At 32.3% G+C, this 57671-nt stretch carries 48 protein-coding genes, 1 other RNA gene and 1 pseudogene (1 of these 50 running past the window's edge); 20 read left to right on the plus strand and 30 right to left on the minus strand.

The genetic code is table 11. The features are described 5' to 3' along the window. On the plus strand, nucleotides 1-310 hold the 3' portion of the coding sequence (locus tag C1X07_RS02105; RefSeq protein ID WP_103068314.1) for a hypothetical protein. It extends 167 nt beyond the left edge of the window; 310 of the gene's 477 nt are visible here — the last part of the coding sequence; its start codon lies off the left edge, out of view; the stop codon is at nucleotides 308-310. Nucleotides 311-502: 192 nt separating this feature from the next. After that, complete coding sequence (gene lpdA, locus C1X07_RS02110; RefSeq protein ID WP_103068315.1) at nucleotides 503-1894, plus strand: dihydrolipoyl dehydrogenase; 1392 nt, start codon at nucleotides 503-505, stop codon at nucleotides 1892-1894. A gap of 83 nt (nucleotides 1895-1977) precedes the next feature. On the opposite strand, the gene aroQ is transcribed toward lpdA, so the two are convergent. After that, a complete protein-coding gene (gene aroQ, locus C1X07_RS02115; RefSeq protein WP_103068316.1) occupies nucleotides 1978-2403 on the minus strand; it encodes a type II 3-dehydroquinate dehydratase in 426 nt (141 codons plus the stop codon). Between the two features lie 26 nt (nucleotides 2404-2429). Continuing rightward, nucleotides 2430-3059 (minus strand): porin family protein, encoded by a 630-nt coding sequence (locus tag C1X07_RS02120; RefSeq protein ID WP_103068317.1) that lies wholly within the window; start codon nucleotides 3057-3059, stop codon nucleotides 2430-2432. A 242-nt stretch (nucleotides 3060-3301) separates the two neighbouring features. On the opposite strand from C1X07_RS02120, the gene C1X07_RS02125 reads away from it, so the two are divergent. Further along, nucleotides 3302-3919: an outer membrane beta-barrel protein gene (locus C1X07_RS02125; RefSeq protein WP_103068318.1), complete on the plus strand. Its 618-nt coding sequence runs from the start codon at nucleotides 3302-3304 to the stop codon at nucleotides 3917-3919. 77 nt (nucleotides 3920-3996) lie between these two features. Then, a complete protein-coding gene (gene xerD / locus C1X07_RS02130; RefSeq protein WP_103068319.1) occupies nucleotides 3997-4893 on the plus strand; it encodes a site-specific tyrosine recombinase XerD in 897 nt (298 codons plus the stop codon). 67 nt (nucleotides 4894-4960) lie between these two features. Here xerD and C1X07_RS02135 read toward each other — a convergent pair whose 3' ends face one another. Next, nucleotides 4961-5842: an anti-sigma factor gene (locus C1X07_RS02135; protein ID WP_103068320.1), complete on the minus strand. Its 882-nt coding sequence runs from the start codon at nucleotides 5840-5842 to the stop codon at nucleotides 4961-4963. 111 nt (nucleotides 5843-5953) lie between these two features. Next, on the minus strand, nucleotides 5954-7489 hold the full coding sequence (locus tag C1X07_RS02140; RefSeq protein ID WP_103068321.1) for an NAD(P)H-hydrate dehydratase: 1536 nt from the start codon (nucleotides 7487-7489) through the stop codon (nucleotides 5954-5956). 483 nt (nucleotides 7490-7972) lie between these two features. On the opposite strand from C1X07_RS02140, the gene thrA reads away from it, so the two are divergent. From thrA to thrC, 3 genes are all read left to right on the plus strand, one after another. Then, on the plus strand, nucleotides 7973-10420 hold the full coding sequence (gene thrA, locus C1X07_RS02145) for a bifunctional aspartate kinase/homoserine dehydrogenase I (protein ID WP_103068322.1): 2448 nt from the start codon (nucleotides 7973-7975) through the stop codon (nucleotides 10418-10420). Nucleotides 10421-10422: 2 nt separating this feature from the next. Beyond that, nucleotides 10423-11346, plus strand: coding sequence for a homoserine kinase (locus C1X07_RS02150; RefSeq protein ID WP_103068323.1), 924 nt, complete (start codon nucleotides 10423-10425; stop codon nucleotides 11344-11346). Between the two features lie 109 nt (nucleotides 11347-11455). After that, nucleotides 11456-12745, plus strand: a complete 1290-nt coding sequence (thrC, locus tag C1X07_RS02155; protein ID WP_103068324.1) for a threonine synthase — start codon at nucleotides 11456-11458, stop codon at nucleotides 12743-12745. Nucleotides 12746-12779: 34 nt separating this feature from the next. Here thrC and C1X07_RS02160 read toward each other — a convergent pair whose 3' ends face one another. Beyond that, nucleotides 12780-13661 carry a M28 family metallopeptidase gene (locus C1X07_RS02160; RefSeq protein WP_103068325.1) on the minus strand — a complete coding sequence of 294 codons (882 nt, stop codon included), beginning with the start codon at nucleotides 13659-13661 and terminating at the stop codon, nucleotides 12780-12782. A gap of 98 nt (nucleotides 13662-13759) precedes the next feature. Here C1X07_RS02160 and C1X07_RS02165 point away from each other — a divergent pair, with 98 nt between their 5' ends. Continuing rightward, on the plus strand, nucleotides 13760-14350 hold the full coding sequence (locus C1X07_RS02165) for a hypothetical protein (RefSeq protein ID WP_103068326.1): 591 nt from the start codon (nucleotides 13760-13762) through the stop codon (nucleotides 14348-14350). A 26-nt stretch (nucleotides 14351-14376) separates the two neighbouring features. Here the strand turns inward: C1X07_RS02165 and C1X07_RS02170 are convergent, their stop codons facing one another. From C1X07_RS02170 to C1X07_RS02190, 5 genes are all read right to left on the minus strand, one after another. Further along, nucleotides 14377-14946, minus strand: coding sequence for an NUDIX domain-containing protein (locus C1X07_RS02170; RefSeq protein WP_103068327.1), 570 nt, complete (start codon nucleotides 14944-14946; stop codon nucleotides 14377-14379). 153 nt (nucleotides 14947-15099) lie between these two features. After that, a complete protein-coding gene (locus tag C1X07_RS02175; protein ID WP_103068328.1) occupies nucleotides 15100-16494 on the minus strand; it encodes a RagB/SusD family nutrient uptake outer membrane protein in 1395 nt (464 codons plus the stop codon). 10 nt (nucleotides 16495-16504) lie between these two features. Continuing rightward, nucleotides 16505-19822: a TonB-dependent receptor gene (locus C1X07_RS02180; protein WP_103068329.1), complete on the minus strand. Its 3318-nt coding sequence runs from the start codon at nucleotides 19820-19822 to the stop codon at nucleotides 16505-16507. 130 nt (nucleotides 19823-19952) lie between these two features. Then, on the minus strand, nucleotides 19953-20930 hold the full coding sequence (locus C1X07_RS02185; RefSeq protein WP_103068330.1) for a FecR family protein: 978 nt from the start codon (nucleotides 20928-20930) through the stop codon (nucleotides 19953-19955). Between the two features lie 66 nt (nucleotides 20931-20996). Beyond that, a complete protein-coding gene (locus tag C1X07_RS02190) occupies nucleotides 20997-21569 on the minus strand; it encodes an RNA polymerase sigma-70 factor (protein WP_164914077.1) in 573 nt (190 codons plus the stop codon). A gap of 631 nt (nucleotides 21570-22200) precedes the next feature. Here C1X07_RS02190 and gcvT point away from each other — a divergent pair. From gcvT to C1X07_RS02205, 3 genes are all read left to right on the plus strand, one after another. Continuing rightward, entirely contained in the window at nucleotides 22201-23283 is a 1083-nt protein-coding gene (gene gcvT, locus C1X07_RS02195; RefSeq protein WP_103068332.1) for a glycine cleavage system aminomethyltransferase GcvT, read from the plus strand. Between the two features lie 81 nt (nucleotides 23284-23364). Beyond that, nucleotides 23365-24180 carry a sugar nucleotide-binding protein gene (locus tag C1X07_RS02200; RefSeq protein WP_103068333.1) on the plus strand — a complete coding sequence of 272 codons (816 nt, stop codon included), beginning with the start codon at nucleotides 23365-23367 and terminating at the stop codon, nucleotides 24178-24180. Nucleotides 24181-24237: 57 nt separating this feature from the next. Further along, complete coding sequence (locus C1X07_RS02205; protein WP_103068334.1) at nucleotides 24238-24654, plus strand: thiol-disulfide oxidoreductase DCC family protein; 417 nt, start codon at nucleotides 24238-24240, stop codon at nucleotides 24652-24654. A 19-nt stretch (nucleotides 24655-24673) separates the two neighbouring features. Here the strand turns inward: C1X07_RS02205 and C1X07_RS02210 are convergent, their stop codons facing one another. After that, the gene (locus C1X07_RS02210; RefSeq protein WP_103068335.1) at nucleotides 24674-24862 is read right to left on the minus strand and encodes a hypothetical protein; all 189 of its coding nucleotides are present in this window, start codon (nucleotides 24860-24862) and stop codon (nucleotides 24674-24676) included. A 230-nt stretch (nucleotides 24863-25092) separates the two neighbouring features. Here C1X07_RS02210 and C1X07_RS02215 point away from each other — a divergent pair, with 230 nt between their 5' ends. Further along, complete coding sequence (locus tag C1X07_RS02215; protein ID WP_103068771.1) at nucleotides 25093-26970, plus strand: mucoidy inhibitor MuiA family protein; 1878 nt, start codon at nucleotides 25093-25095, stop codon at nucleotides 26968-26970. Here C1X07_RS02215 and C1X07_RS02220 read toward each other — a convergent pair. Further along, nucleotides 26967-27365, minus strand: coding sequence for a hypothetical protein (locus C1X07_RS02220; RefSeq protein WP_128755174.1), 399 nt, complete (start codon nucleotides 27363-27365; stop codon nucleotides 26967-26969). The genes C1X07_RS02215 and C1X07_RS02220 overlap by 4 nt on opposite strands. A gap of 114 nt (nucleotides 27366-27479) precedes the next feature. Then, nucleotides 27480-28925, minus strand: coding sequence for a pyridoxal phosphate-dependent decarboxylase family protein (locus C1X07_RS02225; protein ID WP_103068337.1), 1446 nt, complete (start codon nucleotides 28923-28925; stop codon nucleotides 27480-27482). Nucleotides 28926-29154: 229 nt separating this feature from the next. Between C1X07_RS02225 and C1X07_RS02230 the strand changes: the two genes are divergently transcribed. Beyond that, nucleotides 29155-30036 carry a LysR family transcriptional regulator gene (locus C1X07_RS02230; RefSeq protein WP_103068338.1) on the plus strand — a complete coding sequence of 294 codons (882 nt, stop codon included), beginning with the start codon at nucleotides 29155-29157 and terminating at the stop codon, nucleotides 30034-30036. Between the two features lie 9 nt (nucleotides 30037-30045). On the opposite strand, the gene C1X07_RS02235 is transcribed toward C1X07_RS02230, so the two are convergent. Next, nucleotides 30046-31368, minus strand: coding sequence for a dicarboxylate/amino acid:cation symporter (locus C1X07_RS02235; protein WP_103068339.1), 1323 nt, complete (start codon nucleotides 31366-31368; stop codon nucleotides 30046-30048). 184 nt (nucleotides 31369-31552) lie between these two features. Next, a complete protein-coding gene (gene aroC / locus C1X07_RS02240; protein ID WP_103068340.1) occupies nucleotides 31553-32617 on the minus strand; it encodes a chorismate synthase in 1065 nt (354 codons plus the stop codon). Nucleotides 32618-32884: 267 nt separating this feature from the next. Here aroC and C1X07_RS02245 point away from each other — a divergent pair, with 267 nt between their 5' ends. Beyond that, nucleotides 32885-33742, plus strand: coding sequence for a UDP-2,3-diacylglucosamine diphosphatase (locus C1X07_RS02245; RefSeq protein WP_103068341.1), 858 nt, complete (start codon nucleotides 32885-32887; stop codon nucleotides 33740-33742). Nucleotides 33743-33771: 29 nt separating this feature from the next. Here C1X07_RS02245 and C1X07_RS02250 read toward each other — a convergent pair whose 3' ends face one another. Further along, entirely contained in the window at nucleotides 33772-34605 is an 834-nt protein-coding gene (locus C1X07_RS02250) for a tetratricopeptide repeat protein (protein WP_103068342.1), read from the minus strand. 1 nt (nucleotide 34606) lies between these two features. Beyond that, on the minus strand, nucleotides 34607-35176 hold the full coding sequence (locus tag C1X07_RS02255; protein WP_103068343.1) for an RNA polymerase sigma factor: 570 nt from the start codon (nucleotides 35174-35176) through the stop codon (nucleotides 34607-34609). 260 nt (nucleotides 35177-35436) lie between these two features. Between C1X07_RS02255 and C1X07_RS02260 the strand changes: the two genes are divergently transcribed. Together C1X07_RS02260 and C1X07_RS02265 are read left to right on the plus strand one after the other, a co-directional pair. Then, nucleotides 35437-36756: a S8 family peptidase gene (locus C1X07_RS02260; RefSeq protein WP_103068344.1), complete on the plus strand. Its 1320-nt coding sequence runs from the start codon at nucleotides 35437-35439 to the stop codon at nucleotides 36754-36756. A gap of 140 nt (nucleotides 36757-36896) precedes the next feature. Further along, nucleotides 36897-39659 (plus strand): CHAT domain-containing protein, encoded by a 2763-nt coding sequence (locus C1X07_RS02265; RefSeq protein WP_103068345.1) that lies wholly within the window; start codon nucleotides 36897-36899, stop codon nucleotides 39657-39659. Nucleotides 39660-39762: 103 nt separating this feature from the next. On the opposite strand, the gene C1X07_RS02270 is transcribed toward C1X07_RS02265, so the two are convergent. The 3 genes from C1X07_RS02270 to C1X07_RS02280 all read right to left on the minus strand — a co-directional run bounded on the left by C1X07_RS02270 (nucleotide 39763) and on the right by C1X07_RS02280 (nucleotide 44600). Next, nucleotides 39763-40971: a hypothetical protein gene (locus C1X07_RS02270; RefSeq protein WP_103068346.1), complete on the minus strand. Its 1209-nt coding sequence runs from the start codon at nucleotides 40969-40971 to the stop codon at nucleotides 39763-39765. 232 nt (nucleotides 40972-41203) lie between these two features. Further along, nucleotides 41204-44125 carry an FAD-binding and (Fe-S)-binding domain-containing protein gene (locus C1X07_RS02275; protein ID WP_103068347.1) on the minus strand — a complete coding sequence of 974 codons (2922 nt, stop codon included), beginning with the start codon at nucleotides 44123-44125 and terminating at the stop codon, nucleotides 41204-41206. Further along, nucleotides 44115-44600: an Lrp/AsnC family transcriptional regulator gene (locus tag C1X07_RS02280; protein WP_103068348.1), complete on the minus strand. Its 486-nt coding sequence runs from the start codon at nucleotides 44598-44600 to the stop codon at nucleotides 44115-44117. Before C1X07_RS02280 ends, C1X07_RS02275 begins: the two co-directional genes overlap by 11 nt. Nucleotides 44601-44761: 161 nt before the next feature. Here C1X07_RS02280 and C1X07_RS02285 point away from each other — a divergent pair, with 161 nt between their 5' ends. Together C1X07_RS02285 and C1X07_RS02290 are read left to right on the plus strand one after the other, a co-directional pair. After that, nucleotides 44762-45574 carry a DUF1338 domain-containing protein gene (locus tag C1X07_RS02285; RefSeq protein ID WP_103068349.1) on the plus strand — a complete coding sequence of 271 codons (813 nt, stop codon included), beginning with the start codon at nucleotides 44762-44764 and terminating at the stop codon, nucleotides 45572-45574. A 92-nt stretch (nucleotides 45575-45666) separates the two neighbouring features. After that, nucleotides 45667-46155: an outer membrane beta-barrel protein gene (locus tag C1X07_RS02290; protein WP_103068350.1), complete on the plus strand. Its 489-nt coding sequence runs from the start codon at nucleotides 45667-45669 to the stop codon at nucleotides 46153-46155. Nucleotides 46156-46187: 32 nt separating this feature from the next. Here C1X07_RS02290 and bshA read toward each other — a convergent pair whose 3' ends face one another. From bshA to rnpB, 3 genes are all read right to left on the minus strand, one after another. Continuing rightward, a complete protein-coding gene (bshA, locus tag C1X07_RS02295) occupies nucleotides 46188-47315 on the minus strand; it encodes an N-acetyl-alpha-D-glucosaminyl L-malate synthase BshA (protein ID WP_103068351.1) in 1128 nt (375 codons plus the stop codon). A gap of 210 nt (nucleotides 47316-47525) precedes the next feature. Further along, entirely contained in the window at nucleotides 47526-48155 is a 630-nt protein-coding gene (locus C1X07_RS02300; protein WP_103068352.1) for a hypothetical protein, read from the minus strand. Between the two features lie 438 nt (nucleotides 48156-48593). Continuing rightward, an RNA gene (gene rnpB, locus C1X07_RS02305) (RNase P RNA component class A) lies at nucleotides 48594-48914 on the minus strand. 127 nt (nucleotides 48915-49041) lie between these two features. Here rnpB and C1X07_RS02310 point away from each other — a divergent pair. After that, nucleotides 49042-50845 (plus strand): annotated as a pseudogene (locus C1X07_RS02310) (DNA polymerase III subunit gamma/tau). Nucleotides 50846-50875: 30 nt separating this feature from the next. On the opposite strand, the gene C1X07_RS24895 reads toward C1X07_RS02310, so the two are convergent. Continuing rightward, complete coding sequence (locus C1X07_RS24895) at nucleotides 50876-51025, minus strand: hypothetical protein (protein WP_164914078.1); 150 nt, start codon at nucleotides 51023-51025, stop codon at nucleotides 50876-50878. 160 nt (nucleotides 51026-51185) lie between these two features. Between C1X07_RS24895 and miaE the strand changes: the two genes are divergently transcribed. Continuing rightward, complete coding sequence (miaE, locus tag C1X07_RS02315) at nucleotides 51186-51767, plus strand: tRNA-(ms[2]io[6]A)-hydroxylase (RefSeq protein WP_103068353.1); 582 nt, start codon at nucleotides 51186-51188, stop codon at nucleotides 51765-51767. A gap of 276 nt (nucleotides 51768-52043) precedes the next feature. Here the strand turns inward: miaE and C1X07_RS02320 are convergent, their stop codons facing one another. The 6 genes from C1X07_RS02320 to C1X07_RS02345 form a co-directional block, all read right to left on the minus strand. Then, nucleotides 52044-52457 carry a DUF3293 domain-containing protein gene (locus tag C1X07_RS02320; RefSeq protein WP_103068354.1) on the minus strand — a complete coding sequence of 138 codons (414 nt, stop codon included), beginning with the start codon at nucleotides 52455-52457 and terminating at the stop codon, nucleotides 52044-52046. A gap of 2 nt (nucleotides 52458-52459) precedes the next feature. Beyond that, nucleotides 52460-53311, minus strand: coding sequence for a hypothetical protein (locus C1X07_RS02325; RefSeq protein WP_103068355.1), 852 nt, complete (start codon nucleotides 53309-53311; stop codon nucleotides 52460-52462). A gap of 11 nt (nucleotides 53312-53322) precedes the next feature. After that, complete coding sequence (locus C1X07_RS02330; RefSeq protein ID WP_128755175.1) at nucleotides 53323-54378, minus strand: NAD-binding protein; 1056 nt, start codon at nucleotides 54376-54378, stop codon at nucleotides 53323-53325. 84 nt (nucleotides 54379-54462) lie between these two features. Beyond that, nucleotides 54463-55191: a DUF6733 family protein gene (locus C1X07_RS02335; protein ID WP_103068357.1), complete on the minus strand. Its 729-nt coding sequence runs from the start codon at nucleotides 55189-55191 to the stop codon at nucleotides 54463-54465. A 2-nt stretch (nucleotides 55192-55193) separates the two neighbouring features. Beyond that, the gene (locus C1X07_RS02340) at nucleotides 55194-56090 is read right to left on the minus strand and encodes an alpha/beta fold hydrolase (protein WP_103068358.1); all 897 of its coding nucleotides are present in this window, start codon (nucleotides 56088-56090) and stop codon (nucleotides 55194-55196) included. A gap of 2 nt (nucleotides 56091-56092) precedes the next feature. Then, the gene (locus C1X07_RS02345) at nucleotides 56093-57667 is read right to left on the minus strand and encodes a class I adenylate-forming enzyme family protein (protein ID WP_103068359.1); all 1575 of its coding nucleotides are present in this window, start codon (nucleotides 57665-57667) and stop codon (nucleotides 56093-56095) included. Nucleotides 57668-57671 lie beyond the last annotated feature (4 nt).

Below are 57671 nucleotides of genomic sequence, written 5' to 3' on the forward strand. Positions count from 1 at the left end.
AGTATTTGAATCTGATGTGGTTTTAGTATACCGGCTAGAAGATGTTGTTGATGGGCGTGATGTTTGGGAACCGGTACCTACTCCAGCAATTTTTCTCGATAATGGTGGCGAACTTACCTATAGGTTTAACTTTACTTTGGTAGATGTGGATATCCTTTTGGATTCCCCTGACATTAGTTTGATTGGATCAGATTTTACACAAAATCAAGTATTTAGAATCGTTGTAGTGCCTTCAGCCTTTGCAAAAAACACTGATATAAACCTCTTAGACTTCAATGCTGTACAATCTGCACTTAATTTGGATTTTTAAAAGCTCAATAATTCCATTTTAATTCGTGTTTAATAACAATTACGTTCAAAAACATTAAAAATTAACATCATGTTTATTTATCATGGTGTTTTTTCTTGTTTTTAATGACTATCTTATTTTCAGGGAATATCCAAATCCTTTTTAGGTTAGCCGAATTATCCTTAAATTCGTGACTTCAAAAAATTGACATTTATGAGCACATATGATATCGTAGTTCTAGGAAGTGGTCCAGGTGGATATGTTACCGCAATCAGGGCATCACAATTAGGATTCAAAACCGCAATCGTAGAAAAAGAAAACTTAGGAGGAGTTTGCCTAAACTGGGGATGTATACCTACAAAAGCATTATTAAAAAGTGCTCAGGTATTTGAATATCTTAAACACGCTTCTGACTATGGACTTACTATAGAGAATTTTGATAAAGATTTTGATGCTGTTGTCAAGCGTAGTCGTGGGGTTGCAGAAGGAATGAGCAAAGGAGTGCAATTCCTTATGAAAAAGAACAAAATTGACGTTATCAAAGGTTTCGGTAAGCTAAAATCTAGTAACACGATTACGGTTACTGACAAAGACGAAAAAACCACTGATTATCAAGCAAAACACATCATTATTGCTACAGGAGCTAGATCTAGAGAATTACCTAATTTGCCACAAGATGGTCAAAAAGTTATAGGATATAGAGAAGCAATGACCCTGAAGTCACAACCAAAAAAAATGATTGTGGTAGGATCAGGAGCTATTGGTGTTGAGTTTGCTCATTTTTATAATGCAATGGGTACAGAGGTAACAATAGTTGAATTTTTGCCTAACCTTGTTCCTCTCGAAGATGAAGAAGTTTCTAAGCAGTTTGAACGTAATTTCAAAAAAGCTGGAATCAAAGTAATGACAAATTCTTCTGTAGAAAGTGTTGATACAAGTGGTGATGGAGTTAAGGCTACCGTAAAAACAAAAAAAGGAGAAGAAACCCTTGAAGCAGACATTGTATTGTCTGCAGTGGGAATCAAAACCAATATCGAAAATATTGGATTAGAAGAACTTGGTATTGCTACAGATAGAGATAAAATAGTAGTTAATGATTGGTATCAGACTAACATCCCAGGAGTTTATGCTATTGGAGATGTGGTGCCAGGACCTGCTTTGGCTCATGTAGCTTCTGCAGAAGGTATCACTTGTGTTGAGAAAATTGCCGGAATGCATGTGGAGCCAATTGACTACGGAAATATTCCTGGATGTACTTATGCTTCTCCTGAAATTGCTAGTGTTGGAATGACTGAGAAACAAGCGAAAGATGCTGGTTATGAGCTGAAAATAGGTAAATTTCCTTTCTCTGCATCCGGAAAAGCAAGTGCTGCAGGTACAAAAGATGGATTCGTAAAAGTGATCTTTGACGCCAAATATGGTGAATGGTTAGGTTGTCATATGATTGGTGCAGGAGTTACCGATATGATTGCCGAAGCTGTTCTAGGTAGAAAATTAGAAACTACTGGACATGAAGTGTTGAAGGCAATTCACCCTCACCCAACTATGAGTGAAGCTGTAATGGAAGCTGTAGCCGACGCTTATGACGAAGTAATTCATCTATAGTATACAAAATATTATATTCAAAAAACACCTTACTAGAATCTAGTAAGGTGTTTTTCTTTATTCTTAAACTTAAAATTTCGTAGCTACACCTCCTCTATCATAAAGCTTTGTATTGCCAATATATAGCTCTGTATCCCAAAGCCTAAAATTACTCCTTGAGCATTCGGAGAAATATATGATTGGTGTCTAAATTCTTCTCGACCAAATGTATTTGATATATGAACTTCGATAACCGGAGTTGATATCGCTTTTATTGCATCTCCAATTCCAATAGAAGTATGAGTATACGCACCTGCATTAAGAATTACTCCATCAAAGTCATCATCAGCTTCTTGTATTTTAGTAATCAACTCCCCTTCAATATTAGACTGAAAATAAGACAATTTTATAGTCTCAAAATTAGACTGCAATTGATTAAAGAATTCCTCAAAAGTTTGTTTCCCATAAACATCTGGTTCTCTTTTACCAAGAAGATTTAGATTGGGACCGTTTAGTATTAAAATTTTCATTAAGTCTAAAATTGTACATTGCTGTATTAAAAATTATCGTTTTGTCTTCGGTTATTTTTGGTCTTAAACAAATATCCAATAGAGAATTGAGCCACCGAATGTTTAAAGCTGTCCGTAGTATCCAAATTGTTAATATTGGTGAGACCCAAATTATACCTCGCTTGAAAAAACAAACCACTCTCTAATTTATATCCTCCTCCAAAACTCCAACTAAAATCAAAATCACTAAAAGAATCAAAAAACTCATTAGACGAGTCCTCTTCTTTAGATTCTGTAGCATTCGCTAATGTAGCTAATTGTGGTCCTGTTTCTAAACTAAATTTATCTGTTAAATAAAATTTGGTAATAACAGGAAGCATTAAATAATTTAAACTAATCTTATTCTCTACTCCACTCTCTTCAATCTTATATCCTTGAGCTGAATACAAGACTTCGGCTTGTACAAAAAAACGCCTAGTTACAGGAAATTCTATCACAGCACCAAGATGCATTCGCATTCTAGCATCTGTATCTTTTACATCACCCGAAATATTGGCATAGTTAAGACCAAATTTAAAACCAGCTCGGGTATATAAAGCCTCATCTTCATCCTGAGCATTTATAGAATTAACAATGATCAATAAAAGAGATGCAGTAAGAAAAATGTTCTTCATCATAGATATATTTATTACTACTCAAAAGTAGTTTTATTTTTTTAAAAAAATTAAAAAGTCTCAATACAAAAACATAAACCTACAGCATATTGATGATTGATGTCAGCTTTTTCTTCTAAATGACAATTTGACGTCAGAAAATATTTACATAAAAATACTTGTAAAAATTAAGAATGAATTAACATTTTGAAATCAATATTTATCTAAATTCGCACGTTTTTAAACCAATATCTAACAAATTTATTATGAAAAAAATACTGATTACCGCAGTGGCTTTAGTAAGTTTTGCAACGGCTATTGCACAAGATGAAAACACAACAGAAGGATTTGCTAAAGGAGACATATTCGTGTCTGGGTCTGTTGGGTTTAATTCGCAAAAACATGCAGATGATAAATTATCTTCATTCGAAATTACTCCAAGTGTAGGATATTTTATTTCTGAAAATATTACTATTGGAGGTAGAATAGGGTTCGAAAGTACGAAAGTAGAAGGAGATAGTTTTGAAACAGATTTCTTGTCAACACCAGGTAAATCAAGCACATTTTCAATTGGAGCATTTGGAAGATACTATACTACTCCTGCCAACAAATTTTCTATTTTTGGTGAATTAGCTGCAAATTATCTATCCACCAAAGTTGATCCAGATGCAACAACAACGGATACTACAATTGATGGGTTTGGTATTGGTCTTAGTCCAGGTGTAAGTTATTTCTTAAGTAGTAATTTTGCATTAGAAGCTACTTGGGGTGCATTGCAATATAGTACTTCAAAAGCAGATTTTGATGGTGCTGAATCTTTGGATGCCTTTCAAATTGGATTAGATCTAGATGATATCAGATTAGGACTTCTATATAAATTCTAAAGAATAGAAATTTATTTTTTTTATATAACCATCTCAAAAGTAATTTTGAGATGGTTATCTTTTATATATTAGTACCGATGAAATGGAATCATGCTATAAAAGATTATACACATTATTTAAGAATCGAAAGAGGTCTTTCTGAAAATTCGATTATCAATTATACTCTTGATATACAAAGACTAATAAAATTCTTAGAAGATCATAATATTACCTCTACTCCTATTTCTATCGATAAAGAGATACTTCAAAAATTTGTTTATGAAACGGCAAAACTCGTTAATCCACGATCACAGTCCAGAATTATTTCAGGACTTAAAAGTTTTTTTAATTACCTAGTTTTTGAAGATTATAGAGAAACTAATCCTATGGAACTTATCGAGGCACCAAAAATAGGAAGAAAACTTCCAGATACATTATCTGTAGAAGAAATTGACCTTATTATAGCCCAAATTGATCTAAGTACACCAGAAGGAGAACGCAATAGAGCAATTATAGAAACCCTATACGGTTGTGGCTTACGAGTTAGTGAGCTTACAACATTAAAACTATCCAGCCTTTTTTTTGATGAAGGATATATTAGTGTAACCGGTAAAGGAGATAAACAACGATTTGTACCAATTGGAGAAACTACTTCTAACTATATCAATATTTATAAAAACGAAATACGAAGTCATATAGATATTAAAAAAGGGCATGAAGACACCTTGTTTCTAAACCGAAGGGGCAGACAACTTACTCGTGCAATGATTTTTACCATCATAAAACGTTTAGTAGAAAAAGCAGGAATCCATAAACAAGTAAGTCCTCATACATTTAGACATTCTTTTGCGACCCATTTGTTAGAAAATGGTGCTGACCTAAGGGCAATTCAGTTAATGCTAGGTCATGAGAGCATCACAACCACTGAAATATACATGCATATTGACAGAAGCCATCTAAGTGAAGTAATAAACAGCTTTCATCCCAGGAGATAATCCCACACAAAAAAAAGACTCTTATATGATAGAATAAGAGCCTTTTTGCAAAACTAACTATTGCTTATTAATTAGGTCTTGTTGCCCTTCCAGAAGGGACAGCAGTATTCGTTATCATTTGTATTGGTTTTGTCGATCCAGTTGTTATACCTGCAGTACCAGTAAGTGGTGCTATAAAGAATGGAGCAGGATCTTTATCATTACTTGGTTCTATAGTTATCGTTACCTTTTTACTTAATACAGATGCCGGAAATGTAATCCCGGGTAATGACACCTGACCTGGTAAAACAAGAAAATCTTCTCCAGGAAAAGGAGGAACAACTCCACCAGAACCTTTGAACAGGTTTCCATCGTCTGTAACATTAGCTTTTGAAAAAGTACCCGTAGACACCACTTTGTTACCAAAATCTACCCATCCTTCATATTTCCAACCACTTTCTAAAACAGGAAGTGTTAACCCAGGAGCTGTATCTCCATTCATAAACCATACTCCAAATTCATCATTATTATTATCAATACCATTTTCATTATCAGTAGGAGTTGCCAAGAAAAATTGCCCTGAAACATTAGAAATATCAGCAACAACGGACGAAAAGCCAAGTTGCGCAGCAGTGCCACTAAAATTTCCAATCAAAATTCTCGTATCCGAAGGGATATTGTCTGCATCACCCACGGGCTCAATTGTTAGAATAAATTGGGTAGCATCTTTTGCATCAGAGGCTAATACTTCTAGGTTTACAACTCCAGTTGGATCTGTAAATTTTGCTGTCGGCTTGGGTTGACCATTAACGATAAGCCATCCTTGATATGAGGATCCTCCTGTAAGCACCTCTAATCCAATTGTATCTAGTGATATACTAACAACAGGAGCATTGTCATCATCACTAGAACAGGAAGTGAACAATACTCCTATAAAAAGAGCGGTTAAAACTAAAAAATTCTTTGTCATCATTTTGCTTTTAAATTATCATTCAAATGTAATTACATTACAATAAAAGAACTCAAAATTTCATACAAAATTGTGTATCAAAAACCATAGAATTTTTACGCGTAATTGTTTTTATTCTACAGCTTGTTGCTCAGGGTTTGTAGTTTTAAATAATTCTAAAAACGAAGTTCCTATCTGGGATATAATATCACTAGCGATCAAACCTTCGAAACCAGTTTTTTGAGTAGCAATATCCCCTGAACTTCCGTGTAAATACACTCCAAAAACAGCTGCATGCAAAGGATCATAATCTTGAGAAAGCAAAGCCGTAATCATCCCCGTAAGAACATCACCACTACCCGCTGTGGCCATTCCCGGATTTCCATTATTATTTACATATAATTGATTATCAAAAACCGTTATAGAATTGGCTCCTTTGACAATAATAATACAATTATATTGTTTTGAAAACGCTTTCACCTTTTCTATTTTATCAAAATCATCCTTCCATTCTCCCAATAAGCGTTCTAATTCTTTTGGATGTGGCGTTAAGATTGTTTTTTCAGGAAGGTCTTTTAAAAGCTCAGGAGCCTTAGCCAAAATATTGATTCCATCTGCATCTATTACAAGTGGAGCTTTATTTTCTTTTATAAAATCTCCGAAGGCTCTCACTGTTTTTTCATTTGTTCCCATACCCATACCAATTCCTATTGCGGCAGGTTTAAAATCAAGAGTAATTTCTTCTAATTCATCATCACTATCAGCAATCACCATCGCTTCTGGCACCGAAGTTTGAACTACTTCATATCCACATTCTGGTATATATGCAGTAACCAGACCTGCCCCTGTTCTCAATGCTGCTTTTGTTGCTAAGACAATACTTCCCATTTTTCCATAACTACCTCCTATAATTATAGAATGACCATACGTTCCTTTGTGAGTAAACTTATGTCTTGGTCGATATAAAGGTAATACTTCATTCTTACTAATCAATATACCTACGCCAGGGCTCTGCATCAAAAAATTACGATTCAAGCCTATATCAATCACTTCAAGATCACGTGTATACATTCCAGTCTCTGGTAAAAAGAAAACCAATTTAGGTAATTGAAATGTTACAGTTACATCCGCAAACATAACTCCTTCTTTATCATCAGGAGCTTTATCAGAATACAATCCTGATGGAATATCTACAGAAAGTGTAAAACACCTTGATTTATTTAAATGCTTTATCAGTGAAACAACCCATGGTACCAGAGGTCTATTTAATCCTATTCCAAAAATAGCATCTATGACCATATCTTCCCTTTGTAACTCAGGAAAATCCTCTTCACATTTAAGCTGTATTGGCCAATCTTTGGCTATTTCTTTTAATCGATCATAATTGACTAAAAAGTCCTTCGATCTATTATCACTAAAATTAACTATGTATGTTTTTACATTATAACCATGTTCTACTAATAATCTAGAAATCACCAATCCATCTCCTCCATTATTTCCTAAACCACAGAAAACATGGATCGATATTGGAGACCCTTGTAATCTATTATGAATTAAATTAAATATTTGTGTTGCAGCATGCTCCATCAACTCTATTGATGTGATCTGTTCTGATTGCATTGTAGCTTCATCTGCCTTACGCATCTGTTGCGCAGAAAATATTTTCATACGTATATATTCTTGTATTTATTTAATGATAAATAAGTTAATATTTGTTTAAATCGTTCCTCTTTTAATTGAAGGATTCCTGTTACATCATAATGCAATTCATAATAGTTGTTAAATACACTCTTGATTGAAGTGTATTTACCTGTTTTCTTTAAGAATTCTATAATAAAATATGTTATTATTTATTGAATTAGCAAAAGTTTAAGGATACCCAAAAAATTAATTTTCTTTAAAAGTAAAAAATTATACATTTGAATTCACAAAGTAAAGCAAACTAATGTTTAGTACCGTTTTCTTTTCTGTTATTTTGATTACCTTAGGAACTATTATTGTATCTGAGGTTTCTTCTATTATTGGTACTACAATCATTATTACCCTTAGGGGTTAATTCATTTATATATCACCACGGCAAGACATAAGTAGTTTATAAAAACCAAAACTACTCAAATCACTTTATCATTAATTTCAACTAAAAAAAAAATTATGAACGTTCTAAAATTTGGAGGTTCTTCGGTTGCTAATGCAGCTACAATACAAAACGTAATAGATATCATAAGACAACAGTCTGCAAAACAACCATTATATGTAGTAGTTTCTGCCATGGGAGGAATTACGGATTTGCTGTTACAAGCTGGAGAAGAAGCTTCTGCAAATAATGAAAATTATAAAAACACTCTTGCAGAAATTGAGAAAAGACATTTAGAAGCTGTAAAAGCATTAATTCCTGTGGTTTCTCAAAGTGCTATAATAAGTAAGGTAAAAGCAAAGCTTAATACTTTGGAGTCCCTTTGTGAGGGAGTTTATTTATTAAGTGAGCTATCCCTTAAAACTGAAGCAGTAATCGCCAGTTTTGGAGAGATCCTTTCATCTTATATTATTTCTGAGGCAGCTAAGGTAAAAGAGCTAGATATTGTTCTAAAAGATTCTAGAGATCTAATTATCAAAACTATCAATTCTAAAGTAGCAATTGATTATCATGAAACCAATAAAAGAATTAAAGAGTTTGAAGAAAGTACTTCAAACCAAATATGCCTTTTTCCAGGTTTTGTTGCCAAAACACAAGATGGAGAGCCTACAACACTAGGAAGAGGTGGTTCTGATTTTACGGCTGCTATTTTGGCAGCAGCAGTTGATGCAGATGAATTGCAGATATGGACCGATGTAAGTGGTATGTATACCGCCAATCCAAAACTCGTTAAACAAGCCAAACCAGTAGATCACATATCTTACCAGGAGGCAATGGAACTTTCTCATTTTGGTGCTAAAGTAATCTATCCCCCTACTATACACCCTGTCCTCGAAAAAGATATCCCTATTGTAATTAAAAACACTTTTAAACCCAATGAACAAGGAACTTTAATTACTAGAAATGTCGATAATAGAAATAGACCTGTTACCGGTATCAGTCATATTGATAGCATAGCCATTATTTCTTTGGAAGGTAGTGGTATGGTTGGAATCCCGGGGTTTTCTAAACGTTTGTTTGAAGCATTATTTTTGGAAAATATAAATGTTATCCTAATTACACAGGCATCTTCAGAACATTCGATTTGCCTTGCCGTTGAAGCGTCTGAGGCAGATAGAGCAAAGAATGTATTAGATAGCATATTCGAATTTGAAATTTCTAAACATAAATTAGACCCTGTAAAAATAGAAAACGATGTAGCTATTGTAGCTCTAGTTGGTGATAACATGTATCATCATCAAGGATTAAGTGGAAAAATGTTTAGTACTCTTGGTAAAAACAATGTAAACATTAGAGCTATTGCCCAAGGAGCCTCAGAAAAAAACATTTCCGTTGTTATCGCTAAAAAAGACATCAAAAAAGCACTTAATATATTACACGAACGCTTTTTTGAAGTAAAAACCAAACAGCTGAATTTATTTGTTACCGGTGTAGGAAATGTTGGTAGTAAATTACTTGAACAAATTCAACAACAAAATAAATATCTCAAAGACAAATTACGTCTAAAAATTAGAGTTGTAGGAATGTCTAATTCCCGAAAAATGATTTTTGATGAAAATGGGATTGATTTGGGATCTTGGAAAGACCTATTAGAAAAAGGAGAAAATGCAAATGCAGAATCATTCTTTTCCAAGGCAAAAGAAATGAACTTACGGAACTCAATATTTATAGACAATACTGCTAATCCAGATATTGCCAAAATATACAAGCATTATCTAACTGAAAGTATGGCTGTAGTAACTTGTAATAAAATTGCCTGTGCTGATGAGTATAATAATTATGAGGAGTTACAAAATCTATCCCGAAAATTCAATGCTTCATTTTTATATGAAACAAATGTTGGAGCAGGATTACCCATAATTGATACTCTTAATAACCTAATAGCATCTGGAGATAATATTCATAAAATACAAGCTGTCTTATCTGGTAGTCTTAATTTTGTGTTTAATAATTATGCAGAAGGTGTCACTTTTCATGATGTTGTAAAACAAGCCCAGCAAGAAGGTTATACCGAACCTGATCCAAAAATTGATCTTAGTGGAGTCGATGTAGCCCGTAAAATCTTAATCCTTGCTCGAGAAAGTGGAAAGGTGATGGAACTTGAAGATATAGAAAATGACGCTTTTCTACCTAGAGAAAGCTTAGAAACAAATTCTGTCGATAAATTCTTTGAATCTTTATCAAAACATGAAGAACATTTTAAAGAGATTTTGACAGAAGCTACTAAAAAAGAGTGTCGTCTAAAATATGTTGCACAATATGAAGCAGAAAATGCCAAAGTAGGGTTGCAACATATCCCTGCAGACCACCCTTTTTATAACCTAGAAGGGAGTGATAATATTGTTCTGTTTTATACAGATCGATACCCAAAAAACCCTTTAATTGTTAAAGGAGCTGGTGCTGGTGCAGAGGTTACGGCGTCAGGTATTTTTGCAGATATCATTAGAATCGGAAAAAGTAAGTAATCATGAAAAGTATCAAAATATTTGCACCCGCCACTGTTGCTAATCTTTCTTGTGGATTTGATGTACTAGGCTGCTGTCTTGATAATGTAGGTGATGAAATGATAATTGCACTTACATCTGAGTCTGGAGTAAAAATTACTAAAATTGACGGTGCAGACCTGCCGATTGAAACACACAAAAATGTTGCTGGTGTGGCAGTAGAAGCACTTCTAGCATCCTACAAAGAGACTGTTGGAGTAACAATCGAGATCTACAAGAAAATTAAGGCAGGAAGCGGTATTGGCAGTAGTGCTGCCAGTAGCGCAGGGGCAGTCTGGGCTGTAAATCACCTTTTAGGTAATCCTTTTACAGGAAATGAGCTTGTACAATTTGCTATGGAAGGAGAAAAACTGGCTAGTGGTAATGCCCATGCCGATAATGTGGCTCCTGCCCTTCTTGGTGGATTTACCCTGGTTCGTAGCTATGCTCCTTTGGATATCATAAAATTACACTCGCCAAAAGATTTGTTTATGACTGTAATCCATCCACAAATTGAGGTAAAAACATCAGATTCTAGATCGGTAATAAAGCACAAAATCAGCTTAAAAAAAGCAATTCATCAATGGGGTAATGTAGGAGGATTAGTAGCTGGATTGTTTACAGAGGATTATGATTTGATAGGGAGAAGTCTTGAGGATGTAATCATAGAACCTCTTAGATCAATCTTAATCCCTGAGTTCCAAAATGTAAAAGAAGTTGCAATCCAAAAAGGAGCTCTAGGAGCAGGAATATCAGGTTCTGGTCCATCAATTTTTGCTTTAAGTAAGGGGATTGAAACCGCTACTAAGGTGGCAAAGGCTATAACAGAAGTTTACAATAAAACAGGTCTTGATTTTGATATTCATATTTCGAAAATAAACGATCAAGGTGTTAAAATAATAGATTAAAGCGTAATTAACACATCAATACGAGTAGAGAGAATAGAACTTTCTCTTCTAAAAATGGTGAAATTCACATTTTGTGACACAATTCAAACCTATAAAGAATTAAGAAATAATGCAATATTATAGTTTAAATAACAACGCATCAAATGTAGCTTTTTCTGAAGCTGTCATCAAAGGATTAGCTCCTGATCGAGGATTATATTTTCCTGAAAACATAACACCTTTACCCAAATCCTTTTTTGAGAATATTGAAAATATGGATACTGCGGAAATTGCTTATCAAGCGATACATCAGTTTGTTGGAGACGAAATACCTGAAGTTGAATTAAGGGATATACTGAAAGATGTACTCAGTTTTGATTTTCCGGTGGTAGAAATTGAAGATAATATAGGCACACTTGAATTGTTTCATGGACCAACTATGGCTTTTAAAGATGTTGGAGCGCGTTTTATGGCTAGATGTTTAGGATACTTTAATCGAAACAATGAAGATCAAGTTACAGTTTTGGTAGCAACATCTGGTGATACAGGAGGTGCTGTGGCAAATGGATTTTTGGGAGTAAAAGGAGTAAACGTGGTGATCCTCTACCCTTCTGGAAAAGTAAGTGATATTCAAGAAAAACAATTAACCACACTTGGGCAAAATATTACTGCTTTAGAAGTAGATGGAGTCTTTGACGATTGCCAGGAAATGGTAAAAACTGCATTTCTAGACACTAGTATTACCGATCATAAACAATTGACCTCTGCAAATTCTATAAACGTTGCCAGATGGCTTCCACAGTTGTTTTACTTCTTATTTGCATATAAACAGATCAAACACAAAAAAAAGGATCTTGTATTTTCTGTTCCTAGTGGTAATTTTGGTAATATCTGTGCAGGAATAGTAGCCCACAAATTAGGACTACCTGTTAAACATTTTGTAGCATCAACCAATATTAATGACACTGTTGTTCGCTATTTACAAACATCAAAGTATGATCCTAAACCTTCAAAAGCTACTATTTCTAATGCAATGGATGTTGGTAACCCAAGTAATTTCATTAGAATTCAGCAGCTTTTTAACAACAATTTTGAAGCATTAAAGAGTAAGTTTACAGCATATAGTTTTACAGATGAACAAACAAAAAAAGCTATGGAGCTAATACATGATCAATCAGGATATGTATCAGACCCTCATGGTGCTGTTGGATATTTAGGACTTAAAGAACAAAAACTAGAAAATAATGATTACGGTATTTTTCTAGAAACAGCTCACCCTGTTAAATTTCTAGATATTGTAGAAGATACTTTAGATACTACAGTAAAAATCCCTTCTCAAATCCAAAGAGTTATGGATAGAGAAAAACGTAGTATCAAAATTAAAAACTATGAAAACTTAAAAGAGTTCTTACTAAGGTAAGAACTCTTTTAAAAAATCAATTTTATCTATTACACTATTTTGCTAATGACCTCATAACCTTATACACAATATTTGTGGTCGAGGCTAGATATTTAAAATTAACAGTTGTGTATTTATCTTCACTTTGACGAACGTATGGTGAATTGTCCGCATTTTTCAACTCTGCCGTAAGTGTTACGGTTTCAAAACCAAAATTAGCAAAGAATCTACTTTCTGGAGTAGCTACAGTTCTTTTATAAATAGGAACCGGAGACTCTATACGATACATCGACTCAAGACTTAAGCTAGATGCTAACATTTCGATAGCTCTATCCTCATCATTATCCCATCCCATATAATCAGATCTATGCATTGAATGAATGTTATACTCCTCGTCTTTCAATTTTTTGGTAAACATTCTGGTTCCTACCATATTGCTTTTCCAATGATCAAAAAACACAATCATAAAATTCTTATTACGCTCCTCTAGTTCAACAATTTTTTTTGCAGCATAGTACGCAATAGCAATTCCTGTAGCATTATGAACAGCACCAGGGCTTCCTTCTACAGTATCATAATGTGCTGCAATAATAACATACTCGTCACTATCATTGGTAGCCGGAATCTCTGCATAGATATTTACTCCATTAAATATATTCCCCTTTTTATCCTTAACATTATATGCATGCTTTTGGGGTTTAAGTCCAATATCCTTTAAAGAATTAGATAAAAAATCTGCAGAAGCTTTCCTTTCAGAGGCACTTGCTCTACTTTTTAATTTCTTTTTTCCTTTTATAGGTTCATGCCCTGTTAATTTGGCAACAATCGTTCGCTGGACATTAATAATCTCAGCTTCTATTCGGTCTTGTTCAGTCTGAGCTGGGGTCATCTGAATTGTAAAAACGAATAATAGTAAAAATGTTCTATAGTAATTCATTTTGTAGGTTTTGTATTCTTTTTCCCTTTAACACAAATTTATTAAAAAAATGTAATTATACAATTTTGTACATTTATTGCTTAAAATATAATTTTAATATGTCTTTTGCAAAAACCGTACCTTTTATTTTAATCGCACTATTATTTATTCAATGTAATGAAAATAAAACAAATAAAAATTTGTTAAACGCTCCAGAAAATTGGAGAGGCGAAGTTATTGAATTTCCATTAGAATTCGCCCCTTCTTTACAATATTCTGGAATTGAGTATGTTCGTTTTGCTCCTGGCTGGGGAAAAGAAGGCAATTTAGACTATTTTTCTTATGTCTTTGCATGGGATCTTTATAACGATCCACAATTATCTACGGGTAAACTTGAATCTGATATAGAAACTTATTTCGACGGCTTAATGTCTGTTGTATCTGGAGAAAATCAAAATTCTGTACCCAGTTTTTCTAGATCAAAAGCTTTCTTTGAAAAAGTGAATGACTCAGTATACATTGGAAAGGTATTAACCCACGATGCTTTTACGTCCAAAAAAGCAGTTAGTCTTAATATACTAGTAAATTATAGTTTTTGTAAACAGCAAAATAACCATTTTGTAGTATTTATGATCTCTCCACAAGGTCCTGAGCATCAGATCTGGAAAACATTGAAAAAAATTAATTTGGAGCAAGACTGTTTAAACTGATATTCTATATTAAGGAATTCAAATAATTATAATTTATTTATTCTAAACCATTGAAATGCAATAATAGATTTGGCATCACAAATTGTTCCTGATCTTAATAGAGTATCTATTTGGGAAATATGATACTTTTGTAACTCTATATCTTCGTCTTCTTCATTTAGACCTCCACCTTGATGTATTTTATCTTTTTCAAAGATTTCTCCATAATAAAGAAACATTCGTTCTGAAGAGCCTCCTGGAGTAGCATAAAATGTAGTTATATGTTCCAATTCTGAAACTTGGTATCCAGTTTCTTCTTTAACTTCTCGAATCGCACATTGAATTGGGTCTTCATTTTCTTCTATACCTCCTGCGGGAATCTCCAAAAGCCAACCATTACCTTTTTTGGTTGTAGGATAACGAAACTGATTAATTAATATCAAGTGATCTGTGTCTTTTTCATATAACAAAACGGCTACACTATCACCCCGATCTACCATCTCACGAGAATATGTTACTGGAGTATTTTTATAAAACCGATCATGAACAATTTTTGCTTTTTTTACTATTAAAAACCCTTTATAGACTATGTTTTCATTTAAAATTTTATATTTCATCTACTATAAAACAATTAATTTGATACACCCTAAAGACAACAATATATGTATTTTAAAATGGAGATTCGACTCAAAAAATAGAATTAATACTCTGCTTCAAAATCCAAGTACTTTTTCTATTATTATTCAAAATAAACATGGTTACTATAAAAACTAATACCCAGGATTTTGTTGATGAGCAATATTAGGATTCACATTAATTTCATCCGTAGGAATGGGTAATATCGTTTTATCCGCTGGAGCTACTATTTCAATTGGATTTGCATCCTGTCTATATTTGGTAAAACTAATCCCATACCTAGTGAGATCAAAAAGTCTAAATCCTTCATAAGCTAACTCTTTTCTTCTTTCTAATAGAATTTTTTCCAAAAGTGCCTTCCCAGTTTCAGTAGATGGAGCCATATCTTCAGCATGTGCTCTTTGTATAATAATATCAAGTGCCTGCTGTGCTTCAAGATTTTCATTCAATTGAGCATGAGCTTCTGCTTTTATCAAGTACATTTCAGAAAGACGCAGTACATGTATATTATCATCTTGCGTTGTATTTCTGGGAAATTTTGTAACTAAATTTACTTGTCCATCTACGGGATATAATTGTTTTCTAACATCCGTTTGGGACAATTTGTTTTTAAAATCATTTGTTGCAAAAGCATCCTTAAAAGTAAGGTAAAAATGTCCTATCGAACTTGTTCCAGAATTGTCGCTTTCTATGTTTGAGATAACAAACAAACTCTCATTATTCGAATTTTCTGCCCAACTGTCAAAATATGCTTCTCTGGTTAATAGGCTTTTCCCACTATTTAGAATAACATCTGTTGCCATATCTCGAGCATTTTCCCAGTTTTTCATATGTAAATACACCCTAGCTAATAATGCTTTTGCTCCATTAAGGTCAATTCTAAAGGGCTCAGACTCTACATGCATCAAATTGATTGCTGTTTGGAGATCTATCAAAATCTGATTATATACTTCTGCGGCTGTACTTCTTCCTGGATTTTGAATATTTGTACCATCTCCTAATAGATTAAAATCTGGTATTGGCACCCCTAAATGTGAAGCATCTTTTGTAAAGCCATAAGGTTGAGAAAATAGAAGTTGAAAATTATGAAAAGTCAAAGCTCGTAACGCGTACATCTCTCCAATGTATTGATTTGCATCTTCTTGTTCTGTTTTGGGAAAAGACAGTATGTTTGCCTTATTTATAACAATTGATGTCGTAGCTATAATACGTGACAAATTGTTATAAGTTTCTTCTACTTTGGAATCACTAGCATTAACTGCGTAATTATCAAATTCTAGAAATCTACCTGTATTATCAAAAGCATTAATAAAGGCATTATCTGACATAATTTCAGGGATTAAAACAAAATTTCTATTATAATATCCCTTGTGAGCAAAAAAACTGTATACCCCGTTGGCTGCAAGATTCAAAGAGTTTAAATCTTCAATTGCCTCTCCTACAATTACAGAATCAGAAAATCTTTGTTCTAATGTATCCTCACATGATATTGTAACGATAATTATAAGAGTCCATAAAAGTTTTTTCATAATAATTTGTTTAAAATGTAATATCCACACCTAAAAATAATGTACGAGAAATAGGAATCTCTTGATTTAACCTACCATCTGCTCCCGCTTCGGGATCTCTTTCTAATCTTTTGTCCTTTATATACGTATACAAATTATTTCCTTTTACATAGACTTTAACATTAGATAACCCAATCTTATTAATTGAGGTTAATGGAAAATCATAAGATAGAGAAACCTCTCTTAATCTAATATAGCTGCCATCATATACAAATCTACTGGATCTAAAGGCGGGACTTCCAGATTGCCCATTACCATATACAAAAGCAGGAACGTCGGTAATATCACCAGGTTTTCTCCATCTTCTTTCAAAAGTTCCTCTACTTACATTTCCTGTAGAGGAGAGTCTTCTTGCTCCGTCACTATTAGTAAACCTGTTCCAGGTATCATAAACTAAACCTCCCCAGGCAGTATATAGTTGAAAATCTAAAGCTATCCCTTTGTAAGAAAAGTGGTTTCTCAAACCTGCATAAAAATCAGGAGTAGCATTACCTATAATAGATCTGCTAGCATTATTGTAATCAGATGTTATTTGAGTCCTTGAATCATCAATATACCAAAGAGCGTTGCCATTTTGTGGATCTACTCCTGCATATATTGGAAGGAAGAATGTCTCTATATCTTCTCCAACGGCAGTAATTCGACTACCTCTAATGATTGGCTCTCCCCCATCACTAAGTCTGGTAATTTTATTTTTATTTGTAGTAAAGTTAAATTTCGTAATCCAACTAAATCCCCTGTCATTAGAGATGATGTTTTTAGTAGTGATATCAAATTCAAACCCTGTATTCTCCATTGACCCAATATTATCTGCTATATCGTTGCCTTCATCAATATCAGGTTCTCCCCCGTCACCATTTGCTGCAGAAACAGGTCTCAACCTTAGGAGGTCGGTTGTTTCCCTGGTATACCAATCCAAACTACCATTAACTCTACTATTAAAAAAAGAATAGTCCAAACCAATATTAAAAGCTTTGTTGAGTTCCCATTTGATATTAGGGTTTCCTAATGAAGTAAAAATCAACCCTGGGTTTCCATTGTAATCGTTAACACTAAACAGGTCAAAAATACCTGTTTCGGGATCATTACCATTAATACCATAACTTGTTCTTAGCTTAAGATCATCAACAAAACCGATCCAATTCATAAATGATTCATTAGCAATATTCCATCCTAAACCAACTGACCAAAATACCGCAAACTGATTGTTTTTTCCCAAATTTGATGATCCATCGCGTCTTATAGATCCACTAACCAAATATCTATTATCATAGGCGTACTCTGCATTAAGAAATACAGAATTAAGACCTTCCTGATCTTTATCTGTTGATGCAAGAGTAAACAAACTTCCATTGGTAAGGTCCTCAAAACCATCGGGAATGTTTTCTACAGTAAGATCGGTAAATTTATCTCTTACTTTTTGTAGTTCATATCCTCCAAAAGATTTTAAGCTATTATTGTTCCAATTGAAATTATATTTTAATAAATTTCTAAACAACCATGAAAACAGAAAATTAGAATCTTGTTCTCCTCGACCTGAAGGCCTTCCGTCTCCAAAACCTGAGGAAAGTCTAATATACTCATCTTGGAAAGTTTGATTCATATTGATTAAAGATTCGAATGTGAGACCATCAATAATTCTATATGACGATCCAGCTCCGGCAAGAATCCTATGATCTATATCTTTTCGTATTTCTTTTTGTGCCTGAGCAACTGGATTTTGAGTACCATTAAAGTCAAAATTAAATGTTCCATCTTCATTATATGGCGATATATCAGGTCGTATTCTATATATTGCTCTCACCGGATTTGCAAAAAAACCACTATTGGGTCTTTCTTTTGAAATCGTTTTATTATAGGATACATTCACATTAACCTTTAATCTTTCATTAAATTTATGATCTATTTTTAATCTGGTGTTCATACGCTCAAATTGAGAGGCTAGAATAACACCTTCTTGATTAAAATACCCTCCTGAAAGGTAAAACTTTGTGTTTTCACCTCCCCCTTTTATAGAAAGATTATGCTGCTGATACAATGCATCTCTTGTTAGTAAATCATACCAATCTGTATCAACTTCAGGATTAAACCCATTATCCTTCAAAAAATTGAGAGCATCAATATCATCTTCACGTATTCCTGCATTCTGAACACCCTCAACTAATAATTCTTGTAATTCAGGAGTGTTAAGTGGTTTAAATCGATTTGCTACCGATGCAGCGGAGAGCCCTGATTGAACACTATAAGAGATTTGCGTTTTACCTGATATACCGGACTTAGTATTAATAACTATAACACCATTAGCACCTCTTACTCCATAAATGGATGTGGCAGCGGCATCTTTTAATACCGAAATTGCAGCAATGTCTCCAGGATTAAGAGAGGCAACCACATTAGAGTCTTTGGTTTGAAAACCGTCTATCACATATAAAGGAAATGCAGACTCAAAAGACCCAATTCCTCGAATTCTAACATTTGGTGTCGCCCCAGGTTGTCCACTGCTAGAGGTTACTTGTACACCAGCTATATTCCCTTGAATACTTTCTTGTATAGCTGCCCTTGGGGTTGCATTTATTGTATTAGGACTAACATTTAATACAGAACCTGTTAACCTTGATTTTTTTTGAATTCCGTACCCTGTTACAATTACTTCTTCAAGGTTGCTTATATCTTCTTTTAAAATAACATTGATAATATTGGTGGATACTTTTACTTCTTTTGTTTCAAATCCCACATACGAAAAGACCAATATTTCGCCTTTTTTAGCTTCAATTTTATAATTACCATTAAAATCGGTTAATGTACCATTATTTGTTCCTTTAATCACAACATTAACTCCAGGAAGGAGAAAATTATCTTCATTCCTTATCATACCGCTTACAAGATTTTGTACACTCTCACTTCTTAAATCTTTCTTATCTCTATCTTGGTTTGTTGACTTTTCTTCAATATAATCCAAAAGATTTTTAAGTGCTTGCTCAGATGATTCTACGTTTCTGGGGAATAATACAATTTGATTTTTATATACTTTAAAATCAATGTTGGTTTTTTTAAACAATTTACGGAGTATATCTTTTAGATTACCATTATCAGACTTCAAAGATACCTTCTTAGAAATATCAATTAAACTATTGTTATAGAAAAAGCGATATTCACTTTTTTCTTCAATTTGGTCAATTGCTACTTGTAATGTAACTCTATCCAAAGAAATAGAGATATTTTGGGAATAGACATTAAATGAAAATAGTTCCGAAAAGGTAATACAAATAAGTAAGGAATAAAATTTCATAATTCTTATTAGATGTTTTCTGGATAAGAAAACTCCCTAAAGTTTTTTTATAATTTTATATGACTTTGTCTACTCTAACTCAAGAGTCTAATTAAAAACATATTGTAATAAACAATACACTTCATACTTTTTATTCTGAATTGAGCATAATTTTGCCACCTACGAACTCATAACTTATAGGAGAAGAAATTCTGAGGAGTTCTAAAACCTCTTCTAAAGTGAGGTTATCAAACTCTCCTGTATACTTATATTGTAAAAGCGAATCAGAATTAATTACAAATTCTACATCATATTTTCTATTCAGATCTAAAACTACCTGTTTTAACGGTGTTTTATCAAAAATTAGTTTACCTTTTTGCCAGGCTATAATATGTATAGAATTTACTTTATCCACAACAATATTGCTTTTTTCTCTATCAAAAACTGCTCTTTGCGATGGTTCTAAAACGATAGTTTGTTCTTTTTGTTGTTGAAAAATTTCAACTTTACCAGTTATCAAAGTAGTCTCAATTTTCTCATCATCTGGATACGATTTTACATTAAATGAAGTCCCTAATACCTTAATATTAATATCGTCCGTATTAACAAAAAAAGGCTTGTTTATATCTCTCTTTATATCGAAAAAAGCTTCACCTACGAGCGTTACTTTTCTAATATTATCTTTAAATTTTTCAGGGTATGTAAGTCTACTACCTGCATTCAAAACTACAGTAGAGCCATCTGGCAATGTAACCATTTTGTGATCCCCTTGTTGCGTTATAACTTCATTTGTATTACTACCAAAAAAATCTGTTGTGTTAACTACAAAATTAGTGTTGGGAAAAGAAGAAAATAGGTACCATACCATTATCAGAGGTATCACTATTGATGAACACATTGCTGTATAGTAATATACCTTGCTTTTAGATCTTTTAGAAGAAAATTGTTCATATTGCGCTTCAACACTATTGCCATCATATGAGTCTAAAGTTGAAGCAACATAATTTGCCTTAAGTAAATTGAATTGTTTTTGATGTTTAGTATCTTTTCTAATCCATTCGATTACTGCTTTCTTTTCATTTTCTTTTGCCGCTCCCTTAATATATTTTATGAGATCTTTTTCTTGCATTAATTATGGTCTTATATTTATATAGACGTATAAAAAAGTTATACCCCCCAACAGCTTTTAATTTTTCTAAAAAAAAGATAAAAATTCACGAAGATGTAGTCTCATATGCCTTATTGCTTTAGACATATGATTTTCTACCGTTTTAACCGAAATGTTTAGCTCGTCTGATATTTCCCTATTTTTCAAGCCTTCAATTCGACTTTTCATAAAAACCTTTTTACATTTTTCCGGAAGTAATTCTATACTCGTTTCTATTCTTTGTTCTAACTCTTTCTCTAATATTGATAGTGTATCCCTGTCTGCCAAAGCATTATGGTTAATATATGCTTCAAGTTGAAGTACATTATTACTGCTATTAAGTTTATGCTTTTTGGATCTAAGATAATCCAGACAAGAATTTTTGGTAACTTTAAATAAGTACCCATTAATATTTGAATTGATACTTTTTCTTTTTTTCCAAGTCTTTATAAAAACATCCTGCACTACTTCCTCGGCATCTTCTTTATTAGAGATATAGCATTGTACTACATACAACAGTTTTCCATAATAAAGCTCAAAAAGAATCTTAAAAGTCTCTTTGTCTCCATCATTTATATTTTTAATGAAAAAATTATTTGTTATTTGTAATTCCTTTTTCACTGACACAATTATTCATGGTAAAGGTAAATATTTTTTTTTAACATCATAGCAACAAAGAATTAACATTAAAACTCGATTTTTGTTATAATTTATGCTAAAAAAATTTCATTTCGACAAAAGTAATTTTTTGTAAGCTCACTCTATACTTTTGATTACATAAATTTCTATCACCAAACATTTTTTTATTGTATACCCATACCTATCCACTGTCTTTTATATGGTATATTCTTCTTTTAATCCCATTTTTTTTTACAAGTGGTGTCCCTGAATATCCTGCAGACATAGTTTTGCTTTAATGGTTACCTATAAACATTTATAAAAATAAAACAATAACCAAACTATCAAATATAAATTTAATTTCTACTTGCTAGTAATGAATTCACTCTTCTTATGACTAAAAAATGTAATTACTTCACTTCATAAAGAGAGTCTAGAGAGGTATCATGATAATTCTTTTTACTTTTATAGATAGATGTCGTTCTTCTGATTAGGTTGCCTTTTTATCGTATAAAAAATAAAATTTAACAATATTAAACTCGTATTATTAAAACGATTCAAAAATCATTTGTACACCTACACAAAGTTTTTTACATTCGGCGTCAATTTGATAGATAATCTAAATCATTTTACTATGCAAAATACTGCTCTAACCAAAACTCATACCGCTTTAGGTGCCAAAATGGTTCCTTTTGCTGGTTTCAATATGCCAGTATCCTATGAAGGTGTTAATATCGAACATGAAACTGTTCGCAATGGTGTTGGTGTATTTGATGTATCCCATATGGGAGAGTTTCTTATTACAGGTCCTAATGCTTTAGATCTTATTCAAAAAGTAACTTCAAATGATGCTTCTAAATTGATTGACGGAAAAGCACAATACAGCTATTTACCTAATAACAAAGGAGGAGTTGTTGATGATTTGATTGTGTATAGAATTGCAAATGAAAAATACTTATTAGTTGTAAACGCTTCTAATATACAAAAGGATTGGGATTGGATAAGTAGTCATAATACCATGAACGCCGACATGAAGGATTTATCAGATGACTATTCATTATTAGCAATTCAAGGACCAAAAGCTGCTGTTGCTATGCAACCACTGACTTCTATTGATCTTGAAGCTATGAAATTTTACACTTTTGAAATAGCGGACTTTGCTGGTATAGAAAATGTTATTATCTCTGCTACTGGATATACCGGTAGTGGTGGTTTTGAAATCTACTGTAAAAATTCTGAAGTACAACAGGTTTGGGATAAAGTATTCGAGGCTGGGGCTGATTACGAGATTAAGCCTGTAGGTCTAGCTGCTAGGGATACGTTAAGGTTAGAAATGGGATATTGCCTGTATGGGAATGATATAAACGATACAACCTCTCCTATCGAAGCTGGATTGGGCTGGGTAACCAAGTTCTCTAAAGATTTTATTAATGCCGAAGCTTTGGCAAAAGAAAAAGAACATGGTGCAGAACGAAAATTAGTCGGTTTTGAATTAGATGAACGAGGCATTCCTCGTCAGGGTTATGATATTGTAGACAGTAATGGTAATACTATTGGAATTGTTACTTCTGGCACAATGTCTCCATCTCTAGGAAAAGGAATTGGACTAGGGTATGTTCCTTCTGTTTTTGCTAAGCCGGGAAGTAAAATTAATATTCAGGTTAGGAAAAATGCAATCCCTGCAACGGTAGTAAAATTACCATTCTATAAAGGGTAACCTTACAATAAAAAAAGTATAGTTAAGTTTCAAAGTTACATAGGTGATTTTTTGGAACTTAACTTTTTTATATAGTCAACTTTGAAAAAGATTTTAATCATAGGAGCAAGTGGTTTTATAGGAAATTCCCTGTACAGGGAACTTAATTCTTATTTTGATACTTACGGAACATATCGCACTGATAATGCTTTTTATGAAAAAAATCAGAAATTTTTTCAATATGATATGGAACTCGAAAATATTTCCATTCTACTAGACAATCTCAAACCTACTCTTATAATAACTGCACTTAGAGGTAATTTTAATTCGCAACTTGATGCGCATCTACGGATTATTCAATGGATTCAAAAACACCGATCCAAGCTTATTTTTATTTCTAGCGCCAATGTATTTGATTCTTTTAGTAATTATCCATCTTATGAATACGATAAAACACTAAGTGATAGTGTTTTTGGACGTTTTAAAATTAAGATTGAAAATGCATTAATGCGTTTACCTACATATAAATATGTAATTGCACGAGTTCCTATGGTTTTTGGTTCTGGAACTCCAAGAGTACAGGAGATAAAAACACTTTATGATCTAAAGGCTCCAATTGAAGTTTTTCCAAACGTAATAATTAATGTCACTTCAATATCTAAATTAACCCAACAGATACACTACATCATTAATCGTAGTAAAAAAGGAATTTTTCATTTGGGTAGTATTGATTTAATCTACCATTTAGATTTGATTAAAGAAATTTGTGATACACTTGGATTAGAAGATCCAATTTTTAAACAAGTTTATGATTCTAACAATGATAGATATTTGGCTGTATTACCAAAAGATAATAAGCTTCCTAAAAACCTACAAACTACTACACAACAAGTTATTGATTCTGTAATAGCTAAGTAATTCTTAATGGATTCATAATTTATGGTTACAATTGATAATTCATAGTATCTTTGTATTATGCTTGAAGAAGGAAAAAAAATTATATTATTTGATGGTGTTTGTAATCTATGTAATGGAGCTGTTAGCTTTATTATTAAACATGATAAAAATGACACATTCAGATATGCATCCTTACAAAGTAAAATAGGTAAACAATTAGTCAAGGAAAGAGATATTGATACATCAAAATTAGATTCTATTCTTCTAATAGATTCTAAAACCAGGTATTTTTACAAATCAACAGCCGCTCTGCGTATAGCAAAACAGCTGTCCGGTATATTTCCCTTACTTTCAGTTTTCCTTCTTTTACCTACATTTTTCAGAGACTGGATTTACAATATTATTGCCAAAAACAGATATAAATGGTTTGGTAAAAAAGAAAGTTGTATGATTCCAACTCCCAAACTTAGAACTCTTTTTATTGACCAACAGTAATTAATTCACACTTTATTCTTTATCTCGTTTGCGGAACAACTACCAAATCATTATTTGTTCCATTTTCTATTAAATATCCTTCAGTTTGATGTTTTTTTCTTAGCTCATTAGATTGAGCATCTAACTTATTAACATTGTCAATATGCACAATACAAAGACATATGACAGCAAAAGTAATAAGTACTATGGGTAGTAAAAGCCGTTTCATTTTTCAAGCGTTTTATGTGATACATCAAAAGTATGCATAAGAACAATGTTATGTAAGGGGGTTTTAACTAAGAATCAATAGGGGGTTTTTCCCCCCATTGAGTTGTGGGATTAATGGATTACCTGAACAATCACGTGTTTTACTAAATCATAAAGCTAGTTTACTCAATCATGGTTTTTGTTATTATATCCGTAATCTATATTCGTATAGTAACCATAAAATATGCAACTATGAGAACCTATACACTATTATTACTACTGTTTTCGTTTAGTATAGCAAACAGTGCCGAGAAAAAAACTCCTTCAGCAATAGAAGAAGTAACCATATATCTTACGGGAGCGCAAATAAAACGAACAGCTATAGCAAACTTAACACAAGGAACCAATGAAATTATACTAAATAATCTATCAGCCAACATTGATGAAAATAGCATTCAGGTTTCTGGGTTAAAAAACGCTACTATTCTCTCTATAAATTTTGCTATTAATTATCTAGAAAAGAAAAAAGATTCTGAAGAATTAGAATCATTAAGGAATAAACTTAAAGAATTTTTACTCAAAAAAAACAGTTTGGATAATATAATTTCAGGACTTAGACAAGAAGAAAAGCTTTTAGACAATAATCAACAACTAGGTAGTGACACTACTCCAATTTCTTTAGATAAAATAAAAGAAATTTCTACGTATTATAGAAACAGATCTACAGCTATAAAAAACGATATATACTCCACAACTCAAAAAATTGACAAACTAAGCAGTGATATTGATAACATCAGAAATGAAATGATAAAACTTGGGGATCATATTAAAGAAGAACGAGGAGAGATCAGAATAAAACTAGATGCTCCCACGGTATCCAATCTAAAATTGGAAATACGCTATAATGTTAGCAACGCAGGATGGTTTCCTTTTTATGATATAAAATCAGAGAGTATCAAAAAACCGCTTAATATTGCTTATAAAGCCAATGTTTATCAACAAACAGGAACCGACTGGAAAAATGCTAATATTATTTTATCTACTGGTGACCCTAATACTAACAACATAAAGCCAGATCTTACTACTAAATATCTAAATTTTACATATGGAAACTATAGAAGAAATTACACAAAACAAAATTATGGATACAAATATAATCCCACGATAAGAAAAGTAACAGGTATCATTACCGACGAGCAAGGAGTACCACTTCCTGGTGTAAATGTGGTAGAAAAAGGAACTAGTAACGGTACCCTGACTGATTTTGATGGTAAATATACCATAGAAATACAAGGAGGAAGAGAACTCTCATTCTCATATGTTGGTTTTAGTATTAAAACGATTCCGATTTATTCATCTTCAATACATATAAAGCTTGAAGAAGATGTATCTCAATTAGAAGAAGTGGTCGTAGTTACAAGAGGGCATTCTAATTCTTTAAGCGGCAGAATTTCTGGAGTTGAAGTCAAAAAAGAACAAGAAAAAAGGGAATACAATCAAATTGTAGAAACCAAAGAAACTGGAATAACCAATACCAGATTTAAAATCAAAAAGAAATATACTATTAAATCTAATGCTGATATTACGGTTATAGAAATAGATAATTTTGACATGAACACCAATTACCAATATTATGCAGCACCAGAACTTAACGAAAATGTATTTCTAACCGCAAAACTAGGCAATTGGGAGCAATTTAATCTCTTAGCAGGAGAAGCAAGCATATACTTTGAAGGTAACTTTGCCGGAAAAACAAACATAAACCCTCTTGCATCTAGCGATAGTTTAACGGTTTCGTTAGGTATTGACCCCAATATCGTTGTAAAAAGAGAACAACTAGATAATTTCAAAAGTAAATCATTTATTGGTTCATCCAAAATTATAAACAATGGTTATAAAATTAGTATAAAAAATAACAGGCAAAATAAAATCAATATTATTCTGGAGGATCGTATCCCCATTTCACAAAATAAAGAAATACGACTAGATGATTTGATTACCAATGGTTCTAGATATAACAATAAGACAGGAATTATGAGATGGAAATTGGACATTTTACCAAATCAAAAAACAGAAAAACAATTCTCTTATCAGGTTAAATATCCAAAAAGCAGAAAAATAAATCTTTAGCGCTGAAACGTATATTTAAAACCATCTCTAAATTGTTCGTCAATAACAAGCTCATTTGTCGTAACTTCAAGATTACCCAAATTTCTATTATTGACGAGCAACTCTTTAATACCATCGGTGATAGTTGTCGAATATGGATAAGTTCCTGTTGGTAATATATCTTCGACATTACTAGAATTAGTATTAACCACTTTTACTTGCTTGTTTACTTCATCAAAAACCCAAACAATAACACCCTTATCAAAATCAGCATCGACTCCCATAAATCCTCCTGATACATTGGTTAAATTCCAGGTACCGCTTAGACCAGATGAGTTGTCAGCATTAGGAGCATCATCATCTCCACTACAGCTGATAATCATAAATATGAATACTATATAAACAAAATGTTTCATCGTTGATGTTTTTTAGTTTCTATCATATAGACGAAAAGCCTCCCGTATTAGTTGCGTAGCAAAATGTTAAATATTAATATAGATTCAAATGTATAAGTAAACAAATAACACAATTTACCGAACTATAGTTTCAGCAATACATTCTATTTCATCCAAAAGAGCCATCAAATCCTCTTCTTTGGTCAATGGATTCATAATAGTGGTTCTTAAATATTTATCCTCTCCTATTGTTGTTTGAACAATATAAAATTTACCCGATGCAACTAATGATTGGCGTATCTCATTATTTACCTTATTGAGGTTATTCCCTCTTACATTTATATATCTAAAATTAACAATATTAGATTCAGGTTCTAAAGCAAGTTTAAAATTGGGTCGTTTACGTATCATTTTTGAAAACACCTCTGTTAAACCATATAAACGGTCAACATTTCTTTCAAATATTTTCTCCCCATGTGTTTTAAGGATAGCATATACCTTAATCGACATCATAAGTTTTGTGCACTCAAAAGTTCTTTTTCCAGAATTATACCATTCTTTTGTGTGTTGAGAATCCCAAAGGTATTGTGCTTTTTGAGCAAAAGTTTGGTATGCATCTTCTTCCTTTTTAAAAATAAGTCCGGTATTTAAAGCAGGCGTCATTAGCATTTTATGAAAATCAATTACAACAGAATCTGCACGATCTATTCCTTTTGTCAAATGTTTATATCGTTCTGAAAACACAACAGCTCCGCCGTGAGCTCCGTCTACATGAAACCACAGATTATGTTGTTCTGCAAAATTTGCAAGCCTATCTAGGTCATCATAAGAACCAGTAGCTGTAGAACAAGCACAACCAATAACAGCAATTACATGCAATCCATTTGATTTGGCATTATCTAAAGCTTCTTCTAATAAATCTATATTTATTTTAAATTCTTTATCTACAGGTACTTTAATGATCCCTTCGCTGCCAAACCCTAAAATCCTAGCGGCTCTATCGATACAATAATGTGCTTCTTCAGAAACTATCACTGCCAATTTTTCCTGGTGCCCATTTTCCCATATTGCAGATGGGGCTTTTGCTTTGCGCGCAGCTAATAAAGCCGTTAGATTGGCCAGTGTTCCTCCTGATGTAAGAAAACCAGAAGTTTTTGTTTTATATCCTATCTTTTTGGCAACAAAATCAGTTACAATCTTCTCGATTGCATTTGCTGCCATTCCCATTTCATATACTCCTGTACCATTACTAAGCATATCAGACATAAGCCCAGCCAAAGTAGAAACCAATGCCGGAACAGCAACCTGGTGTCCAATGTATCTAGGGTGATGAACATGAATCGAATGTTCTAATATATTTTTGAACACATCCAAAATCCCTGATTCTGATGAAAAATCTTGCTCCCAATAAGCCAACTCATCTTTAGGGTTTTGGTATGAAAGTACAGGATAATCACTATTAGAATGCGCCTTTTCTAAGTGATCTGCAAGAAGATCAATAACCTGATGCCCTAGCTCTCTAAAATGAGATGCATCATAAGCTTTTTCTAATATATCAAATTTGGATGTTGTACTCTGCATCTTATAAAAATTAGTGATTATATAAATAACGTAAAACCATAAAAATGTCAGCTTGTAAACAAATACCATACTTTAATACCATATCCGAAAAACAAGCTGACGAATTCTGATCAGGAATCCTCCAATATGCGCAATGGAATAAACAAACATTTAAACATGTCAAAATTAATCATCTCTATTTATAATAAAAAATACTTAATTTTAATAAATTAATAACAAAAATTTATAAATGAATATTCAGCAGTTAAAAAATGTAGTGGTGTTATCAGAAAAACTAAATTTTTCAAGAGCAGCAGAAGAATTGAATATTGTGCAACCCGCTTTAAGCAGGCAAATAAAACAGCTAGAAGAGCTTATTGGTGCAACTATATTCAAAAGAGATAAACGAAATGTAAAACTTACTCCAGCAGGAGATTACTTTATTAAAGAAGTAAGAAAAATACTCATCCAATTAGAACGAGTTACACAACAGACTAATAATATTCATAATGGACAAGCCGGAGAGATCAGGGTTGGTTTCACACATTCTATAATGCAAACTATTCTACCAGATATATTAAAAAAAATCAACCATCAAATACCTGGAATAAAAGCCGTTTTAAGAGAAATGAATAACCGAGATCAATATCTAGCATTGCAACAAAATGAATTGGATATTGGTTTTGCTACAAATCCTATGGTTCCTTTTAGTTTAAAAAGTAAGGTATTACATATCGATAACTTTGTTATATTATTACCAGAAGATCATCCTGTTACAGAAAGTAACTATGTAGATTTCTCAATTTTTTCTAATGAAGAATTTATATTTCCTTCACTTGCAGATGGACCAAACTATGTTCATATTCTGGAATCTATCTGCATTGATGCTGGCTTTACACCTAAAATCATCCATGAAACCGACTCTGCTAGTACAAGTTTCAGACTTGTAGAAGCTGGATTGGGTATTTCCTTTGAACCTATATCATCATTACATGGACACGAGTTTCCAATAAAAAGTATCGAACTAAAAAACATCAAACAAAAGGCCCAATTAACCATGATGTGGAATCCTGAAAGAGAATCAGATTATCCTATGCTTTTCGAGTTACTTAAAAACTGGAAATCAAACTAATTGTAAATATTACCCTTTATAATCATCATCCCATTCTTTTACATGAGGTTCTCCAAGTTTTCCTACAGATTTTGCTACAATCATAGATACCGTAGCATCTCCAGTAACATTAACTGTAGTTCTTAACATATCTAATGGTCTATCCACAGCAAAAATTAATGCCAAGCCTATAGGTAATTTATCAGAAGGAAAACCTATTGCTTCTAAAACAATAACCAACATCACCATTCCTGCACCAGGAACAGCCGCAGACCCAATAGAAGCTAATAAAGCCGTTAATACTATAGTAATTTGATTACTAAAAGTTAGTCCTTCTGGCCAAAGTACTTGCATAATAAATACAGAGGCAACAGCTTGATATAAACTAGTACCATCCATATTTATAGTTGCTCCCACAGGTAACACAAAACTGGATACTTCTTTGTCCACTCCTATATGCTCCTCTACTCTTTCCATTGTTACCGGAAGTGTTGCCGCACTAGAGCTTGTTGAAAATGCTAATAACTGCGCAGGGCTAATTTCTTTTAAAAACCACAATGGTGATTTCTTTGTTATTAAAGTAACCAAAATACAGTAAAACACAATCATTAATGCTAGTCCAAATACAACCACACCAGCATACTTTAACAACGCCAATAAGATATCCGGATCATCCGATGTTACTACTACATTTGCTAGTAATGCAAAAACAGCGTATGGTGCTGTGAGCATTATTAAATCGACCATTTTTAACACTACATCATTAAGGCTATCAAAAAACTTCTTGAGAGGCTCTGATTCTGAAGGCTTAACCAATAACATACTAATCCCCAAAAATATTGCAAAAAATATTACCTGTAGCATCAATTTATTATCACTCATTGCTTTAAAAGCATTTTGAGGAACCATATCAACTATAAACTGCAGTGGTCCACTTTCTTTTTGCCTACCAGCTTCAGCAATACGCTCAGATATTTTTGCATTACCAGCATATTCTGTACTTAATTTTTCTATGGTTTCGGGAGTGATTCCATTTCCTGGTTTAAAGGCATTAACTAATAATAAACCTATGGTTATCGCAACTACGGTTGTCAAAATATAAATAACGATGGTTCTTCCTCCGATCAATTTAAATTTTGAAATATCTTTTAGATCAGAAATACCTTTTATTAATGAAGCCAATATTAAAGGAACAGCGATAAGTTTAAGAAGGTTTACAAAGATAGTCCCAAAAGGAGCGATCCAATCCCCTGTAAATCCTTTTCCCCAAGATATTGTTGTCATTATAAATCCGAATAATATACCGAGTATCATTCCGATCATGATTTTCCAATGTAGTGCTATTTTTTTCATTTGAAAAATTTAAATTTTTAAGCCAAAACAGCGTCGAAGATATAAATTAAAAATAATAATAAGGGAGATAAATTGCGAAATACGAGATAAAATTCCCTTTTTTTTGATATAAGAGTACCTCAAGCAGTTAATTATTTAAAATTTACCACTTCAATCTATTCAATATAGAAATCTAAATCTTGATTTATTTTTTAATTGTTCTGTTCATCAACCAGTAATCCACCAAAACAAGGGCAGCCATAGCCTCTACAATAGGCACAGCTCTTGGAACCACACAAGGATCATGTCTTCCTTTTCCTTGCATAGTAACTATATTACCTTCTTTATCGATTGTTTCCTGATCCTGCATAATAGTAGCTACTGGTTTGAAGGCTACATTAAAATAGATATCCATTCCGTTAGATATCCCACCCTGGATACCTCCAGAAAGGTTAGTTTTGGTAGAACCATCAGTGTTAAAAAGGTCATTATGCTGGCTTCCTTTTAACTCGGCACCGGCAAAGCCGCTTCCGTACTCAAAACCTTTAACGGCATTAATTGACAGCATTGCTTTTCCTAGTTCAGCATGTAATTTATCAAATGCTGGTTCTCCCAAACCTACAGGTGTTCCAGAAATAACACAGCTTACCACTCCACCCACAGTATCTCCTTCTTTACGAATTTGCTTTATATAGGTTTCCATTTCGCTAGCCTTCTTAGCATCTGGACAGCGTACAATATTACTTTCTGTTAACGACAGGTCAAGTTCGGTATAATTTTTCTCTAGTTTAATAGCTCCAACACCACTTACATACGCATTAAACTTTACCTCTGTTAATACTTGTTTGGCAATTGCTCCAGCTACTACTCTACTTGCAGTTTCACGAGCAGAAGATCTTCCCCCACCTCTGTAATCTCTAACACCATACTTTTGATCATACGTATAATCAGCATGTGATGGTCTATATGAATCTTTAATATGCGAATAATCCTTAGATTTTTGATTTGCATTTTTAACTGCAAAACCAATTGGGGTTCCTGTTGTGACACCTTCAAAAATGCCAGAAAAAAACTCTACCGTATCCGGTTCTTTTCGTTGTGTAACAATTGCTGACTGCCCTGGTTTTCGGCGATCTAATTCATTTTGGATTGCTTCAAAATCTAATCTTATGCCAGATGGGCATCCATCAATAACTCCTCCAATTGCAACTCCATGCGATTCTCCAAAAGTAGTTACCTTAAATAGGTTACCAAATGTATTTCCTGCCATGCATTCAATTTTTAGCAAATGTAATTTTTAATCTTTAAAAATATAGTGGTAATATGATATAAAAATCTGCTTTTTGATTACAAATATTAAATACATTACCAATTTTGTACTAAACCATTATGTAAATACTATTTGTAAGTTTGTTGTAATGAGTTAAGTATTTATTAATAACATAATGAATTAGTAAAGGATTCTTAACAATATACTTATAGTTTCTTAATCTCCCATTTATCATCCATCCTTTTATTTGTGTAACTATTGTATTTTATGAAAAAACGTACTGTGGAGCTTGTTGTGATTTCTGATATTCATCTTGGGACATATGGTTGTCATGCCAAAGAGCTTCTTAATTACTTAAATAGCATTAAACCCAAAACACTTATTCTTAATGGGGATATTATAGATATTTGGCAATTTAGAAAACGTTACTTCCCTAAATCACATCTTAAAATTATCAAAAAGATAATTTCTTTTGCTTCAAAAGGTACCCAGGTAATTTACATTACAGGTAACCATGATGAGATGTTAAGAAAATTTAGTGATGCAGAGATTGGTGATTTTAAACTTGTTGATAAGCTAGTACTAGATTTGGATGGTAAAAAAGCTTGGTTTTTCCATGGTGATATTTTTGATGCTTCTATCCAAAATGCCAAATGGTTAGCTAAACTTGGTGGATGGGGATATGATATGCTAATTCTTTTGAATCAGGCTATCAATTGGTTTTTGGTTAATATTGGACGAGAAAAGTTTTCTCTATCCAAAAAAATCAAAAATAGTGTTAAGAAAGCAGTTAAATATATTAATGATTTTGAAGATGTTGCCTCTGAGTTAGCCGTTAAAAACAAATACAATTATGTAGTTTGTGGACACATCCACCAACCACAAATGCGTGAATATAAAAATAAAAATGGATCATGTATCTACTTAAATTCGGGTGATTGGATAGAAAATCTAACCTCTCTTGAATATAATAATAAAAAGTGGAAGTTAATTCAATACGAAAATGAGTCTATGGAAACTTATTCTGAGTTCAACGAAGAGCTAGAGGATATAAAAATAGAACCAGAGGCACTACAAGCTTCTTTTGTGGTCAATCAACTGATCACATCTGTTAAAAAACTATAATACTCTTGTAGTTTCTTTTCAGGATCATACTAAAAGTTCAATTTTTTTAGTAGTTCTTTTGCTTTATCATAATTATAGTTTGTTTCCTTTTTAAGAGTCAACAACAATTCTTTTTTGGCTTTTTCTTTATCTCCCATTTTTATATAAACTAATGCTTTATACCAATATCCTTTGGAACTATCCAAAAAGTCCTTTTGTAACAAACTATCAAAAGTTTTTAAAGCATTTTGATAATCACCAATTTCTAAGTACGATGCCCCTAAGTATGATAGAGCATGGGCTCGATTATCAATAACATTATCTTCGGCTTGTCTATTTACAATTTGAGAAAAAACAATTATTGCTTCTTCATAGTGTTTATTAGTAAACAAACGTTCTCCTTCTTCTATCTCATTATTCACATCACTCTGCATAACAAGAGATGGTAATTCACTCCAATCACAATACTCGACATACAATGTTTCTGTGGTTGTTGGCGAATTATCAAAGTACTGAACTAATAATAAAATAGCAATAACAGCAGCAATAGCACCAATATAGTAAAACAAAATATTCTTCTTCTTTCTCTCACTTTCATCAGAATATTGACTCCCTACTTCTTGTATTTTTTTTTCAATTTCAGAATATACTTTTCCTCTTTTTAAGTTCTTTATTTTATCAATTTCTTCTCTGTTGTCTCCTTCTTTCTGTAAAACCCATTCTTTTTCACCAATAGCCGATGCTACCGATCTGTGGATTTGTATTTCTTCATCAAGTTTGGGATCAGAAGCCATTTTTAGCTCAAATGCTTCTTTCTCACTATCGTTCATTAATCCAGATAAATATGTCTCTATTTGATTGTATGTCATGTCATCAAACTCCATTTTACATTCTATTTTTTTTAAAGCGATTATCAGATTTTATCATTTTAATCAATTTACTTTTGCATTTAAATATTCGTTGTCGAGCAGTATTAATAGTAGCATAAGACAATTCCTCAATAATTTCTTCATAAGGTGTATCATTAAAAAATAGTGATAGTACCTCTTTACAATTATCAGAAAGTAAATTAAATTTTTCTCTATACAATTCTAATTGTTCTTGCTCTAACATAAACAAGGCAAAATCAGTATCTTTATCTACCAGTGTAGCAAGATTATCTTTTATTACCCGTTTTTTTTGTTTTTCTAATTCTCTTCGCCACATATTTTTGCAAATAGTAAACAAATACGCTTCAAAACAATCAATAGTAAGGTTTCTTTCCCTTACTCCAATGACTATATATACTAATGATTCTTGAAAAACATCTTTTGCTTGAGCATGACTCCCTTTATTCTGTAAAATAAATCGTAATGCTTTTGGAAAAAAACGCTCATAAATTTCTGAAATAATAACACTATCACCTTCTACTAAGGCAGTTATAAATCTATTATTCAATTTAGTAGTATCATCCATAAAAATAACCTATTTCAGGTATCATTGCCAACTAATAAATAAGGGTTAAATAAAACATAAATGACTATTTTAAAACATTTTATGTATTTTGAGCACACTTATTTACAACTTAGAATTCAAAAAGGTAGTGATCACGTTACATTTTTCAAAACAAAAAATCAGCCGAAAACACCATCTAACGTCTGTTAAATAAAAAAATGGGTAATAAATTCATTTTTTATACACCATTGGATAAAAGTAATATTTAAAACACAAATGAAATGAAATGTTTAAAATCTTTATTCCCCACATTAATGATATGTCTTATTGTCTTCGGGTGTACAAATGAAGATATTGATGAGAATACTGTTAATGAAAGTTCTAATAAAAATTACAATTCCCCAAATTACCCTATAAAATCTACCACAGAGTTAATTGTTGAATATCAATCTGGATTTCCGGAAAGGAAAAAAGAGGATTTGAGAAAAAAGTATAATGTAAAACGATATGAAAAATGTGATTGCACCAATAGCCGTATTGAAAAATGGGAATTCGATCCAAGAGTAGATCTTGAGGGAAGAAATGAGCTAATAACCCAAGAAGGTGGAATTGAAGGAACAGATTACCAGTTTTTTTATGATAATGAAAATAGCACGCCAGGAGTTTCTGGTTCTACTGCTGCAGGGCAAAGTGATCTATTAATTTCTTCGTATATAAAAGCAAGTAATTCTGGAGTAACAATTGCTATTTTGGATACGGGAATAAACCTAACTAGATTACCTCAATCATATCCTTTTTTATATGGTACTAATTCTGATATGACGCTATGTGAGGAAGGTGAAGAAACAGAAGTATCTGGTTGGGATTTTGTAAATCATGATAATGATGTATATGATGATAATGGACACGGAACTGTAGTTACTAGTATTATTATCGATAAATTATTTGACGAAGATATTAGTGATTATCAAATATTACCGGTTAAAGCCTTTAACGATTTGGGTAAAACAACAACTTTCACATTACTTTGTAGCTATTTGTATGCAGTTGACAAACCATCTGTTTCTGTTATTAATATGAGTTTTGGGTGGTATGGACCATCCGGTTCATTATTCCCAAAATTTATTCTAGAAAACCCCGATATACTACATATTACTTCTTCTGGAAACGACGGAATTAACAATGATGATAACGTACATTACCCTTCATCTTATACCTCTAATAATATTCTTGGTATTGGTAGCTTTAGTATTAAGAAAAGAAAAGAAATTGTAGAACCTCTACCTTTTGATAGCCGAGCAATGGGCATAAGTCTTTTATCGCCAAGGGAAATAATTAAATCTACCTTTTCTAATTTTGGAGTAACAAGTGTTGATTTTTTATCTGTAGGTGACCAGGTTTCATTTTATGATAATAATGGCAACCATTATTTGGTATCTGGAACTTCGTATGCAGCTCCATTAGTAACAGCTAAAGCTGCTATGTATTATCAAAATGGGCATATTACACCTACTGCGATAACAGAGCAACTTCGCCTTAATGGTACTCTTTTAGCGTATTATTCATTACCAATATACTATGGAGACAGAATAATAGAATAAAAACAAAGAAGATAGAAGTAACTTATTGAAAAACAGCCTGAATTATCTTATATAATTCAGGCTGTTTAGTTTTTTTAACCGAAAAAGATTATTATTTTTAGCTATCCCTTAAGCTTTACGTAAGCACAAAACCCCTCTATATGCGATATCACTACTATACAATAATTTATTTATTGGTATTTTTTCTATCATTATCAGCTTATTCCCAAAATGCAATCACTTTATTAGAATCAGAATATAAGAAACTAGAAACTTCTAATATTGATTACAATGGTAAAATCGAACGCATTAACTCTCTTCTTGAAGAAAAAAAACAATTTGCAGATTCTATTAGGTTAAGTCTGTTATATGATAAATTGAGTAAACTTAATCATAGAAATGGAGATTATAAGAATGCGATACTTAACATTAAGAGAGCTTTACTTATCCAAGAATCTTATGTAGATTCTATTCCTTCTATTATCAATAAGAGCTACAATAATTTGGCATATTACTACCTGTTTTCTGGAGATGAAGCAAAAGCCATACAGACCTTTAAAACCTTAGTAAAACAATCACACAAGGATAGCTATACGATAAAGGCTTATACAATAGGCTTAACCAAATTATATACAAACCGAGGAGATTACTACAAAGTATTAGACTACCTTAATGAGGCAGAAAACACTATTAAACAAGCAAATGATTCTATTTTAAACAAAGAGAGATATCGGATATACTTAAGCTTTTCAAACGTTTATTCTCAAACGATGAAAAAATCACATTACAACAGAGCTTTAGGCTATCTAAAAAAAGCTGAAAATTCTATTTCTCATTTATCTAAAAGAACTCAATTAAAAAACCAGATTATAATCTATACCACATATGGTTATATCTATGACGAACTTAAACAATATCATAAAGCACTTACTAATTATAAAAAGGCTTTAGAACTTGGTTTAAATGAAGGCATGACCAACAAGTCGCAATTAGCTACAATCTATAATTCTTTAGGTTATATATACACCAAATTAGAGCAACATGAGTTGGCTTTTGAGAATTACAAAAAAGGACTTCTGTTGGATTCACAAAAAACCTCTATCTATGATAACTTGGGAGATTATTATTTGAATAAACAAAACTACATAGAGGCACTTACTAATTATCAAAAAGCTATATATTATGGTATTAATCAGTATGAAGACATCGATTACAAGGAGCTACCTAACCTAGAAAAACTAACTCAATCTTATAACAAAGTTGAGTTGGTAAATGACCTAAAAGATAAGGCTAAAGCTTGGTTAAAATTTTACAAAAAAACCAAAAAAGAAGACCACTTACAACATGGGCTCTCCACTATAATCTTGGCTGATCAGTTAGTTGATATCATACGTTCAGAAAGTACAGAACAGCAATCAAAATACTTTTGGAGAGAAAAAGGGATAGATTTATACATGTTGGCTACTTCAATATGCTATGAACTAAATGATTACAAACAGGCTTTTTACTTTATGGAAAAAAGTAAATCTTTATCCCTACTTGAAGATTTAACACATGAAGAAGCAAAAACTAGAGCAGCTCTACCAGAGACTATAAAAGAAAAAGAATATATCCTAAAACAGAATATCTATGAAACGATAGAGCTACATAGAAATGATAGTACACTTAGTATTTCAGAAAAGCAATCTATTCTTTTTAAACACAAAAAAGAATATGAAATATTTATAAATTCTTTAGAAAAGGATTATCCAGGATATTATCACTACAAAAAAGAAATCGACATCTGTTCTTTTGATGAAGGTTATTCTAAAATTATTTCCCCATCTACAGGAATCATACAATATATTTTAACAAAAAATGAGGGTTATGGTATATTTATTACGGATTCTGACATCCATTTTTTCAAAATACCTGATGTACAACTTCTTAATGATCAAATAAAAACAATCACGACACTTACATCAAAACCATTTACTACACAACAACAATTAGATACTTATATCACATTGTCTTTTTCTATTTATCAAAAATTGTTTCCCTTTAGAGATACTTTACAATTACTCTCTAATAAGAGAATATTGGTAATCCCTGATTACACCTTACAATATTTTCCATTCGAAGCACTTGTTACAGATTCTTCTTCAAAAACATCCCCTATACCTTACCTAATATATAATACAGATATTAGCTATGCATACTCCTTATCTTTATTAAAAAAGGTTAAACGAAAAAACCGGAATCCAAAATCAAAATTAATTGGTTTTGCTCCTATTCATTTTAAAAAACAACAATTATCAAGCCTTAATAGAAGTAAATATAAAATGACAGAAATTGAAAAGCTTTTTTCTGGTGATGTACTATATGAACAAGAAGCTACTAAATCCAATTTCGTATCTGTATCCAATGATTACAACATTATCCATCTTTCTACGCATGCTAGCTCACTAAGTAATCAAGAACCTTGGATAGCTTTTCACGACGACATATTAACACTGAATGAATTGTATTTCATTAAAAATCAAGCTGACCTAGTTGTTTTGGATGCCTGCAAAACAGGAATAGGAAAACTTCAACTTGGAGAAGGTGTTTTAAGTATCTCTCGCGGGTTTTTCCACTCAGGTGCCAAAAGTGTAATTTCTTCATTATGGAGTACTAATGAAAAATCTAGCACAACAATAATTACGGATTTTTATTCCTATTTAAAAGAAGGGGAAACAAAATCTGCCGCTTTACGAAAAGCAAAATTACAATATCTACAAAGCCATCAACTTTCTGAGAATTCTCCCCACTACTGGGCACCCTTAGTTCTAACTGGAAGTATCGAAAATTCACTACATCCTAACAATAACAGTTATTTTCTTTTTATTGGTATACTTTTTTTAGCGTTGATAATCATTGCTATTTGGTTCAAATATAAACGCTAATTACTCTTCTTTAATGTTAATTCATCGTAAAAAAAATAGATAAGGTAGTCCAAGTTATTCTCTTTTTGAACATATTTTATAGCATTATGGAGTCAAGTTATGCTTAATAAGTTATTGATATATTAGAGATATTTGCTAAAGAATTATAAAACGACGTATCCAAATACAATGCACCACTTGGACTAACCGTTGAAGTATAAAACGTGCTTCCATTTTTTAAATAAGATACAACCCCTTCGCAGCTTACATTAACCTCAAATTGATCTCCAGCGACATATGTTGTTTTATATCCTCTATTTGCCCCATTTTCAAATACATATACTCTTCCATTACTAACCAGATAAATTGCATAATCAATTGAAGCGTAGGATGCATTTGTGGCAGGATCACTATTTAATCCAATCATTCTATATCTATTATTAGGTCCTGAAGTAAAATTAAGATGTCCTTCTGCTCCTAAATTTATCTGATAGACTGTAGAATACCCTTGTTGATTCCAGCCCGCACCTGCTGTCCTATCCAAAGTACCAGTAACATAGGACATTTGATTAGATAAAACAATATCACCTGCGGCGTAATTGTATGTTACTAAAGCCGTTTTTATACTGAAGCCATTGGGCAATGTCCCTGTACCCGCTGTGGTAGTTACCTGGATATCATAATCACCAGGTGTTGTTCCTGAAGTTACATTTGCTGTTATTTGATTTACGCTATTTACGGTTACAGAATTAACTGTTTGCCCTGCTATAGTCACAGATGCACTTCCGTCAAAAAAATCCCCTTGAATAACCACATCCTTAGTCTCATTTGTTTCAAATTGGTTCGTACAGCTTCCAGTAGCATTAGATTGTGAAACTATAGGAGTACTACCAGAGCTTCCTGGTGTTATGATTACATCTGGGTCAACTCCATTAGAAAAAGTATATGTTCCATCGGCATTCTGAGTTAGAGTAGCTGGAATAGATGTAATAGAATAAGGGTCAGATGCAGTACCTGTTCCTGTAATTACAATATTATCGCCCGCTACAATATTAGTCTCACTCCCATCATTTATTAATTCCCATGCGCTAGATGTATATTTATAAATAAACCCATCATCACTATTATATACCATTGAACCTTCATTAGGAGTGGAAATCCCATTAATTTCTGCTGTTGTGGCTTTTGGTAAAACAAAAAGTGCATTTGCATCTATTTGCCCATAAAAGTTAAAAGTAAAAATGAAGAATAATATTAAAATGTTTTTAGATCGAAAAAAAATATGGCTACATATACTTAAAATAAACGAATATTTTTTTCTACAAATTGACATAATTCTTCTGATTGGGGGTTAAATACTAAAGTACTACTTTTTTTGTTAATTTTTTTAACTAAAAGCAATAAATTTAGCATAAAAATCAGTTAAAAAACATATAAATCGGATAAAAAACACATTTTATTAACGTATTAAAACCAGCAGAGTTCTCCTTAAAATCAAAGAAAACAGAAGTTAACTATCAATTTATAGCAATACTGTAACTACAATTATTTATAAAAATGATTGTTTATAGTAGTGCCTTTTTTAATATACTGGTAGGGTGAACAGCATGCCTATTGGTTCCATCCATAATCTGATGTCTACAACTTGTACCTACTGCTGCTATGATAACATCTTGACTTGCTTTTCGTACCGATGGAAACAAAGTTTGCTCGCCTATTTTCATACTAATATCATAATGTTCTTTTTCGTAACCAAAAGAGCCTGCCATACCACAACACCCAGAAGGTATAATTGTTACATTAAAATTTTTAGGTAAGTTTAGTGCTGTAAATGTATTATGAATACCTGACAAAGCTTTTTGATGACAATGTCCGTGCAATTTGATTGTTTTTGTTTCAGAAGTAAATTGCTCAGAAGCAATATTACCTTTTTTTATTTCATCATGCAAAAACTCATCTATTAGAAATGTATTTTTTGCTATAGCCTTTGCATTTGCACTACTGTCCGCCAGTCTTAAATATTCATCCCTAAATGTAAGTATAGCAGATGGTTCCAATCCTATCAAAGGGGTTACTTCTGTTATAAGATCTTTAAAAATTTCTATATTTTTATTAGCATAACTCTTTGCTTGTTTTAGCAAGCCTTTTGAAATAAAAGCACGTCCACTTTCTTGGTGATCTACAACTTTTACTTCATAATTCAATCTTGTCAATAGTTCTATTGCATCTATACCTATTTCGGCATCCAAATGATTTGTGAATTCATCTATAAAAACATACACTGTTTTAATCGTACGCTTAGGTTGTATTTCATTTAAATTCAGCCTGCACCAACTTCTTAATGATTGTGGGCTTAATAAGGGTAAATTTCTTTTTTTAGCAATACCCAGAGTTGATTTCAAAACTCCTGAAGTTATCTTGTTCTTAAAAAAGAAATTTGTTAATCCAGGAATAATTCTTCCAAAATCATTTAATCGATTACTATTTGCAAAAAGCCTGGTCCGTAATGATATTCCATTATTCTTTTGATACTGATATTCAAATTCTGCTTTCAATGTAGCAATATCTACATTTGACGGACATTCACTAGAACATCCTTTACAGCTTAAACAAAGGTCAAAAACTTCTTTTAGTTCCTTATTATCAAATCTATTTGGCTTTTCACTATTTGTCAAAAACTCTCGTAATGTATTTGCTCTTCCCCTAGTTGTATCTTTCTCATTTTTGGTCGCTCTATAACTGGGGCACATGGTTCCACCTGCTTCAACAGATTTACGACAATCTCCACTTCCATTACATTTTTCTGTGGCTCTAAGAATCCCTAAAGAATCAGTAAAATCCAATATCGTGTTAATCTCCGGTTCTTTTCGATCTACTTCATATCGCATTTTTTTATCCATAGGATAAGCATCTACAATCTTACCAGGATTAAAAATACGATTTGGATCAAAGGTATCTTTGATTCGTTTTATAATCTTATAATTATCCTCACCAATCATTTGAGGGATATATCCAGCTCTTACAATACCATCACCATGTTCTCCACTCATAGAGCCCTGATATTTCTTTACTAATAATGCTACATCATCTGTTACTTTTTTAAACAATGTTACATCTTCGCTTTTTTTGAGATCAAGTATAGGTCTGAGATGAATTTCTCCTGCTCCTGCATGGGCATAGTATACCGATTGTTGATCATACTTTTGCATTAAATCGGTAAATTCTGATATAAAATTGGCCAAATCTGGTATGGCCACTGCTGTGTCTTCTATACAAGCAACAGCTTTTTTATCACCTACAATATTCCCTAATAATCCTAATCCAGCTTTTCTAAGCTCTAATGCTTGGTCAATCTCTGATCCATATAAAACAGGATTAGCATAACTAACTGTAGAGCTTTCTAGAGTTTTTAATAATTCTTGCTGAAGATTTTTTAAACTGTCAGAATCATTGGCCCTAAGTTCTAGCATCAAAATTGCCTTGGGATCATCAATAATAAAAAATCGATTTTTAAGCTGTTCTATATTATTTTTGGTACAATCGAGTATAGTTTTATCCATCATCTCACAGGTAAAAAGTGGATGTTCCATGACAGGTGCTACAGCCTTCATACAGTCATCAATAGTTTTAAAATGGGCAGCAATCATCAACGATTCTTTAGGTGGTAAATCGTCTAATTGTAATGTTATCTGGGTGGTAAAAGCTAGTGTTCCTTCACTACCTGACAACAATTTACACATGTTAAAACGCTCATCGGTATTAGAAAATACCTCTGAACCTACCAGTTCATCAATTGCATACCCTGTATTACGACGATGAATTTCTGGTTTAGGAAAATGAGTAGCTATCTGTTTCTGAACATGTGTTGAAGAAAGCTCGTGATGAATTTGTTCATAAATTTTACCTTCGAGTGTATCCAGACTTATCTTTAGATAAAAATCATTTTTTGATAATTCAGAAAAAGTAGCTTCACTACCATCAGATAATATAGTTTGTAATTCTAATACTTTATCCCTCGTAACGCCATATTGGATAGAGGTTGTACCACTACTATTATTACCTACCATTCCTCCAATCATACAACGATTAGATGTTGATGTATTAGGACCAAAAAACAAACCATAAGGTTTCAAATATCTATTAAGGTCATCCCGTATCACACCAGGTTGAACTTCTACCGTTTTTTTTATTGTATCTACTTTAATTATCTCGGTAAAATATTTAGAAACATCTACAACAATTCCATCACCAACACACTGCCCTGCAAGAGAAGTTCCGGCTGTTCTTGGAATAAGCCCAATAGTATGTTGCGATGCAAATTTGATTATTTTTTTTAGATCTTGAGTGGTTTTCGGAAATGCGACGGCTATAGGAATTCTACGATATACCGAAGCATCAGTAGCATAAAGAGATTTGGTAAGTAAATCAAATTGTAACTCGCCATCTAGTTGATTCTGTAATGATATTAATACGCTGTTATTTATCATATGTATTATTCTTTCCTAAAGAATTAAGGGAAACCGGTCTTCTAAAATTAGTATCAAAACAAATAAAACTATCTGTTCCAGCTACTCCATCAATCTGGTGTACTTGTTCATATAAAATCTTACGTAAGTGATGGTTGTCAAACGCAAAAACAAGAGCAAAAATCGCATAATTTCCTGATACATAATTACACTCTAATATTTCTGGTATTTTTTTTAAACCTTCTACCACTTCTTCTGCATACCGAGCTTCACGTAAACGAATACCAACATATGATTTTGTTTTAAAACCAATTTGTTTTTCATCAACTACAAATTCTGCTTTCTTTATTACCCCACGCTGTTTTAATTTTTTAATTCTTTGATGTACCAAAGAGTTCGAAATTTTCAGATTATCAGCAATTTGTGAAAAGGGTTTTCTCGCATCTTCTCTTATCTGTAATAATATCTGTTGGTCTATATAATCAAAATGATTCATACTAATTGAAAATTTAAAAGATCAAAAGTCAAAATGGTAACAAAAATAAAACACTATAGTAAATTGACACAAAATATATCTAATTAAAGCTAAATAATATGTTTATGCACACAATAATAGTCAAAAATAATAATTTTGTATAAAATAAAAACATTATTAAAATGGAATTGGATCTTTTTTTTGAAGAACTCTGGAAACAATACGCATTAAAAACTCCTTCTGCACAAAAAGTAAAGTCTTTGTTCGAGGCTGAAGGCAACACTGTTTTTAATGATCATATTGCTATACGCACTTTTAGTGACCCAAGAGTTGGCATAGATATTTTATCAAAACCTTTTATTGCAATGGGTTATGAAGTAAAAGGTGAATATTACTTTAAAGCCAAAAAGTTATTCGCTAAACATTTTGAGCATAAGAATGATCCTAATGCCCCAAAAATCTTTATCAGCGAATTACTTCTCGAAGAGTTTTCTGTAGAACTACAAGAAACAATTCAGAACATTTTAAACCATGTTGATCAAGAATTGTTTACACAAGACAATCTTATTTTAAAAGGGAGAGTTTGGTCTACTCCTTCTTTTAAAACCTACCAAAAACTTCTAGAAGAATCTGAATATGCTGCATGGATGTATGTTAACGGTTTTTGTTCTAATCATTTTACTGTAGATGTTAATAAATTAAAAACCTTTGATAATTTAACTCAAGTAAACGAATTTTTAAAGAAAAATCTTTTTAAAATGAATGTTTCTGGAGGTGAAATAAAAGGGTCTTCATCTCAATTACTAGAACAATCTAGTATTTTGGCTGATACAACCGATGTAAAATTTGTAGAAAATGTTAAAAAAGTAACATCTTGTTATTACGAATTCTCATTTAGATATATGAATAATGAAGGTGCCATTTTTAACGGCTTTATAGCAGATTCTGCAGATAAAATCTTCGAGAGTACTGATATGCAATTACAAGACAGCTAGTCTAACATTAACAAAGATTTAAGAACTTTGCATAACAGAATAGTAGATTTGTGACGTTATAATCGAGAATTTAAATATTAAACCAATATATAATGACGAAACGTATTTTAATTTTCGCTGCTTTCTTAATCGGTACCATAGGTACTATCCAATCGCAGGAGTTCTCTAAGCATGCGCTGGGAGTTCGATTTGGAGACAATGATGGCTTTGGAGCCGAAGTTTCTTATCAATTAGGATTGAACAGTAAAAACAGATTAGAGTTTGACCTAGGCTGGCGAGATTTTAATTATGGTAATGCCATAAAAACAACTGCTTTGTATCAATGGGTTTTTAATCTTGATAAAGGATTTAATTGGTATGTTGGTCCAGGAGGCGGTATTGCTTTCATTGATTATGATAACGATACTATTTTTAGGGACGATAGTGACAGCTACTTTTTCCTAGCCGGAGACGTTGGTATAGAATATAATTTCAATATACCATTAGTAGTTTCAGTAGATTTAAGGCCTGAAATTGGTTTTGGGGATTATAATGATGATTTAGATCTTGATATTGGATTAGGAGTACGTTATCAATTTTAATTCTTACACATAGAAAAACATTCAAATCGTTCCTAAGATATTGCCAATGCGCCTTCGTACAAAGCGATATATTTAGGAACGATTTGATTTACATCAAATCGCTCTGCTTCTTTATATGCTTTAGCTTTAAAATTTTCTAACCTCAAATCATCTTCTAAAATTTTAATAGCATTTTCTGACATTTCTTTTACATCACCTATATCACTTAAGTAGCCTGAAACCCCTTGTTTGTTTACTTCTGGAATTCCACCTGTGTTACTAGATATTACAGGTACTTTATTTACCATGGCTTCTAAGGCTGCCAAACCAAAACTTTCTCTTTCTGACGGAAGTAAGAATAGATCCGAAAAGCATAATATTTTATCTATTTCATTACTATTTCCAAAAAAGATAACTTTTTCTTCTATTCCTAATTCTTTACACTTTTGTTCTGCAGGCTCTCGTTCTGGTCCTTCTCCCACCATTAATAACTTGGCGGGCATTTCTTTTTGTATATTATAAAATATATCTATAACATCTGATATACGTTTTACTGCTCTAAGGTTACTTATATGAGTTACAATACGTTCTTCTGGGGTCGCCATTAGTTCTCTCTGGCAATCGGTAAAACTAGTCTTTCTTTGGCTTACATCTATGAAATTGGGAACAACTTCAATATCTTTTTTTATATCAAACAACCGTAACGTATCTTCCTTAAGACTTTCAGAGACAGAGGTAACAATATCACTATTGTTAATACTAAAAGTTACTGCAGGCTTATAAAAAGGGTGATTTCCTACCAAAGTAATATCTGTACCATGTAATGTCGTTACCATAGGAATATGAATACCTTCTTCTTTAAGCATTTTTTTCGCCATATATCCTGCATATGCATGTGGTATAGCATAATGTACATGAAGTACATCAATCTCAAATTTTTTAATAGTATCAACTAATTTACTAGATAACGCTAGTTCATATGGTTGATAATGAAACAGCGGATATGTAGGAACATTTACTTCATGAAAATGAATATTCGGATTTAACAAATTAAGCCTAACCGGTTGTTTGTATGTAATAAAGTGAACATCATGATTCAATTTGGCCAATGCAATTCCCAATTCTGTGGCCACCACTCCACTACCTCCAAAGGTAGGATAACAAACTATAGCAATTTTCATTCAGATAATTTTTCTTGATGCACAAGGTACGAGAAAAATAGTATTGGGTATTGTTAAAGGAGTTTTAAAATACCTTTATTCTTTTTTAAAAGACAAGCCATAAATTATATCAAAAAAGACCTGGAAATAGTTAAATCCAGGTCTTAGTAATCAAAAATATATCATGCAATTATAAATCAACCCATTGATAATAGATATACACAAAATATTTTACCTAAGAAAAAATCCTTTGATAGAACTTGTTTTGTTATCAAACCCGACTGTTTTAAAGTCTGACAGTTTATTATTGCTGTTAGGATAGACAATTATGGTGTGTGAGCTTCCAAGATAATTTTTATGCTCATAGAATATTACAACATAGTAAAATGAGGATTTTTTATTGCGTACTTTGGAAGATGATATCACATTATCATAATGATATGGAGCTTTTTTAAGATTTTTAATACTAAAATCATTTTTCTCAACTCTCTTTCCTCCACCAAAATTTTTGTGAGTAAATAAAACTACTCTAGTCGGTGTAGGAACTTTACTATTATCTACTTTTACATCTGTGAGACCCAAATGTTGTTTTATAAAGTTGCTTTTTTCGACTTTGCTATCAAACAAATAAATGGCATTGGTATTAGCTAATTCCAAACTATGACCATTGATGATTGCATTTTGAACATTTTCATTAAGTTCAGACAATTGTAATTGGTCATGCTCGTCTAAACTAGTTTTATATTCTGTTTCATTATAAATAATGCTAATTTCTTCTGTTTGAATTTCGGAAGTCAAATCTTCTTTATTACAAGAAAAAAAAATCAAGATCATTGTTGCTAAAAAAAATACGTTTTTCATAATTTTAAGAGTTTAATTTTAGGGGTGAGTTTTAAAAACATTGAAAAATGGTATTGAAAATACATGATATTATATAGCTACTCTAGTAAAAAGATATAACACACCTAAGTGTTATAATATGGATACAAGAGTTTAATCCTACTTTTTCTCATTTTTAGTGAGTATATATTTGGTGCTTGTAAATTTATCCTAATAGATTATCTGTTTTTAATGATAGTACATGAAAAGCTATTCTGATAGTATAAAACGCGTGGTTTAGAGTATAAAATATCTCCATACCTATACAAAAGACTGTTTTTTAAATACTTACAACAAAAAATCAATGGTTTCACCTTATCAAGATTAAGGTTTTATTGTTTGCAGAATCATTATAACAAAGATTATAAACTGTAAGATGCACACATTTAGAGTCGGGTATCCTTGAATTTTGGAAATCATAAAAAAAGCAGATCATAAGCCGGATTCTGTTTCCTCGTTAAAACGAATATCCTTATCATTTATCTAGACTAACAATTACTCATTAGCTCTAACCGCCTACCCTCCAACATTAGGCGCACAACCCTCAAAAGCTGGTTTACATGGCGTTGCACCGCATAGAGTTTACCTGATTTCACTACAGCATTACCTGTACATTCTTTCTGCTGCACTTGTCCTATTTTGAGTTTCTCAAAATGACGGGAGTTACCCGCTATACTGTGCTATGGTGTCCGGACTTTCCTCTCTCCGCAAAAAGCGAACAGCGATAAGGTGATCTGCTTTCTGCAAAAATATGACAATTAATGTTCTATACACTATCCATATTCAATTATTCTATACTGTTAATAACTAAAAATAAAAACAGCACAGTTGAATCTATTATTTGCTTGCAATTTTTAACTTTGTAGCGATGGAGCATTTTATAGTATCAGCCCGTAAATACAGACCCCAAACATTTAAAGATGTTGTGGGGCAACAGGCAATTACTAATACGCTACTTAATGCAATTGACAACAATCATCTCGCACAGGCATTGTTATTTACCGGACCTCGTGGAGTAGGAAAAACCTCTTGTGCAAGAATCCTTGCAAAAACGATTAATCAGGATGGAAATGAGAATCCTGATGAAGATTTTGCTTTTAATATTTTTGAATTAGATGCTGCTTCGAATAACTCTGTAGATGATATCAGAAGCCTTATAGATCAAGTACGTATTCCGCCACAAGTAGGAAAATATAAAGTATATATAATTGATGAGGTACATATGCTATCACAGGCAGCATTTAATGCTTTTCTTAAAACATTAGAAGAACCTCCAAAGCATGCCATTTTTATTCTGGCAACCACAGAAAAGCATAAAATTATACCCACAATCCTATCGCGTTGCCAAATATTTGATTTTAAAAGGATAACTGTTACCGATGCTAAAAACCATCTTATGCAGGTAGCTGAGCAAGAAGGCATTACTGCTGATGAAGATGCATTACAAATTATAGCTCAAAAGGCAGATGGGGCGATGCGAGATGCCTTATCCATTTTTGATAGAGTTGTAAGTTTTAGTGGTACAAATCTTACTCGCCAGGCTGTTACAGAAAATCTTAATGTATTAGACTACGAGACTTATTTTAAGACAGCAGATTTAATCCTTGAAAATAATATTCCACAGTTACTTATCGAATTTAATGAAATTTTGGCGCAAGGATTTGATGGACATCATTTTATATCCGGTCTTGCGTCTCATTTTAGAGATTTATTAGTTTGTAAAAATCAAGCTACAATCAATCTTCTGGAAGTAGGTAAACAAACAAAAGCCAAATATCTTGAGCAATCTCAGAAAGCTCCTAATCATTTTTTGATTAAAGGTATAGAGCTTGCCAACGACTGCGACTTAAAATATAAAACAAGTCGTAATCAACGACTCCTGGTCGAATTGTGCTTAATGCAGCTTGCCTCTATCCTTACGGATGGAGAAAAAAAAAAAAAATGACCAACCTTACATAATTCCTCCTTCATATTTTAGGAGCAAAGGTATTGAAGGTATTAAAATCCCTGCTCATGTAAAGCAAAATGCTGAAGCCAAAGCGCAAGAAAATAATGTTACACAAAAGATTGAAGAAAAAACAATATCCTCCTCAAATGATGTTACTGGTATAAAAGAGCCTATTGTACAGGAAAACAGTATTCCGAACATAGTTGATGATAAACAAGCTACCCCTGTTGCTATTGAGAAAAAATCACCTCTTTTAAGCAGAGAACGTAAAACTTCTGGGCTTTCATTAAGTAGTATCAAAAGAAAAAAAGAACATGAAGAGAGCAAAGAAGAAAAAGTTGTTGATCCACAAAATCTACCTTCAGAGGCTTTTACCGAATCACAAATGCAAGCTTTATGGATAGAATATGGAAAAATACAAGATAAAAAGGGTGAACGTATTATAGGATCTATGTTCGCAATGAATATACCTACTCTTAATGAGAATACTATTTTACTAGAATTACCAAACCAATCAATGAAAGTTGATCTTGAGGCTGCTCAATCTGGGTTATTACAGTTTTTATACAAAAAACTACAAAACTATAGCATTGCACTTAAGATAACAGTAAATGAAGAAGCTTCAAAAAAATATGCTTTTACTCCACAGGATAAATATGATAAATTAAGAGAAAAAAACCCTCTAATTGATAAATTACGTTCTTCATTTGACTTAGATATATAATTTAAAAATATCTAGACTATAGCAATTAAGCTATAAATCATTTGTTGTTTTTCTTTCCAGAAGAGTTCTTCTAAATTGGTTTCTGTCTCTAATTTTAGTGTACAAAACTACTATAGCAACAAATAATCCAAGTACTACTATTCCACCCCTTCCGGTTAAATATTCAAATATTCCCATCATAAATTCTATTTTTTTATTAGTGGCATTTGCAAAAGAAAACTTACAACCCTAAATCATTAAAAAACTATAAAGCTAACAATTACCTTAACCTTTAAAAAAAAATCAACTTCACTTCAATATATTTGTATAAAATTATTTAATAACCCTATAAAAAAGATGTATGCTAGGTCTAAAACTTCCCACAGACCCGAGATGGGTAAATATAGTAGAAAAAAATATTGAAGAGATACTCACGGATCATGCTTATTGTGAGCAAAAAGCTACTTCTACAGCCATATCCCTTATTGTTAGTTTTCCTGAATATACAGAATTAGTACAGGAAATGATCAAACTTGTAAAAGAAGAAGTTAGTCATTTTAAAATGGTACATGATAAGATTATAGAACGTGGATGGGTTCTGGGTAGGGATCGTAAAGATGAGTATGTCATTCAATTAATTACTTTTTTCCCTAAAGGAGGAAGCAGAACTACTCAACTAGTGCATAGACTGTTATATGCAGCATTGATTGAAGCCAGAAGTTGCGAGCGTTTTAAGCTGCTCTCTGAGGAGTTAGAAGATAAGGAACTTGCTGATTTTTACAGAACCTTAATGGTTAGTGAAGCCAACCACTATACTATGTTTTTAAATTTTGCCCGCCAATATGGCGATCGGACAGAAGTTGATAAAAAGTGGGAAAATCTGCTTGTTTATGAAGCTGAAATTATGAAAAACCTTGGAAAAAAAGAGACTGTGCACGGATAGGTTTTTTTGCTGTTTTTTCGACTATATCGACATAAACCTTTTTGTTTATACTATTCTTACTAAGATAAGAATTAATAAATAGTAGCTAAGAAAGCACAAACTTCAAAAAGTTTATGCTTTCTAATACTACTTGTTTCCAATTAAAAATTAGCGTTTTAAAATTCACTACTCCCCTTGTACTTCCATTTCCATAAAAAACACAAAAACCAAATGTGATTAAAGTGTTAAAAAAATAAATACTTTGTAATTAATTATACTTCCCGTGTTATAGATACTTCACACTAACCATATTATATTTTTTGAACCACCATTTAAACCATAAACAATGGCATTTTGCCTGAAAAAACTTCCAATTTCTTGTGCTTCTTCCAAAGAGATATTATGAATAAAAAAGCTATCTTCTTCTTCCCAGTTTATAGTATTAGGGATCCCTTTTGCCTCATTAAATGAAAAGTTCTTTTTTACAATCATTTTCTTTAATTGATCATTCAATTCTTCGTTCTCACCTTTTGTAAATTCTTGTGAATAAGGATTAAATGCTGTAATTATAGCCCAAGAATCAATTTTTTTAGCCATGCACCAGGAGTTAAATTCTAAATTAGGAATGTTTATTTTAAGAGTAAAGGTTTTACCCTTATCGGAAATAGTATAAATAGTTTCCATATACGCTTGATGTAAAAAATCATTCATACTTATGAATTTAAAATACTTAAGAATGGGTCCCAAAAATTTACATATTTTGCTTTCACTCTACCGACATCTTTATACACTTCAATTCCTGTAATATAACTTGGGAGAATATTCATTTTTTGATAGGCAAAAGGTCTTTCAGAAGGTTGAATCCATCCCTTTTGACCTTTTTTTAATAGTTGATTATTTTTATCTCTTAGGTGGAGTCCAAAATTCACCCAACAATTTTGTCCACGAGTCTCAGTAGATAAAGCAGAGGCTGCTAATGGAGAAAACATTTGGAGATGGTCATACCAGGCATTATCTTCTCCAATAGGACCAAACCCATTACCATTCATTGCATGACCAAAAATATCATGAACAATTCTAAACAAATCATTTACAACTAGTTCGTATTTTCCAATTTTAACTCCCGTTTTCTTTAGCATAATATTCACTTCGTTATATTCGGTTTCACCAAAACCAGACGCTGTTTTAAAAAAATATAAATGATGGTTGTTTATATCTACAAGCATTTCATAACTATTAGAATAAGGCTCCCCTTCTCCTGTATAAGGCTCAAATTTAATGTCAGTTCTTTTTTTTACAAACTCAAATTGTTTTATCAATTCGATTTCTAATTGCTTGTAGGCTTCTTTTACCAATTCGTCATTTGGTTTATGCTCAATTGATTCATAAATATCTGCTATATGCTTACCTACTTCTTCTTGCATACATCCCTTGTAATCAAAAGGGTAATGCAAAATTTCATGTTTGTTTTTATAATCTGCAGATATTTTGGTTAATATGGGATATTTACCTCCATTTAATATTGAAAGCTTATATTTGGCTAAAAGAGATTTTAGTTTAAGCATTTTAATTAATTTTAAATGTTTACCTTTTCATTAAATATGCTTACCCAATCGTTTACAACTTCTTCAGAAATAAATTCAGGAAAAGGGTGTAGACCATTATCTAATCTTCCAAATAGCAATAAATCAACCCCAAGGTTATGAGCATAAAACACAGGATCTAGATAACGCATTAATGTAGGTGCTTCTATAAAAAAATTTATTGGTTTTTTATTACACATAACTTCTTCTGCTTTAAAACTAAAACCAAACTCATCTTCACCCCCCATATTTGCTAAATATCTCCCTTTAAAAAAGTTACTATCAAAATTGTTGCTAATCACATCTTTCACCCCAGTTGCTGTTACGATAGCAAACATTTCTGAGGCTAAGTTTTCGATTTTCGATTTATTATCTGATGTGTAACTTTCAAATCCTGCTAGTTTTGCCTTTTCTACATTTTGAGGTTCTTTATCAACAATTATAATGTTTTCAGTCCTTGATTTTAGATAGTATGCAATTCCTACACCCACTTTTCCATATCCGAAAATCATAATTTTTTTCTCTGTTGTATCTTCTTGACTTAACTTTTCAAAAGCTCTCAAAAAAGCCTCCCCAGTTCCAAGTACCCCTTCCAAACTTTTTATTTTACTTTTGTCTACTGAAATAATTGGATAATCTACTTTAATAGATCCATATTTATTCGTTCCTGTTGCTGTAATTTCCACAGTTCCTATTTTTGGAGGGGTTTTATCAATTAATTCACCTGCACAATCTAAGTGCAAGTCAAACGTTTCATTTGTTATTTCATGTTGTTGTTTCCATCTACCTCCACATTTAATATAAGCATCTGTCAATGTTTTGTCTACTTCCATAAAGCTAGGAGAAGTTACCGTTATAGTAGCTCCTCCTTCATGGAGTATCCCCAATTTTACTATTGTTTCTCTTGTAAAAGGTGTATTGTGTAAAATTGTCAACCCTTGATACGGTTTATTGGTTTGTACCCGTTGCAATTGCTTGTTTAAAAACGGCATCTCAGAACTTGGATACTCCTTTCTTATAGTTGAAATAAATCTTACTATATCGTTCACGTTTTTCTATTATTTATAACTGATAAATATGACAACTTACTTAACACCTATATCCAAAAAATGTTTCTAGACATAAATTTGGTTTTATAATGGAATAAATGCAGAGACTTTATAAAATTCATCGGAAGTACCCACATCTGTATTTAATGTTGATCCTGCAGAAATTCTAAAGGCTATTCCTTTATCAAATTTCATTTTTATTGAGCCTCCCAACCATTGGTAAATCTTTACACTTCCGGGTGCATCTTCCAGTCTTGTGATACCAAATGATTCGTAAAAAGCCCCGAGAACAACCCGATTACCTATCTGTATTCCCGGAGCCGCCCAGTTTAAGAGATAGTCTTTTGTAACAATTCCATCGTCTTCTCTGAGTGATTTATAGTAGGCGATGTATCCTTCAAAATCAAAAAGACCATCATTATAGGCTACAAATAGATTAGGAACTAACCCTTCTCCTATTTTTGTTTCCTTACTATCTGAAGAAAATTTACCATGAGAGATTCCAAAAGTAGGATTGACATATAGCTTATTATCTAACAATTTAAATCCAATTCCAACTCCTGTTTCTAATAATAAATCACTACCAGATTCTAAGTTACCAAAAGATGTATTGGTCCAAAAAATACTATACATAGTGATGTCATAGTTTTTATTGGTTTCAAAATTTCCAAAGAAAATAGGATAAAATCCAGCGACACTATTATGTATAATTTTGGTTGCAAAAGTGGCTTTCTTTTTTGTCTCTGTTTCTTGGGCATAAATAATATGTACTGACAATATAAATGCACATAATGTGATTATGATTTTTTTCATGATCAAAGTTTATTGTTTAAAAAATTGTTTATAAATTTTGAAATTGGCTTATGTGCTTCTTCCAAATGTAGATGATGCCCTCCACTGATCCAATGCACTTCTGCATCTTTAAATTGTTTAATACGCGAAGTAAACATCCCATTGGAAAACAACCCTTGTTCTCCTAAAATGATCAGTGTTTTGCATTGAATATTCTTAATGAACAATTGGGCTTGACTCTCTGTCATACGATAACATTCTGATAAGACAATTCTGGGATCATATGTCCATCTAAAACCACCAGATATTGGTAACAAGGATCGTTCTACCAGACAAGAAGATGCTTCATGAGAGATTTTCCCTATAACGCTATTCATTCTATCTTGAATTGCTTCTTCCTTTGTTTTAAAATAGGCTTCATCGCTATTAGAAAAACCGTACAATCTTGTTTTTTTTGCCATTTTCAATTGTTGCACAGACTTTCTAAATCCAGAAACAATTTCATCTTCTTCAATAACAAAAGGAGCTCCGAGTCCATCAATCCATATTAATTTGGTGATCATCTTTGGCATTGCTCCTGCGATAATAGATGCTATCCCTGTTCCCATAGAGTGTGCCAATATTGCACACTTTTTCCATCCCAGCTTTTCTATTATCCTTATCACATCTAATGCATAATCCCATAGATAATAGGAAGCATCACTTGTCCTATGATCGGATAGCCCATGCCCGGCTAAATCTATTGCTACGAGGTATATATTATCAGATAATAATGGAGCAATTTTATCAAAGGTATTTGCATTGTCTAGCCACCCATGTAGTGCTAACACTGGTATCCCATTTGGATTTCCCCATCTTTTTGAAGCAATTTTAAAATCATCCATATCGATAATTTCCTCAATACATTCTACTGTTTCCATAACTATACGGTTGCTTTGATGTTTGCCTTTTCTAATGCAATTGTTTTTAAGCGTATTACATCAAATTTCCCGTTCGGTGTTTTAGGCATGGATTTTATAATATTTACATATTCAGGCACTTTATAACTTTCCAGGTCTCTTTTACATTGTGAAATAATTTCTTCTTCTGAGATTTCATTATCATCTGCGAGTACAACAAAAGCAAACAGAACTTCTCCATAATCCTGATCAGGAACCCCTGTAACTAATACTGCATTGACTTCTGGAATTGCATTTATATAGTCTTCAACTTCTTTTGGACTTACTTTTATTCCTCTAGATTTTATCATATGATCCATTCTTCCTTTAAAATATAGATACCCATCTTCATCTAGTGAACAGTAATCTCCTGTATACAGTACCATTTCTCCAGAAAATTTCCCTTCTTTTAGCTTCTCTGCTGTTTTTTGAGGTTTATTCCAATACCCACGCATAACGGTTGCTCCACGGATAACTAATTGACCTATCGTATTCGGTTCATCGATCTTATTATCATCATCATCTACCAACCAAAGTTCTGTATTAGGTATAGCTACCCCTACACTATTGGGTTTCTTATCAATATCTTGTGGTGGTAAATAGGTGCATCGTTTGCATTCTGTAAGACCATACATAGAAAAGATCTCAACATTAGAAAACAGTGTCTTTACCATATTTATATTGTTTTCTGTAAGTGCAGCACCAGTATTGGTCACTGCTCGGATGCTTGATAGATCCAACTGAGATTTTTTGTTTTGCTCGTAGAGCATAGTAACCATAGTCGGGACAGCCGGAAGAATTGTAGCTTGTTTTTCTTTTATTGCTTTTAACAAGAAAATGGGCCAAGTGAATTCTTTTTCCAATAATAATGTTGCCCCTGTAGATATGCACATAATCATCTGATATAAACCGTAATCAAATGATAATGGAAGTGCGCATAAAACATTATCATCTATACTATATCCCAAATAAGCATTTAGGGAGTTTGTTGCGGCAATCATATTTTGATGAGTAAGCATAACCCCTTTTGGCTCTCCTGTAGATCCCGAGGTATATATTATTGCGGATAAATCAATACTAATTGTTCCAGTGTAAACAATCTCTGATTTTTCGGCAGATAAAATATTTGACATGTATTCGTACAATTTGCCAGAGGTAGCTCCTTTTTCTCCGGATATGATTACTTTTGACAGCCCTGATCTCTCTAGCATTGATTGATTATGACTTACAACCTCATGATTGGTTATTAATGCCGTAGCACTAGAATCATTGAGTATATATTCTATTTTTTCTGGTTTTAATTCTATTCCTACCGGAATAACTACAGCACCTGATTTGAGTATCCCCCAAAAGGATATTATAGTGTCAATTGTATTTCCCAAAAGGATAACAACTCTATCTCCACGTTTCACATCTGAATTTTGAAGAGAGACCGCTACTTTATCGGATAATTCATCAATATCCCTAAATGTATACTTCTTTTTTGCTATAGAAACAGCAACTTTATCTGGATATACTTGCGAATTTTGGGTTAAAAAATTTTGAAGTAAGGGTATCATTTTT

The sequence above is a fragment of the Aquimarina sediminis genome (genome assembly GCF_002895435.1).
In the GTDB taxonomy this organism is placed as follows: Bacteria; Bacteroidota; Bacteroidia; order Flavobacteriales; family Flavobacteriaceae; genus Aquimarina; species Aquimarina sediminis.

What these genes read in the sequence shown, in the direction of transcription:
- lpdA (WP_103068315.1), top strand. Translation starts at nt 503, where the DNA reads ATGAGCACATATGATATCGTAGTTCTAGGAAGTGGTCCAGGTGGATAT.
- aroQ (WP_103068316.1), bottom strand. Translation starts at nt 2,403, where the DNA reads ATGAAAATTTTAATACTAAACGGTCCCAATCTAAATCTTCTTGGTAAA.
- C1X07_RS02120 (WP_103068317.1), bottom strand. Translation starts at nt 3,059, where the DNA reads ATGATGAAGAACATTTTTCTTACTGCATCTCTTTTATTGATCATTGTT.
- C1X07_RS02125 (WP_103068318.1), top strand. Translation starts at nt 3,302, where the DNA reads ATGAAAAAAATACTGATTACCGCAGTGGCTTTAGTAAGTTTTGCAACG.
- xerD (WP_103068319.1), top strand. Translation starts at nt 3,997, where the DNA reads ATGAAATGGAATCATGCTATAAAAGATTATACACATTATTTAAGAATC.
- C1X07_RS02135 (WP_103068320.1), bottom strand. Translation starts at nt 5,842, where the DNA reads ATGACAAAGAATTTTTTAGTTTTAACCGCTCTTTTTATAGGAGTATTG.
- C1X07_RS02140 (WP_103068321.1), bottom strand. Translation starts at nt 7,489, where the DNA reads ATGAAAATATTTTCTGCGCAACAGATGCGTAAGGCAGATGAAGCTACA.
- thrA (WP_103068322.1), top strand. Translation starts at nt 7,973, where the DNA reads ATGAACGTTCTAAAATTTGGAGGTTCTTCGGTTGCTAATGCAGCTACA.
- C1X07_RS02150 (WP_103068323.1), top strand. Translation starts at nt 10,423, where the DNA reads ATGAAAAGTATCAAAATATTTGCACCCGCCACTGTTGCTAATCTTTCT.
- thrC (WP_103068324.1), top strand. Translation starts at nt 11,456, where the DNA reads ATGCAATATTATAGTTTAAATAACAACGCATCAAATGTAGCTTTTTCT.
- C1X07_RS02160 (WP_103068325.1), bottom strand. Translation starts at nt 13,661, where the DNA reads ATGAATTACTATAGAACATTTTTACTATTATTCGTTTTTACAATTCAG.
- C1X07_RS02165 (WP_103068326.1), top strand. Translation starts at nt 13,760, where the DNA reads ATGTCTTTTGCAAAAACCGTACCTTTTATTTTAATCGCACTATTATTT.
- C1X07_RS02170 (WP_103068327.1), bottom strand. Translation starts at nt 14,946, where the DNA reads ATGAAATATAAAATTTTAAATGAAAACATAGTCTATAAAGGGTTTTTA.
- C1X07_RS02175 (WP_103068328.1), bottom strand. Translation starts at nt 16,494, where the DNA reads ATGAAAAAACTTTTATGGACTCTTATAATTATCGTTACAATATCATGT.
- C1X07_RS02180 (WP_103068329.1), bottom strand. Translation starts at nt 19,822, where the DNA reads ATGAAATTTTATTCCTTACTTATTTGTATTACCTTTTCGGAACTATTT.
- C1X07_RS02185 (WP_103068330.1), bottom strand. Translation starts at nt 20,930, where the DNA reads ATGCAAGAAAAAGATCTCATAAAATATATTAAGGGAGCGGCAAAAGAA.
- gcvT (WP_103068332.1), top strand. Translation starts at nt 22,201, where the DNA reads ATGCAAAATACTGCTCTAACCAAAACTCATACCGCTTTAGGTGCCAAA.
- C1X07_RS02205 (WP_103068334.1), top strand. Translation starts at nt 24,238, where the DNA reads ATGCTTGAAGAAGGAAAAAAAATTATATTATTTGATGGTGTTTGTAAT.
- C1X07_RS02210 (WP_103068335.1), bottom strand. Translation starts at nt 24,862, where the DNA reads ATGAAACGGCTTTTACTACCCATAGTACTTATTACTTTTGCTGTCATA.
- C1X07_RS02215 (WP_103068771.1), top strand. Translation starts at nt 25,093, where the DNA reads ATGAGAACCTATACACTATTATTACTACTGTTTTCGTTTAGTATAGCA.
- C1X07_RS02220 (WP_128755174.1), bottom strand. Translation starts at nt 27,365, where the DNA reads ATGAAACATTTTGTTTATATAGTATTCATATTTATGATTATCAGCTGT.
- C1X07_RS02225 (WP_103068337.1), bottom strand. Translation starts at nt 28,925, where the DNA reads ATGCAGAGTACAACATCCAAATTTGATATATTAGAAAAAGCTTATGAT.
- C1X07_RS02230 (WP_103068338.1), top strand. Translation starts at nt 29,155, where the DNA reads ATGAATATTCAGCAGTTAAAAAATGTAGTGGTGTTATCAGAAAAACTA.
- C1X07_RS02235 (WP_103068339.1), bottom strand. Translation starts at nt 31,368, where the DNA reads ATGAAAAAAATAGCACTACATTGGAAAATCATGATCGGAATGATACTC.
- aroC (WP_103068340.1), bottom strand. Translation starts at nt 32,617, where the DNA reads ATGGCAGGAAATACATTTGGTAACCTATTTAAGGTAACTACTTTTGGA.
- C1X07_RS02245 (WP_103068341.1), top strand. Translation starts at nt 32,885, where the DNA reads ATGAAAAAACGTACTGTGGAGCTTGTTGTGATTTCTGATATTCATCTT.
- C1X07_RS02250 (WP_103068342.1), bottom strand. Translation starts at nt 34,605, where the DNA reads ATGGAGTTTGATGACATGACATACAATCAAATAGAGACATATTTATCT.
- C1X07_RS02255 (WP_103068343.1), bottom strand. Translation starts at nt 35,176, where the DNA reads ATGGATGATACTACTAAATTGAATAATAGATTTATAACTGCCTTAGTA.
- C1X07_RS02260 (WP_103068344.1), top strand. Translation starts at nt 35,437, where the DNA reads ATGAAATGTTTAAAATCTTTATTCCCCACATTAATGATATGTCTTATT.
- C1X07_RS02265 (WP_103068345.1), top strand. Translation starts at nt 36,897, where the DNA reads ATGCGATATCACTACTATACAATAATTTATTTATTGGTATTTTTTCTA.
- C1X07_RS02270 (WP_103068346.1), bottom strand. Translation starts at nt 40,971, where the DNA reads ATGTCAATTTGTAGAAAAAAATATTCGTTTATTTTAAGTATATGTAGC.
- C1X07_RS02275 (WP_103068347.1), bottom strand. Translation starts at nt 44,125, where the DNA reads ATGATAAATAACAGCGTATTAATATCATTACAGAATCAACTAGATGGC.
- C1X07_RS02280 (WP_103068348.1), bottom strand. Translation starts at nt 44,600, where the DNA reads ATGAATCATTTTGATTATATAGACCAACAGATATTATTACAGATAAGA.
- C1X07_RS02285 (WP_103068349.1), top strand. Translation starts at nt 44,762, where the DNA reads ATGGAATTGGATCTTTTTTTTGAAGAACTCTGGAAACAATACGCATTA.
- C1X07_RS02290 (WP_103068350.1), top strand. Translation starts at nt 45,667, where the DNA reads ATGACGAAACGTATTTTAATTTTCGCTGCTTTCTTAATCGGTACCATA.
- bshA (WP_103068351.1), bottom strand. Translation starts at nt 47,315, where the DNA reads ATGAAAATTGCTATAGTTTGTTATCCTACCTTTGGAGGTAGTGGAGTG.
- C1X07_RS02300 (WP_103068352.1), bottom strand. Translation starts at nt 48,155, where the DNA reads ATGAAAAACGTATTTTTTTTAGCAACAATGATCTTGATTTTTTTTTCT.
- C1X07_RS24895 (WP_164914078.1), bottom strand. Translation starts at nt 51,025, where the DNA reads ATGATGGGAATATTTGAATATTTAACCGGAAGGGGTGGAATAGTAGTA.
- miaE (WP_103068353.1), top strand. Translation starts at nt 51,186, where the DNA reads ATGCTAGGTCTAAAACTTCCCACAGACCCGAGATGGGTAAATATAGTA.
- C1X07_RS02320 (WP_103068354.1), bottom strand. Translation starts at nt 52,457, where the DNA reads ATGAATGATTTTTTACATCAAGCGTATATGGAAACTATTTATACTATT.
- C1X07_RS02325 (WP_103068355.1), bottom strand. Translation starts at nt 53,311, where the DNA reads ATGCTTAAACTAAAATCTCTTTTAGCCAAATATAAGCTTTCAATATTA.
- C1X07_RS02335 (WP_103068357.1), bottom strand. Translation starts at nt 55,191, where the DNA reads ATGAAAAAAATCATAATCACATTATGTGCATTTATATTGTCAGTACAT.
- C1X07_RS02340 (WP_103068358.1), bottom strand. Translation starts at nt 56,090, where the DNA reads ATGGAAACAGTAGAATGTATTGAGGAAATTATCGATATGGATGATTTT.
- C1X07_RS02345 (WP_103068359.1), bottom strand. Translation starts at nt 57,667, where the DNA reads ATGATACCCTTACTTCAAAATTTTTTAACCCAAAATTCGCAAGTATAT.